Origin of the sequence: Pseudomonas sp. CFBP2511, assembly GCF_030209255.1 — a bacterium.
Lineage (GTDB): Bacteria > Pseudomonadota > Gammaproteobacteria > Pseudomonadales > Pseudomonadaceae > Aquipseudomonas > Aquipseudomonas avellanae.
The window spans coordinates 1-56,365 of record NZ_JARVSI010000042.1 but is presented as its reverse complement, the minus strand read 5'-3'; the positions used below and the strand labels follow the sequence as shown (position 1 = coordinate 56,365).

General features: G+C 58.7%; 53 protein-coding genes, 4 tRNA genes and 1 pseudogene (1 of these 58 cut by a window edge). 36 read left to right on the top strand and 22 right to left on the bottom strand.

The window, feature by feature from the left end; translation table 11 throughout:
• Together QRN38_RS27470 and QRN38_RS27465 are read left to right on the top strand one after the other, a co-directional pair.
• Nucleotides 1–2,346, top strand: partial view of an EAL domain-containing protein gene (locus QRN38_RS27470; RefSeq protein ID WP_011103691.1) — the 3' portion only. Its footprint begins 111 nt before the window's first position; 2,346 of the gene's 2,457 nt are visible here — the last part of the coding sequence; its start codon lies beyond the left edge, outside the window; it ends in the stop codon at nt 2,344–2,346.
• A 30-nt stretch (nt 2,347–2,376) separates the two neighbouring features.
• Nucleotides 2,377–3,162 carry an iron-containing redox enzyme family protein gene (locus QRN38_RS27465; RefSeq protein ID WP_005766727.1) on the top strand — a complete coding sequence of 262 codons (786 nt, stop codon included), beginning with the start codon at nt 2,377–2,379 and terminating at the stop codon, nt 3,160–3,162.
• A 30-nt stretch (nt 3,163–3,192) separates the two neighbouring features.
• On the opposite strand, the gene QRN38_RS27460 is transcribed toward QRN38_RS27465, so the two are convergent.
• From QRN38_RS27460 to QRN38_RS27440, 5 genes are all read right to left on the bottom strand, one after another.
• Nucleotides 3,193–4,119 carry a GGDEF domain-containing protein gene (locus QRN38_RS27460; RefSeq protein WP_005766730.1) on the bottom strand — a complete coding sequence of 309 codons (927 nt, stop codon included), beginning with the start codon at nt 4,117–4,119 and terminating at the stop codon, nt 3,193–3,195.
• A 247-nt stretch (nt 4,120–4,366) separates the two neighbouring features.
• A complete protein-coding gene (locus QRN38_RS27455; protein WP_057419281.1) occupies nt 4,367–5,107 on the bottom strand; it encodes a YciK family oxidoreductase in 741 nt (246 codons plus the stop codon).
• A gap of 27 nt (nt 5,108–5,134) precedes the next feature.
• The gene (gene mupP, locus QRN38_RS27450) at nt 5,135–5,806 is read right to left on the bottom strand and encodes an N-acetylmuramic acid 6-phosphate phosphatase MupP (RefSeq protein ID WP_005738971.1); all 672 of its coding nucleotides are present in this window, start codon (nt 5,804–5,806) and stop codon (nt 5,135–5,137) included.
• Nucleotides 5,807–5,809: 3 nt separating this feature from the next.
• On the bottom strand, nt 5,810–6,508 hold the full coding sequence (ubiG, locus tag QRN38_RS27445) for a bifunctional 2-polyprenyl-6-hydroxyphenol methylase/3-demethylubiquinol 3-O-methyltransferase UbiG (protein WP_005766737.1): 699 nt from the start codon (nt 6,506–6,508) through the stop codon (nt 5,810–5,812).
• Between the two features lie 85 nt (nt 6,509–6,593).
• On the bottom strand, nt 6,594–7,925 hold the full coding sequence (locus tag QRN38_RS27440; RefSeq protein WP_005766740.1) for a TRZ/ATZ family hydrolase: 1,332 nt from the start codon (nt 7,923–7,925) through the stop codon (nt 6,594–6,596).
• A 119-nt stretch (nt 7,926–8,044) separates the two neighbouring features.
• Between QRN38_RS27440 and mtnA the strand changes: the two genes are divergently transcribed.
• From mtnA to QRN38_RS27370, 14 genes are all read left to right on the top strand, one after another.
• On the top strand, nt 8,045–9,121 hold the full coding sequence (mtnA, locus tag QRN38_RS27435) for an S-methyl-5-thioribose-1-phosphate isomerase (RefSeq protein WP_005616458.1): 1,077 nt from the start codon (nt 8,045–8,047) through the stop codon (nt 9,119–9,121).
• Between the two features lie 303 nt (nt 9,122–9,424).
• Nucleotides 9,425–12,211: a DNA gyrase subunit A gene (gyrA, locus tag QRN38_RS27430; protein ID WP_057419280.1), complete on the top strand. Its 2,787-nt coding sequence runs from the start codon at nt 9,425–9,427 to the stop codon at nt 12,209–12,211.
• A gap of 186 nt (nt 12,212–12,397) precedes the next feature.
• The gene (gene serC / locus QRN38_RS27425) at nt 12,398–13,483 is read left to right on the top strand and encodes a 3-phosphoserine/phosphohydroxythreonine transaminase (RefSeq protein WP_057419279.1); all 1,086 of its coding nucleotides are present in this window, start codon (nt 12,398–12,400) and stop codon (nt 13,481–13,483) included.
• Nucleotides 13,483–14,577, top strand: a complete 1,095-nt coding sequence (gene pheA, locus QRN38_RS27420; RefSeq protein ID WP_005616461.1) for a prephenate dehydratase — start codon at nt 13,483–13,485, stop codon at nt 14,575–14,577. The genes serC and pheA overlap by 1 nt, the downstream gene beginning before the upstream one ends.
• Nucleotides 14,578–14,634: 57 nt before the next feature.
• Nucleotides 14,635–16,251, top strand: coding sequence for a prephenate dehydrogenase/arogenate dehydrogenase family protein (locus QRN38_RS27415; protein ID WP_010204075.1), 1,617 nt, complete (start codon nt 14,635–14,637; stop codon nt 16,249–16,251).
• Nucleotides 16,248–16,937, top strand: a complete 690-nt coding sequence (gene cmk, locus QRN38_RS27410; protein ID WP_005616463.1) for a (d)CMP kinase — start codon at nt 16,248–16,250, stop codon at nt 16,935–16,937. Before QRN38_RS27415 ends, cmk begins: the two co-directional genes overlap by 4 nt.
• Before the next feature lie 121 nt (nt 16,938–17,058).
• On the top strand, nt 17,059–18,750 hold the full coding sequence (gene rpsA, locus QRN38_RS27405; protein ID WP_002554562.1) for a 30S ribosomal protein S1: 1,692 nt from the start codon (nt 17,059–17,061) through the stop codon (nt 18,748–18,750).
• A 315-nt stretch (nt 18,751–19,065) separates the two neighbouring features.
• On the top strand, nt 19,066–19,362 hold the full coding sequence (gene ihfB, locus QRN38_RS27400; RefSeq protein ID WP_002554561.1) for an integration host factor subunit beta: 297 nt from the start codon (nt 19,066–19,068) through the stop codon (nt 19,360–19,362).
• 24 nt (nt 19,363–19,386) lie between these two features.
• The gene (locus tag QRN38_RS27395; protein WP_007245133.1) at nt 19,387–19,629 is read left to right on the top strand and encodes a LapA family protein; all 243 of its coding nucleotides are present in this window, start codon (nt 19,387–19,389) and stop codon (nt 19,627–19,629) included.
• Between the two features lie 412 nt (nt 19,630–20,041).
• On the top strand, nt 20,042–21,484 hold the full coding sequence (locus QRN38_RS27390) for an MBL fold metallo-hydrolase RNA specificity domain-containing protein (protein ID WP_057419278.1): 1,443 nt from the start codon (nt 20,042–20,044) through the stop codon (nt 21,482–21,484).
• Nucleotides 21,485–21,656: 172 nt separating this feature from the next.
• Nucleotides 21,657–22,637, top strand: coding sequence for a UDP-glucose 4-epimerase family protein (locus QRN38_RS27385; RefSeq protein ID WP_011103695.1), 981 nt, complete (start codon nt 21,657–21,659; stop codon nt 22,635–22,637).
• Nucleotides 22,630–23,646, top strand: a complete 1,017-nt coding sequence (locus QRN38_RS27380; protein ID WP_057416379.1) for an MraY family glycosyltransferase — start codon at nt 22,630–22,632, stop codon at nt 23,644–23,646. The genes QRN38_RS27385 and QRN38_RS27380 overlap by 8 nt, the downstream gene beginning before the upstream one ends.
• A gap of 100 nt (nt 23,647–23,746) precedes the next feature.
• Nucleotides 23,747–25,741 (top strand): polysaccharide biosynthesis protein, encoded by a 1,995-nt coding sequence (locus tag QRN38_RS27375; RefSeq protein WP_011103697.1) that lies wholly within the window; start codon nt 23,747–23,749, stop codon nt 25,739–25,741.
• Nucleotides 25,742–25,900: 159 nt separating this feature from the next.
• On the top strand, nt 25,901–26,230 hold the full coding sequence (locus QRN38_RS27370) for a ComEA family DNA-binding protein (protein ID WP_005766760.1): 330 nt from the start codon (nt 25,901–25,903) through the stop codon (nt 26,228–26,230).
• 107 nt (nt 26,231–26,337) lie between these two features.
• Here QRN38_RS27370 and QRN38_RS27365 read toward each other — a convergent pair whose 3' ends face one another.
• Nucleotides 26,338–26,907 carry a TetR/AcrR family transcriptional regulator gene (locus QRN38_RS27365; protein ID WP_005766763.1) on the bottom strand — a complete coding sequence of 190 codons (570 nt, stop codon included), beginning with the start codon at nt 26,905–26,907 and terminating at the stop codon, nt 26,338–26,340.
• A gap of 73 nt (nt 26,908–26,980) precedes the next feature.
• Complete coding sequence (locus tag QRN38_RS27360) at nt 26,981–27,889, bottom strand: TlpA disulfide reductase family protein (RefSeq protein ID WP_162491811.1); 909 nt, start codon at nt 27,887–27,889, stop codon at nt 26,981–26,983.
• Nucleotides 27,890–28,237: 348 nt separating this feature from the next.
• Here QRN38_RS27360 and QRN38_RS27355 point away from each other — a divergent pair, with 348 nt between their 5' ends.
• Complete coding sequence (locus tag QRN38_RS27355; protein ID WP_057419277.1) at nt 28,238–29,515, top strand: aromatic amino acid transport family protein; 1,278 nt, start codon at nt 28,238–28,240, stop codon at nt 29,513–29,515.
• Nucleotides 29,516–29,590: 75 nt separating this feature from the next.
• Here the strand turns inward: QRN38_RS27355 and QRN38_RS27350 are convergent, their stop codons facing one another.
• The 3 genes from QRN38_RS27350 to QRN38_RS27340 all read right to left on the bottom strand — a co-directional run bounded on the left by QRN38_RS27350 (nt 29,591) and on the right by QRN38_RS27340 (nt 30,811).
• Nucleotides 29,591–29,797, bottom strand: a complete 207-nt coding sequence (locus QRN38_RS27350) for a hypothetical protein (RefSeq protein WP_002554553.1) — start codon at nt 29,795–29,797, stop codon at nt 29,591–29,593.
• 123 nt (nt 29,798–29,920) lie between these two features.
• Nucleotides 29,921–30,403, bottom strand: coding sequence for a GreA/GreB family elongation factor (locus QRN38_RS27345; protein WP_057419276.1), 483 nt, complete (start codon nt 30,401–30,403; stop codon nt 29,921–29,923).
• 3 nt (nt 30,404–30,406) lie between these two features.
• A complete protein-coding gene (locus tag QRN38_RS27340; RefSeq protein ID WP_007245125.1) occupies nt 30,407–30,811 on the bottom strand; it encodes a hypothetical protein in 405 nt (134 codons plus the stop codon).
• 195 nt (nt 30,812–31,006) lie between these two features.
• On the opposite strand from QRN38_RS27340, the gene earP reads away from it, so the two are divergent.
• Nucleotides 31,007–32,143, top strand: coding sequence for an elongation factor P maturation arginine rhamnosyltransferase EarP (earP, locus tag QRN38_RS27335; protein ID WP_024667247.1), 1,137 nt, complete (start codon nt 31,007–31,009; stop codon nt 32,141–32,143).
• Nucleotides 32,144–32,242: 99 nt separating this feature from the next.
• The gene (locus tag QRN38_RS27330; RefSeq protein ID WP_003373297.1) at nt 32,243–32,812 is read left to right on the top strand and encodes an elongation factor P; all 570 of its coding nucleotides are present in this window, start codon (nt 32,243–32,245) and stop codon (nt 32,810–32,812) included.
• A gap of 91 nt (nt 32,813–32,903) precedes the next feature.
• On the opposite strand, the gene QRN38_RS27325 is transcribed toward QRN38_RS27330, so the two are convergent.
• From QRN38_RS27325 to QRN38_RS27315, 3 genes are all read right to left on the bottom strand, one after another.
• Nucleotides 32,904–33,923 (bottom strand): alpha/beta hydrolase, encoded by a 1,020-nt coding sequence (locus QRN38_RS27325; protein ID WP_007245123.1) that lies wholly within the window; start codon nt 33,921–33,923, stop codon nt 32,904–32,906.
• A 40-nt stretch (nt 33,924–33,963) separates the two neighbouring features.
• Complete coding sequence (locus QRN38_RS27320) at nt 33,964–34,383, bottom strand: organic hydroperoxide resistance protein (RefSeq protein ID WP_005766782.1); 420 nt, start codon at nt 34,381–34,383, stop codon at nt 33,964–33,966.
• Between the two features lie 216 nt (nt 34,384–34,599).
• Complete coding sequence (locus QRN38_RS27315) at nt 34,600–35,073, bottom strand: MarR family winged helix-turn-helix transcriptional regulator (RefSeq protein ID WP_003373291.1); 474 nt, start codon at nt 35,071–35,073, stop codon at nt 34,600–34,602.
• Between the two features lie 185 nt (nt 35,074–35,258).
• Between QRN38_RS27315 and QRN38_RS27310 the strand changes: the two genes are divergently transcribed.
• Nucleotides 35,259–36,005, top strand: coding sequence for a sulfite exporter TauE/SafE family protein (locus QRN38_RS27310; protein WP_011103701.1), 747 nt, complete (start codon nt 35,259–35,261; stop codon nt 36,003–36,005).
• On the opposite strand, the gene QRN38_RS27305 is transcribed toward QRN38_RS27310, so the two are convergent.
• Complete coding sequence (locus QRN38_RS27305) at nt 35,995–36,849, bottom strand: LysR substrate-binding domain-containing protein (RefSeq protein WP_217997923.1); 855 nt, start codon at nt 36,847–36,849, stop codon at nt 35,995–35,997. The genes QRN38_RS27310 and QRN38_RS27305 overlap by 11 nt on opposite strands.
• 94 nt (nt 36,850–36,943) lie before the next feature.
• On the opposite strand from QRN38_RS27305, the gene QRN38_RS27300 reads away from it, so the two are divergent.
• A complete protein-coding gene (locus QRN38_RS27300; RefSeq protein WP_044391161.1) occupies nt 36,944–37,177 on the top strand; it encodes a DUF1127 domain-containing protein in 234 nt (77 codons plus the stop codon).
• 27 nt (nt 37,178–37,204) lie between these two features.
• Here QRN38_RS27300 and QRN38_RS27295 read toward each other — a convergent pair whose 3' ends face one another.
• On the bottom strand, nt 37,205–38,551 hold the full coding sequence (locus QRN38_RS27295; protein WP_003373278.1) for a class II 3-deoxy-7-phosphoheptulonate synthase: 1,347 nt from the start codon (nt 38,549–38,551) through the stop codon (nt 37,205–37,207).
• A 171-nt stretch (nt 38,552–38,722) separates the two neighbouring features.
• Between QRN38_RS27295 and QRN38_RS27290 the strand changes: the two genes are divergently transcribed.
• The gene (locus QRN38_RS27290; protein WP_005766792.1) at nt 38,723–39,484 is read left to right on the top strand and encodes a spermidine synthase; all 762 of its coding nucleotides are present in this window, start codon (nt 38,723–38,725) and stop codon (nt 39,482–39,484) included.
• A 455-nt stretch (nt 39,485–39,939) separates the two neighbouring features.
• Nucleotides 39,940–41,628: a DEAD/DEAH box helicase gene (locus QRN38_RS27285; RefSeq protein ID WP_003373273.1), complete on the top strand. Its 1,689-nt coding sequence runs from the start codon at nt 39,940–39,942 to the stop codon at nt 41,626–41,628.
• An 86-nt stretch (nt 41,629–41,714) separates the two neighbouring features.
• Here QRN38_RS27285 and QRN38_RS27280 read toward each other — a convergent pair whose 3' ends face one another.
• Entirely contained in the window at nt 41,715–42,482 is a 768-nt protein-coding gene (locus QRN38_RS27280) for a DODA-type extradiol aromatic ring-opening family dioxygenase (RefSeq protein ID WP_057419275.1), read from the bottom strand.
• A 102-nt stretch (nt 42,483–42,584) separates the two neighbouring features.
• On the opposite strand from QRN38_RS27280, the gene QRN38_RS27275 reads away from it, so the two are divergent.
• A complete protein-coding gene (locus tag QRN38_RS27275) occupies nt 42,585–43,247 on the top strand; it encodes a thiopurine S-methyltransferase (RefSeq protein ID WP_057419274.1) in 663 nt (220 codons plus the stop codon).
• A gap of 284 nt (nt 43,248–43,531) precedes the next feature.
• On the opposite strand, the gene htpX is transcribed toward QRN38_RS27275, so the two are convergent.
• Nucleotides 43,532–44,419, bottom strand: coding sequence for a protease HtpX (htpX, locus tag QRN38_RS27270; RefSeq protein WP_004397849.1), 888 nt, complete (start codon nt 44,417–44,419; stop codon nt 43,532–43,534).
• A gap of 268 nt (nt 44,420–44,687) precedes the next feature.
• Complete coding sequence (locus tag QRN38_RS27265; RefSeq protein WP_004657364.1) at nt 44,688–45,899, bottom strand: pyridoxal phosphate-dependent aminotransferase; 1,212 nt, start codon at nt 45,897–45,899, stop codon at nt 44,688–44,690.
• Nucleotides 45,900–46,089: 190 nt separating this feature from the next.
• Here QRN38_RS27265 and msrB point away from each other — a divergent pair, with 190 nt between their 5' ends.
• A complete protein-coding gene (msrB, locus tag QRN38_RS27260) occupies nt 46,090–46,485 on the top strand; it encodes a peptide-methionine (R)-S-oxide reductase MsrB (RefSeq protein ID WP_057418682.1) in 396 nt (131 codons plus the stop codon).
• A 144-nt stretch (nt 46,486–46,629) separates the two neighbouring features.
• Nucleotides 46,630–47,115, top strand: coding sequence for a glutathione peroxidase (locus QRN38_RS27255; protein ID WP_054069060.1), 486 nt, complete (start codon nt 46,630–46,632; stop codon nt 47,113–47,115).
• Between the two features lie 5 nt (nt 47,116–47,120).
• Here the strand turns inward: QRN38_RS27255 and QRN38_RS27250 are convergent, their stop codons facing one another.
• A complete protein-coding gene (locus QRN38_RS27250; protein ID WP_057418681.1) occupies nt 47,121–49,472 on the bottom strand; it encodes a hybrid sensor histidine kinase/response regulator in 2,352 nt (783 codons plus the stop codon).
• Between the two features lie 80 nt (nt 49,473–49,552).
• Here QRN38_RS27250 and QRN38_RS27245 point away from each other — a divergent pair, with 80 nt between their 5' ends.
• Nucleotides 49,553–50,443, top strand: coding sequence for an ATP-binding protein (locus tag QRN38_RS27245; protein ID WP_007245108.1), 891 nt, complete (start codon nt 49,553–49,555; stop codon nt 50,441–50,443).
• Nucleotides 50,440–50,922 (top strand): free L-methionine (R)-S-oxide reductase MsrC, encoded by a 483-nt coding sequence (gene msrC / locus QRN38_RS27240; RefSeq protein ID WP_005766803.1) that lies wholly within the window; start codon nt 50,440–50,442, stop codon nt 50,920–50,922. The genes QRN38_RS27245 and msrC overlap by 4 nt, the downstream gene beginning before the upstream one ends.
• A 52-nt stretch (nt 50,923–50,974) precedes the next feature.
• On the opposite strand, the gene QRN38_RS27235 is transcribed toward msrC, so the two are convergent.
• Entirely contained in the window at nt 50,975–51,733 is a 759-nt protein-coding gene (locus QRN38_RS27235; RefSeq protein ID WP_057418680.1) for a hypothetical protein, read from the bottom strand.
• A gap of 306 nt (nt 51,734–52,039) precedes the next feature.
• On the opposite strand from QRN38_RS27235, the gene QRN38_RS27230 reads away from it, so the two are divergent.
• From QRN38_RS27230 to QRN38_RS27210, 5 genes are all read left to right on the top strand, one after another.
• Nucleotides 52,040–52,115 (top strand) — tRNA-Glu (locus QRN38_RS27230).
• A gap of 2 nt (nt 52,116–52,117) precedes the next feature.
• Nucleotides 52,118–52,193: transfer RNA gene (locus QRN38_RS27225), tRNA-Gly, on the top strand.
• 99 nt (nt 52,194–52,292) lie between these two features.
• Nucleotides 52,293–52,368, top strand: a tRNA-Glu gene (locus QRN38_RS27220).
• Between the two features lie 2 nt (nt 52,369–52,370).
• Nucleotides 52,371–52,446 (top strand) — tRNA-Gly (locus tag QRN38_RS27215).
• A 243-nt stretch (nt 52,447–52,689) separates the two neighbouring features.
• Entirely contained in the window at nt 52,690–53,184 is a 495-nt protein-coding gene (locus QRN38_RS27210; RefSeq protein WP_057419329.1) for a CesT family type III secretion system chaperone, read from the top strand.
• A 70-nt stretch (nt 53,185–53,254) separates the two neighbouring features.
• On the opposite strand, the gene QRN38_RS27205 is transcribed toward QRN38_RS27210, so the two are convergent.
• Nucleotides 53,255–53,383 (bottom strand): hypothetical protein, encoded by a 129-nt coding sequence (locus tag QRN38_RS27205; RefSeq protein ID WP_255302271.1) that lies wholly within the window; start codon nt 53,381–53,383, stop codon nt 53,255–53,257.
• Here QRN38_RS27205 and QRN38_RS27200 point away from each other — a divergent pair.
• On the top strand, nt 53,345–54,076 hold the full coding sequence (locus QRN38_RS27200) for a hypothetical protein (protein WP_057419330.1): 732 nt from the start codon (nt 53,345–53,347) through the stop codon (nt 54,074–54,076). The two genes, QRN38_RS27205 and QRN38_RS27200, sit on opposite strands and share 39 nt — an antisense overlap.
• A 121-nt stretch (nt 54,077–54,197) precedes the next feature.
• Here the strand turns inward: QRN38_RS27200 and QRN38_RS27195 are convergent, their stop codons facing one another.
• A complete protein-coding gene (locus QRN38_RS27195) occupies nt 54,198–54,920 on the bottom strand; it encodes a pirin family protein (protein ID WP_005766806.1) in 723 nt (240 codons plus the stop codon).
• Between the two features lie 188 nt (nt 54,921–55,108).
• Here QRN38_RS27195 and QRN38_RS27190 point away from each other — a divergent pair, with 188 nt between their 5' ends.
• Together QRN38_RS27190 and QRN38_RS27185 are read left to right on the top strand one after the other, a co-directional pair.
• Nucleotides 55,109–56,014, top strand: coding sequence for a LysR family transcriptional regulator (locus tag QRN38_RS27190; protein WP_057419331.1), 906 nt, complete (start codon nt 55,109–55,111; stop codon nt 56,012–56,014).
• 123 nt (nt 56,015–56,137) lie between these two features.
• Nucleotides 56,138–56,365, top strand: a pseudogene (locus tag QRN38_RS27185) (hypothetical protein); the annotation flags it as partial.

The window sequence follows — 56,365 nt, the reverse complement described above, 5'->3', positions numbered from 1 at the left end:
TCTGCGGTGCGCAGCTACGTGGCGGGTGAGAGTCTCTGGTCCAAGGGTCAGAAAGACGCTATCCACTATCTGAGCCTGTACGCCAATACCCACGATGAACGTGACTACCTCAAGTACCAGAACGCCTTCGCTGTGCCACAGGGTGGCCAGGCCCTGCGCAAGGCGCTTGACCAACCTATTCCATCGCTGTCAGACGCCCGTGCCGGGATCATTCAGGGCGGCAATCACCCGGATGATGTGAACGGCATCATCTGGATGTACCTGAACTTCCACAACTTCAGCTTCATGAAACAAGCCATTCATTACTGGGCAGTGGGCGACAGCTACCTTACGCAGCTCAACGAGCTTGCACTGCATATTCACGAGCGGGTCAGCCGCGGCGATGTGGGCTCCGCGCAAGTCGATCAGTGGCGCGTGCAGATCAACGTCATCAACGAAGGTGTAACGCCTGCGGCCAAGGCATTCAGCGATGCGCTGGGCGAAGGTTCGAGGTTTATCCTCAACCTGCTGATGGCGGTCAATCTGTTCACCGCTGTCGTGCTGATTCTTCTCGCGCTGTTGCGCGTGCGCCGCCTGATCGTCCAGCGGCGCTTGTTTGCCGACGCCTTGCAACTGGAGAAAGAGCGCGCCCAGATTACCCTTGAGTCTATCGGCGACGGGGTGATCACCATCGATGTGGCGGGCGCTATCGTGTACATGAACCCCGCTGCCGAAGGCCTCACGCACTGGAAAAGCACTCAGGCCAGCGGCCTGCCTCTGGCGGCATTGTTCAACCTGCTGGATGAAAACGATCAGAAAGACAGTTCGACGCTCATTGATCAGATTGTCACCGGCAAGCTCAAAGGCGGCAGCGCCGACAGCAAGCTGATCCAGCGGCTGGATGGCAGCACGGTCTCGGTGGCGCTGGTCGGTACGCCTATCTACACCGAAGGGGTGGTCAGCGGCGCGGTGCTGGTGCTGCATGACATGACTCAGGAGCGGCAGTACATCGCTGATCTGTCATGGCAGGCCGCTCATGATCCATTGACCGGGCTGGTCAATCGCAGTGAGTTCGAGCGACGCTTGCAACAGGTGCTCGATGACAGCAGTACCGGCAGTCACTGCCTGATGTTTCTCGACCTCGACCAGTTCAAGCTGGTCAATGACACCGGTGGCCATGCCGCAGGTGACGAGCTGTTGCGCCAGCTCTGTCAGGCCTTGCCGCAGGGCTTGCGCGACAGTGATACGCTGGCCCGGCTGGGCGGTGACGAGTTTGGCGTGTTGCTGGTCGACTGCACCACCAGCACCGCGCACGACATTGCCGAGGCGTTGCGCGAGATTGTCCAGGGCCTGCATTTCATGTGGAAAGGCCGGCCATTCATGACCACTGTCAGCATTGGTCTGGTGCACCTTGGCGACACGCCCGCCACGCTGGAAGGGTCGCTGTCTGCTGCCGACATGGCCTGCTACATGGCCAAGGAGAAGGGCCGCAACCGGGTTCAGGTCTACAGCGTCGACGATCTGACCCTGTCGATGCGTTTCGGCGAGATGGCCTGGATACAGCGCTTGCACATGGCAATGGATGAAAATCGTTTCTGCCTTTATGCGCAGGAAATCGCTTCGATCAAGGATCAGGGCAACGAGGTTCGCCACATTGAAATCCTCCTGCGCCTGCGTGACGAGTCCGGGCGCATGGTTGTTCCGGACAACTTCATTCCGGCCGCCGAGCGCTATGGGCTGATGACCACGCTGGACCGTTGGGTGGTGCAGAATGTCTTCAAAGTCATCGCTCAATGCCAGAGCGATGACCGGCATCAGGTGCCGCAAGCGCTATGTGCTATAAATTTGTCCGGTTCAAGTATTGGAGATGACACTTTTCTCGAATACCTGAAACAGCAGTTCAAGACCTTTGCCGTGGCGCCCGAAATGATCTGCTTCGAGATCACTGAAACCAGCGCCATTGCAGATCTGGACAGCGCCATCCGTTTCATCAATGAATTGAAGGCGCTGGGCTGTCAGTTTTCCCTGGATGACTTCTGTTCAGGCATGTCCTCGTTTGCCTACCTCAAGCATCTGCCCGTGGACTTTTTGAAAATTGATGGCAGTTTTGTAAAGGACATGCTCGACAATCCGATCAACAAGGCCATGGTCGAAGTCATCAACAATATCGGTCATGTGATGGGCAAGCGCACCATCGCAGAGTACGTGGAAACGCCGCAGGTAGAGTCTGCATTGCAGGAGATGGGCGTGGATTTTGCACAGGGGTATCTGATTGCGCGCCCTGAATTGTTTACGTGTGAGAGCCTGTACATTCAACCCGTACGGCCTGACCCCTTGATGTTCGGCGCGCCAGGAACGCTACGTTAATCAGTTGAACCCCTTATAAGGAGATACACAGTGATCGACACTTTCGAGAGAACCGGTCCGCTCATGGAAGCCAGCAGTTACCCGGCCTGGGCGCAGCAGTTGATCAACGATTGCAGTCCCGCAAAGGCGCGGGTGGTCGAGCACGAGTTGTACCAGCAGATGCGTGACGCGAAGCTGAGCCCGCAGATCATGCGTCAGTACCTGATCGGCGGATGGCCAGTCGTCGAGCAATTTGCGGTGTACATGGCCAAGAATCTCACCAAGACGCGCTTTGGTCGTCACCCTGGCGAAGACATGGCGCGGCGCTGGCTGATGCGCAATATTCGTGTCGAACTCAATCATGCCGACTACTGGGTGAACTGGTGTGCGGCCCATGACGTGACGCTTGAAGATCTCCACGATCAGCGGGTAGCCCCTGAACTGCACGCGCTGAGCCACTGGTGCTGGCAGACCAGCTCTTCCGACTCCCTGGCCGTTGCGATGGCGGCCACCAACTACGCCATTGAGGGGGCGACCGGCGAGTGGTCGGCAGTGGTCTGTTCCACCGGCGTGTACGCTGAGGCATTTGCGGAAGAGACCCGCAAGAAGTCCATGAAGTGGCTCAAGATGCATGCACAGTACGATGACGCGCACCCTTGGGAGGCGCTCGAGATCATTTGCACACTGGTGGGTAACAAGCCGAGTCTTCAATTGCAGGCCGAGTTGCGTCAGGCTGTTACCAAAAGCTACGACTACATGTACCTGTTCCTTGAACGCTGCATTCAGCTGGACAAGGTAAAGTCTCCACGTGGGCGGGTTGCCGCACTGGAAATGTAGGAGCAGGGCGAGAGGGCGGGGAGTGGGGGGCTAGCTGGCCATGGCGAGACGGTTGCGGCCTTCGCGCTTGGCGACGTACAGAGCGTTGTCTGCCCGGCGCAGCAGGCTGTCGGCGGTTTCCGTCGGCAGCAGTGTCGAGCAGCCCAGGCTGACAGTCATGGTCAGTGCCGGGTCAAGCTCGCGAAACTCTAGGTTGCGCACCGCCTGACGCAGGCGCTCGCCGATCAGTTCGGCCGCCGTGGCGCCGGTGTTGGAAAGAATCACCACGAACTCTTCGCCGCCATAACGGAACACCCGATCAATATTGCGCAACTGCGCTTTCAGGCTTTGTGCCACGGTTTTCAGCACGTCATCGCCAGTGTGATGGCCGTATTCATCGTTCACTTTCTTGAAATGATCGATATCCAGCATCAGCAGTGACAGCGGTTGCTTGTGGCGGCTCGAAATTTCTATTTCACGAGCCAGGCCCTGATCCATCGCGATGCGGTTGCCGGTACTGGTCAACGGGTCGCGCAGTGCGGTCTGCGTGGCAATGCGGTACAGCAGTGCATTGAGCAGCGGGTAGACCAGGCAGACCAGCAGGGATTCGAGGTCGCTCAGCTGCCGGGTATCGAAAGGCTTGGCGCCTTGAAACTCCAGTTCGCCGATGCACTTGCCCTCGTGGCGCAGGTGAAAGCTGGCGCTGTCGGATGACATTTCGCCCAGGCGCAGGTGCAGGTCGCTTTCGATGTGTCGGTAGACCAGGCCGCTCAATGGCAGGAAGCGTTGCACACCCTGAAAAAACAGGGTCAATATCCGCTCGGCTTCCAGGCTGGTCTGCAGTTGTCGCCCAAGCTGGTAGACCAGCTCGGGCAGTGACGGGGGCGGGAGCACAGCATCGGGTCGGTTTCGAAAACCGAGGCGTTGCAGTTCAGCCGTATCGAAATCGATTGCATGGGTCTGGGTAGGAAAATTCATCTCTTCGCTCCTCAGCACATAATGTAGGCTTGGCTCGGTTAGAGGGGACCTCACGCCATTCGGTTCACTTTTGGCTGGACTTATTAAAATCAGTGGTTTAGCTGACGCCAGCTCTCTGACAGTGAGCCATTTGTGGCAAATCATTGACCTGAAAATGCCTTGAAAACAGCTTTTATGACAGTTTTCTGTCACGAAAGCGCGCTTCGTTTTTCTTGTTCTGCCTGTGTTCGATTCTGCCTGTTTTCACTTACTGGGCATTCAGCGCCTGACCGTTGATACCTGTGCTGTCGGGGCCCATCAGGTACAGGTAGACCGGCATGATGTCTTCGGGGGCAGGGTTGTTCAGCGGGTTTTCATCGGGGTAGGCCTGCGCTCGCATGCCGGTACGTGTCGCGCCTGGGTTGATGCTGTTGGCGCGCACGGTCGTAACGCCCTCAAGCTCATCTGCGAGGGTCTGCATCAGCCCTTCGGTGGCGAATTTGGAGACGCCATACGCGCCCCAGTTCGCGCGTCCCTTGCGGCCGACGCTGCTGGAAGTGAAGGCTATTGAAGCGTCTTCCGAGCGCTTGAGCAGTGGCAGCAATGCGCGGGTGAGCATGAAAGTGGCGTTGACGTTAACGTGCATGACTTGCATGAAGTCTTCGTCAGGCAATTGCTCCAGTGGCGTGCGCGGACCGATAATCGATGCGTTGTGCAGCAAGCCGTCAAGACGGCCGAACTCATGCTCGACCCGTGCTGCCAGCTCGCGGTACTGCTGCGCCGTGGCGTTTTCCAGATTTAGTGCAATGATCAGCGGTTGCGGCTGACCTGCGCTCTTTATCTGGTCACTGACCTCGGCAAGGCTGGCCTCGGTTCGGCCCAGCAGCACGACACTCGCGCCATGCGCAGCATAGGCTCTGGCGGCGGCAGCGCCGATGCCGCGAGCCGCGCCGGTGACCAGAATGACCCGGCCCTTGAGCAGTTCCGGGTGCGCGGAGTAATCAAACATGAAGCGCCTCGCGTTTAGGGGTATGACTCAGCAACTGCACAGTGCGTTATCCAGCACCTTGCGCAGCTCGAGCGGGTGATCGACTACCACGTCTGCACCCCAGTGGTCCGGGTTGTCGTCGGGGTGGATGTAGCCGTAGCGCACGGCGGCGGTTTTAGTGCCTGCATCCCGTCCGGACTCAATGTCACGCAGGTCATCACCCACAAACAGAACGCTGGCCGGGTCCAGGTCGAGCATCTTGCAGGCCAGAATCATCGGCTCGGGGTGCGGCTTGCTGTGCGTAACGTGGTCCGGGCAGATCAGCACGGCAGAACGTTCGGCCAGGCCGAGTTGCTCCATGATCGGCTGGGCGAAGCGTACCGGTTTGTTGGTCACCACGCCCCAGATCAATCCGGCCTTTTCAATGTCGGCCAGCAACTCGCCCATGCCGTCGAACAGCTTGCTGTGCGCAGCGCAGTCACGTTGATAGCGCTCCAGAAACTCCAGGCGCAGGGCCTCGAATTGCGGCGCTTCCGGCGACAGGCCAAAGGTCGCGGAGACCATCGCCCTGGCGCCACCGGAAATCTCGTCGCGGATCAGTTTGTCGGCGACTGCAGGCAGGCCGCGGTCAGCCAGCATTGCCTGAGCAATGGCGATGAAGTCCGGCGCGGTGTCGAGCAAAGTGCCATCCATGTCGAATAAAACCGCTCTCAAGCGCATGGCTTATGCCTCCCGCAGGGTCTGGATCATGTAGTTGACGTCAACGTCGGAGGCCAGCTTGTAATGCTTGGTCAGCGGGTTGTAGGTCAGGCCGATGATGTCCTTGACCTGCAGGCCTGCATCGCGGCTCCAGGCACCCAGTTCGGACGGGCGGATGAATTTCTTGAAGTCGTGGGTGCCGCGTGGCAGCAGGTTGAGAATGTATTCCGCCCCCACCACGGCAAACAGATAAGCCTTCGGGTTGCGGTTGATGGTCGAGAAAAATACCTGGCCGCCGGGCTTGACCATGCGGTGGCAGGCGCGAATCACCGAAGAGGGGTCGGGCACGTGCTCGAGCATTTCCAGGCACGTCACCACGTCGAACTGCTCGGGCATTTCTTCGGCCAGGTCTTCGGCGGTGATCTGCCGGTATTCGACGCTGACGCCTGACTCCAACTGGTGCAGTTGCGCGACGGCCAACGGTGCCTCGCCCATGTCGATACCGGTGACGGTTGCACCGCGCAGGGCCATTGCTTCGCTGAGGATGCCGCCGCCACAGCCGACGTCCAGCACCTTCTTGCCTGCCAGGTTGGCGCGCTCGTCAATCCAGTTGACGCGCAGCGGGTTGATATCATGCAGCGGCTTGAATTCGCTTTCGCGGTCCCACCAGCGATGGGCCAGGGCCTCGAATTTGGCGATTTCTGCGCGGTCGACGTTGCTCATGGGTGTCCCTCTTGAACTCAAAATTCGTTTTCATCAGTCTGGCTTATAGATAAGCCAGACTGGCATGTGTTCGGTCCGCACCGAATTATTCGGCTTTACCGGAAATACGCTGACCCCAGGCGATGGCGGTATCGCGCAGTGCGTGTTCGTCCATTCGGGTCAGGCGGCCGTTGTCGAGCAACTGTTTGCCAGCCACCCAGACGTGGCTCACGCAATCGCGGCCAGTGGCATATATAAGCTGAGATACCGGATCGTAGATCGGTTGCTGGGCCAGCCTGGAAAGGTCGAAGGCGACCATGTCTGCGGCCTTGCCGAGTTCCAGCGAGCCGGCCTCAGCCTGGATGCCCAGTGCACGAGCGCCGTTCAGGGTGGCCATGCGCAATGCCCGATGAGCATCCAGCGCCGTGGCCGAACCGGCGACAGCCTTGGCGAGCAGGGCGGCGGTGCGGGTTTCGCCGAGCAGGTCGAGGTCATTGTTGCTGGCCGCGCCATCGGTGCCCACTGCAACGTTCACACCCGCCTGCCACAGTCGTTCAACCGGGCAGAAGCCGCTGGCCAGCTTGAGATTGGACTCGGGGCAATGAATGATGCTGGTGTTGCTTTCCACCAGCAAGGCCAGGTCGGCGTCGCTGATCTGGGTCATGTGTACGGCCTGAAAGCGCGGGCCGAGCATGCCCAGACGATTCAAGCGGGCAAGGGGGCGTTCCTGATGCTGTTCGACGGCTTGTTCAACTTCAAAGGCGGTCTCGTGGACGTGCATCTGGATCATGGCGTCCAGTTCGTCGGCGATGACCCGGACCTTTTCCAGGTTCTCGTCGCCTACGGTGTAGGGCGCGTGGGGGCCAAAGGCGATCTTGATGCGCGGGTGATGGGCCAGGTCGTTGAACAGTTCGATGCCGTTGTGCAGCGCTTCATCGGTGTTATGAGCGCCCGGAATCGGAAAATCCAGCACCGGCACAGTGATTTGCGCGCGCATGCCGCTGAGGTGAACGCGCTCGGCGGCAACCTTGGGGTAGAAATACATGTCCGAGAAACAGGTGATGCCGCCTTTGAGCTGCTCGGCGATGGCCAGATCGGTGCCGTCGCGCACGAAGTCTTCATCGACCCATCGGCTTTCGGCGGGCCAGATGTGGTCCTGCAGCCAGCTCATCAGCGGCAGGTCATCGGCCAGACCACGAAACAGCGTCATTGCCGCATGGCCGTGGGCGTTGATCAGGCCGGGGCTGAGCAGCATGCCGGGCAGTTCCTGCACCTGCGAGGCGTTTTGCCGCAACGCCTCGGCGCGCGGGCCGATGTAGACGATACAGCCGTCGCGAATGCCGATACCGTGGTCCTTGAGCACAACGCCTGCGGGCTCGACCGGCACCAGCCAGGCGGGCAGGAGCAAAAGGTCGAGCGGTGCTGTAGCGTTCGGCATGAGAAGGTTCCATCGCTTATTACGTTGATGGCGAAGTATACCCGAGCGTCTTCGCAGGCGGCTCGCTATAATCAGCGGCTTTTGATGCTGGGTTTCGGATGTTCAAGATGGAGTTGGCGATGCGCGATCGACTGTTGGCTGCAGAGAAAGTAAAGGCCATCGATTGGCGGGACGACGCTCTGTACCTGCTGGATCAGCGGGTACTGCCGTTCGAGGAGGTCTGGCACCGCTACACCACGGCGGCGGGGGTCGCCGAGGCGATTCGCACGATGGTCGTGCGTGGCGCGCCAGCCATTGGCATCAGTGCCGCCTATGGTGCAGTGCTGGGCGCTCGCGCCCGTATTGCCGAAGGTGGCGACTGGTACCCGGCGCTGGAAGAAGACATGCAACTGCTGGCCGATTCGCGCCCCACTGCAGTCAACCTGTTCTGGGCGCTGAACCGGATACGCGACCGTCTGATGCGCGTGAAAAATGGTGACAACCCTCTGGCGGCGCTGGAGGCAGAAGCCGTGGCGATCCACTTGAGCGACCGCGAAGCCAACCTGACCATGGCGCAATTGGGTGCCGACCTGATCCGCAGGCATCAGGGCAACCTGCAAACCGTGCTCACTCACTGCAATACCGGGGCGCTGGCCACTGGCGGCTTCGGGACTGCGCTGGGCGTGATTCGCGCTGCGCACCTGGAAGGCATGATCGAGCGGGTGTATGCCGATGAAACCCGGCCCTGGCTGCAAGGCTCGCGGCTCACCGCCTGGGAGCTGGCCAATGAAGGCATCCCGGTGACCCTCAACGCAGACTCGGCCGCCGCCCACCTGATGCGCACCAAGGGCATCACCTGGGTCATCGTCGGTGCCGACCGCATCACCGCCAACGGCGACGTGGCGAACAAGATCGGCACCTATCAGCTGGCCGTTGCCGCCATGCACCACGGCGTGCGCTTCATGGTGGTGGCGCCGAGTTCGACCATCGACATGGAGATGGCCAGCGGCGACGACATCATCATTGAAGAACGCGACGGCCGCGAACTGCTTGAAGTCGGCGGTCAGCGGGTGGGCGCCGATGTAGAGGCCTTCAATCCGGTGTTCGATGTGACGCCGGCAGACCTGATCGACGCCATCGTGACTGAAAAAGGCATCGTCGAGCGTCCCGACACCGCCCGCATGGCGCAGTTGATGAGCCGCAAACACCTTCATTGACCGACGCTGTGCACGCGCAGCCGCTTGGCCAAAGCGGCTGCGCGGGCCTGTAAACGTCTCTCAGGCGGCTTGTGCGCAGGTGGCTCGTTTTCAGCGCCTGCAAAGGATGTGAGCGCCCCGGCGGTTGTGGTAATATCCGGCGGTTATCGGGGACACTCACTGGCGTCACCCACACTGCGCAGTTTCATGGCATAACTCGTTGATTTGTCGTAAGTCGCTGCCCTGCAAATGCTGGCAGCGGCGAGCTTCGTATACCCCGAATGGGTTTGCGAGGTTTCACCAGAAAAAGGAATCAGGCTTCTCATGGGCGAACTGGCCAAAGAAATCCTCCCGGTCAATATCGAAGACGAGCTGAAGCAGTCCTACCTCGACTACGCAATGAGCGTAATCGTCGGTCGGGCACTGCCCGATGCGCGCGACGGCTTGAAGCCCGTGCACCGGCGCGTGTTGTTCGCAATGAGCGAGCTGGGTAACGACTGGAACAAGCCGTACAAGAAATCCGCCCGTGTGGTTGGTGACGTGATCGGTAAGTATCACCCGCACGGCGACACCGCCGTGTACGACACCATCGTTCGTATGGCTCAGCCATTCTCGCTGCGCTACCTGCTGGTAGACGGCCAGGGCAACTTCGGTTCGGTCGACGGCGACAACGCGGCGGCCATGCGATACACCGAAGTGCGCATGACCAAGCTGGCTCACGAGCTGCTGGCCGACCTGCACAAAGAGACCGTCGACTGGGTGCCGAACTACGACGGCACCGAAATGATCCCTGCGGTCATGCCGACCCGTATTCCCAACCTGCTGGTCAACGGCTCGAGCGGTATCGCCGTGGGCATGGCGACCAACATTCCGCCGCACAACCTCGGTGAAGTCATCGACGGTTGCCTGGCGCTGATCGACAACCCCGAGTTGACGATCGACGAACTGATGCAGTACATCCCCGGCCCGGACTTCCCGACGGCGGCGATCATCAACGGCCGCGCCGGCATCATCGAAGCCTACCGCACTGGCCGCGGGCGCATTTACATGCGTGCCCGCTCCATCGTCGAAGACATCGACAAGGTCGGCGGTCGCCAGCAGATCGTCATCACCGAGCTGCCTTACCAGTTGAACAAGGCGCGTCTGATCGAAAAGATCGCCGAGCTGGTCAAGGAAAAGAAACTCGAAGGCATCACCGAACTGCGCGACGAGTCCGACAAGGACGGTATGCGCGTGGTCATCGAGCTGCGTCGTGGCGAAGTGCCTGAGGTTGTGCTCAACAACCTGTATGCCCAGACCCAGCTGCAAAGCGTTTTCGGTATCAACATCGTTGCCCTGATCGACGGTCGTCCACGCATCCTGAACCTCAAGGACCTGCTGGAAGCCTTCGTGCGTCACCGCCGCGAAGTGGTCACCCGCCGTACCGTGTTCGAACTGCGCAAGGCGCGCGAGCGTGGCCACATCCTTGAAGGTCAGGCGGTTGCGCTGTCCAACATCGATCCGGTCATTGCCCTGATCAAGGCGTCCCCGACACCTGCCGAAGCCAAGGAGGCGCTGATCAAGACGCCTTGGGAATCGAGCGCAGTGGTCGAGATGGTCGAGCGCGCCGGTGCCGATTCGTGCCGCCCCGAGAACCTCGACCCGCAATACGGCCTGCGTGAAGGCAAGTATTTCCTGTCGCCAGAACAGGCTCAGGCCATTCTGGAACTGCGTCTGCACCGCCTGACCGGTCTGGAACACGAAAAACTGCTGGGTGAGTACCAGGAAATCCTGGCTCAGATCGGCGAGCTGATCCGCATCCTCAACAGCGCCACGCGCCTGATGGAAGTGATCCGCGAAGAGCTCGAACTGATCCGCGCCGAATACGGCGATGCGCGTCGCACCGAGATTCTCGATGCACGCCTGGACCTCACCCTCGGTGACCTGATCACCGAAGAAGAGCGCGTGGTCACCATCTCCCACGGCGGCTATGCCAAGACCCAGCCATTGGCTGTCTACCAGGCTCAGCGTCGCGGCGGCAAGGGCAAGTCGGCCACCGGCATCAAGGATGAGGACTACATCGCTCACCTGCTGGTCGCCAACAGCCACACCACGCTGTTGATGTTCTCCAGCAAGGGCAAGGTGTACTGGCTCAAGACCTACGAGATCCCGGAAGCGTCCCGCGCTGCCCGTGGTCGTCCGCTGGTCAACCTGCTGCCGCTGAGCGAAGGTGAATACATCACCACCATGCTGCCGGTCGATCTCGAAGCCATGCGCAAGCGTGCCGACGAAGAAGGCGAAGCCCTCGAAGGCGAGCTGGACGACGCGGAAAACAGCAGCGAGACCGAAGAAGAGCGCAAGGCGCGCATCAAGGCTGCCGACAAGAAGAAGGCGCCGTTCATCTTCATGTCCACGGCCAACGGCACCGTCAAGAAGACTCCGCTGGTGGCCTTCAGTCGTCAGCGTAGCGTCGGCCTGATCGCGCTGGAACTCGACGAAGGTGACATCCTGATTTCCGCAGCCATCACCGATGGCGAGCAGGAAATCATGCTGTTCTCCGACGGCGGCAAGGTCACCCGCTTCAAGGAATCCGACGTTCGCGCCATGGGCCGTACGGCTCGCGGTGTGCGTGGCATGCGTCTGCCAGAAGGGCAGAAGCTGATTTCAATGCTGATCCCGGAAGAAGGCAGCCAGATCCTCACCGCTTCCGAGCGTGGTTTCGGCAAGCGTACCGCCATTTCCGAGTTCCCTGAGTACAAGCGTGGCGGTCAGGGCGTTATCGCCATGGTCAGCAACGAGCGTAACGGCCGTCTGGTCGGCGCGGTTCAGGTGCTGGATGGTGAGGAAATCATGCTGATTTCCGACCAGGGCACACTGGTTCGTACCCGCGTCGGCGAAGTCTCCAGCCTGGGTCGTAACACCCAGGGTGTGACCCTGATCAAGCTGGCCAGCGACGAAAAACTGGTCGGCCTGGAACGCGTTCAGGAGCCCTCGGAAGTCGAAGGCGAAGAGCTTGAGGGTGACGAGGTTGTTGATGGCGTGATCGTTGATGTGGACGGCGCCGACGCAGACGAGGCAGGTGAAGACCTGCAGGTGGACGCGGCCCCGGACGACGACGAACCGCAGAACTGAGCGGCAACGTAAATCAGGTAAGGGCTGGCTCGTCTGGAGGTGCATGTGCATTCCAGGCAAGTCCAGCCCTTGCGACATTCGGCCGCCCTGCAGCCGGATCAGTATTCCCCGTCGCGAGCTGCCCGCTCGTGATGCAGCACCCGGTAACACGCGCGTACAGACCCAACGTATTTGACGAGAGTGGATATGAGCAAGCGAGCCTTTAACTTCTGCGCAGGTCCTGCTGCGCTTCCTGAAGCTGTTCTGCTGCGTGCCCAGGCGGAACTCCTCGACTGGCACGGCAAAGGCCTGTCGGTCATGGAGATGAGCCACCGCAGTGATGAGTTCGTCTCCATCGCCAACAAGGCCGAGCAGGATCTTCGCGACCTGTTGTCCATTCCCTCCAATTACAAAGTGCTGTTCCTGCAAGGCGGCGCCAGCCAGCAGTTTGCGCAGATCGCGCTGAACCTGCTGCCTGAAAACGGCAAGGCCGATTACATCGACACCGGCATCTGGTCGCAGAAGGCTATTGATGAGGCGTCGCGCTACGGCACGATCAATGTCGCCGCCAGCGCCAAGGCCTACGATTACTTCGCCATCCCCGGCCAGAACGAATGGACGCTTTCCAGGGACGCTGCCTACGTTCATTACGCGCCTAACGAAACCATTGGTGGTCTGGAATTCAACTGGATTCCGGAAACTGGCGACGTGCCACTGGTCGCCGACATGTCTTCTAACATCCTCTCGCGCCCGGTGGACATTTCGCGTTTCGGCATGATCTACGCCGGTGCCCAGAAGAACATCGGCCCGAGCGGCGTGGTGGTGGTGATCATTCGCGAAGACCTGCTCGGTCGCGCGCGTACGCTGTGCCCGACCATGCTCGACTACAAAGTCGCTGCCGACAATGGCTCGATGTACAACACGCCGCCAACCCTGGCCTGGTATCTGTCCGGGCTGGTCTTCGAGTGGCTCAAGGAGCAGGGCGGCGTCGAGGCGATCGGCAAGCTCAACGACATCAAGCAGCGTACGTTGTATGACTTCATCGATGCCAGCGGGCTGTACAGCAACCCGATCAACACGCCGGATCGCTCGTGGATGAATGTGCCGTTCCGTTTGGCTGACGACCGTCTCGACAAGCCGTTTCTGGCCGGTGCCGATGCCAATGGCCTGCTCAATCTGAAAGGCCACCGTTCGGTGGGTGGCATGCGCGCTTCCATCTATAACGCAGTCGATATCAACGCGGTCAACGCGCTGGTCGCCTACATGAAAGATTTCGAGAAGGAGCACGGCTGATGTCCGAGCAAGAACTCAAGGCGCTTCGCGTCCGTATCGACAGCCTCGACGAGAAGGTCCTGGAGCTGATCAGTGAGCGCGCTCGCTGTGCTCAGGAAGTGGCCAGGGTGAAGATGTCTTCGCTGGCAGAAGGCGAAGTGCCTGTGTTCTATCGCCCGGAACGCGAAGCGGCGGTGCTTCGGCGGGTCATGGATCGCAATCGCGGCCCCTTGAGCAATGAAGAGATGGCGCGGCTGTTTCGCGAAATCATGTCCTCTTGCCTGGCCCTCGAGCAGCCGCTCAAGGTCGCCTATCTCGGGCCTGAGGGTACGTTCACCCAGGCCGCCGCCATGAAGCACTTCGGCCATGCGGTTATCAGTCTGCCGATGGCTGCCATCGATGAAGTGTTCCGTGAAGTGGTTGCGGGTGCGGTGAACTTTGGCGTGGTCCCGGTGGAAAACTCCACCGAAGGCGCGGTCAACCACACGCTGGACAGCTTTCTTGAGCACGACATGGTCATCTGTGGCGAAGTCGAGTTGCGCATTCACCATCATTTGCTGGTCGGTGAGAGCACCAAGACGCAAAGCATTTCGCGTATCTATTCCCACGCGCAATCGCTGGCCCAGTGCCGCAAATGGCTGGACGCCCATTATCCGAACGTCGAGCGTGTTGCCGTGGCCAGCAACGCCGAAGCCGCCAAGCGGGTCAAGGGCGAATGGAACTCGGCGGCCATTGCTGGCGATATGGCGGCAGGTCTTTATGGTCTGACCCGCCTGGCGGAAAAGATCGAAGACCGCCCGGACAACTCTACGCGCTTCCTTATCATCGGCAATCAGGAAGTCCCGCCAACCGGTGACGACAAGACCTCGATCATTGTTTCGATGAGCAACAAGCCGGGTGCGCTGCACGAGTTGCTGGTGCCGTTCCATGAGAATGGTCTTGACCTGACACGTATCGAAACCCGTCCGTCGCGCAGTGGCAAGTGGACCTACGTGTTCTTCATCGACTTCGTCGGCCATCACCAGGACCCGCTGGTCAAAGCCGTACTGGAAAAAATCAGCAGTGAAGCCGTTGCCTTGAAGGTGCTGGGTTCCTACCCGAAAGCGGTTCTTTGAGGGCGTTGCGCATGATCCGTTTGTTTGTTGCCTTGTCGGGCTGCCAGGTATGTTCGCGTGGTTGATGTGATTTCAGAGCAACCGGCCCGGCCGTTGATCGGGCGGCTGGTGGTCGTGGGGCTCGGGCTGATTGGCGGCTCGTTTGCCAAGGGCGTGCGCGAAAGCGGCCTGTGCCGTGAAGTGGTCGGCGTCGATCTTGATCCGCGGTCGCGAAAGCTTGCGGTCGAGCTCGGGGTTGTCGATCGTTGCGAGGCCGATCTTGCCCTGGCCTGCCGGGGCGCCGACGTGATTCAGCTGGCGGTGCCTATTCTGGCGATGGAAAAGCTCCTCGCGCTGCTCGCACCGCTGGATCTGGGGGGCGCCATTCTCACTGACGTTGGCAGCGCCAAAGGCAATGTGGTCAGGGCGGCCCATCAGGCGTTCGGCCATATGCCGTCACGTTTTGTGCCTGGGCATCCGATCGCCGGGTCCGAGCAGAGCGGCGTCGAAGCTTCCAACGCTGCGTTGTTCCGGCGTCACAAGGTCATTCTGACCCCGCTGCCTGAAACCGACCCCGACGCCGTCGCCGTTGTGCATCGGTTGTGGTCTGCGCTGGGTGCTGATGTCGAGCACATGCAGGTCGAGCGTCACGACGACGTGCTGGCGGCGACCAGTCATCTGCCGCACTTGCTGGCATTCGGTCTGGTCGACTCATTGGCCAAACGTAACGAAAACCTGGAAATATTCCGCTATGCCGCTGGCGGCTTTCGTGACTTCACGCGTATTGCGGGCAGCGATCCGACCATGTGGCACGACATCTTCATGGCCAACCGTGAGTCGGTCCTGCGCACGCTGGACAGTTTTCGCAGTGACCTTGATGCCCTGCGCGATGCTGTGGATGCTGGCGATGGCGCGCAGTTGCTGGAGGTATTCACTCGCGCGCGCACGGCCAGAGAGCACTTCGGCAGAATTCTTGCCAGCCGTGCTCGCGTCGATATGACCTCTGCCGATCATCATGAGGCGCCGGATGATGTGCGGGTGCGCTCTGCAGAGGGCGTCAGCCATCGCATCAAAGGGCCGACCGATGTCACGTCCGCTGTCCTGTTCATGGTCGCGACGTCGATCAGCGAAGGGTGCGATCTGCTGCTCGAGGACGTTCGTGTCGGCTCGATGTGTGAAGGAGCGATCGACATTCTGCGTCTGATGGGCGGCGATGTTGTGCTGCAAAATGTTCGCGAACTGGCAGATGAGCGGCTGGCGGACCTGCACGTGCGTTCGGCTCGGCTGAAAGGCGCGGACATCCCGGAGGCGCTGGTGACGCTGGCGATCGGCACCTTTCCGGCTCTGCTTATCGCCGCAGCCTGCGCAGAAGGGCGTACCATTCTGCGCGGCGCAGAGACGTTGCAGGCAGGCGAGTCGGAATGCGTCAGGCTTATGGCTGACGGTTTGACGGTGCTCGGTATCGAGGCCGAACCTGTGCCGGATGGCATCATCATTGAGGGCGGTACGCCCGGCGGCGGCGAGATTGATGCGCGCGGCGATCAGCGTATTGTCATGGCGTTTCGTGTTGCATCGTTGCGGGCTTCGGCGCCCATCCGTATTCATGATTGTGCGGACGCCGCCACATTGTTTCCCCATTTTCTGGCGCTGTGCGCTCAAGTCGGCATGCGTGTAGCGCAAGAGGACATAAAGTGAAAATCAAAGCACCCGTTATCACCATCGACGGACCTAGCGGTTCAGGAAAAGGCACTGTAGCCGGGCTGCTGGCCAAGAAACTTGGCTGGTGCCTGCTTGATTCAGGCGCGCTGTACCGCCTGCTGGCCTTCGCTGCGCGGAATCATGGCGTCGACCTGACCAACGAAGAAGCGCTCAAATTGCTTGCCGCTCATCTGGATGTTCAGTTCGAGACGACAGCGGCGGGGCAGGGGCAGCGCATCATTCTTGAAGGTGAGGACGTTACCCAGGCCATTCGCAACGAGCAGATCGGCAGTGGCGCATCTCAGGTGGCGTCTTTGCCCGCTGTGCGCGATGCCTTGCTGATGCGCCAGCGCGCCTTTCAGGAAGAGCCGGGGCTTGTCGCAGACGGTCGCGACATGGGCACGGTCGTGTTTCCCGACGCCCCGCTGAAGGTATTCCTTACCGCGAGTGCCGAGGAACGTGCACGCCGACGTTACTTGCAGTTGAAGGCCAAGGGCGATGATGTTAGTCTGTCGAGTCTGCTAGATGAGATATGTGCACGCGACGAGCGTGACACCCAGCGAGCGGTAGCACCGCTAAAGCCGGCGCACGACGCCATACAGCTGGATTCCACTGAATTGTCCATCGAACAGGTGCTGGAACGCATTCTGAGTGAAATCGCGCTTCGCGATATCGCCGGGTGACGAAGAAGCGTGTGGGAGACCAGTCATAGTCCCGCAGGCTTTCTTTTACTTGAACGAAACCCACGTTGTCTGGAGCGTGGCAGATGGGCGTATCCTTCGCCCTTGATCAACAGGAATTAAAATGAGCGAAAGCTTTGCAGAACTTTTTGAAGAAAGCCTAAAGACCCTCAACCTTCAGGCCGGTTCGATCATCACCGCTATCATCGTTGATATCGACTACCAGGCAGGTTGGGTTACGGTTCACGCCGGTCTGAAATCTGAAGGCCTCATCCCGCTGGAGCAGTTCCACAACGACGCTGGCGAGCTGACCATCAAGATCGGTGATGAAGTTCACGTTGCGCTGGACGCGGTCGAAGATGGCTTTGGCGAAACCAAGCTGTCCCGCGAAAAAGCCAAGCGTGCCGAGTGCTGGATCGTTCTGGAAGCGGCTTTCGCAGCTGAAGAAGTGGTCAAGGGCGTTATCAACGGTAAGGTTAAAGGCGGCTTCACTGTCGACGTTAACGGCATCCGTGCGTTCCTGCCTGGTTCTCTGGTTGACGTCCGCCCTGTGCGTGACACGACTCACCTGGAAGGCAAAGAGCTCGAGTTCAAGGTCATCAAGCTGGACCAGAAGCGCAACAACGTTGTCGTTTCCCGTCGCAGTGTCCTGGAAGCCGAGAACAGTGCCGAGCGCGAAGCTCTGCTCGAGTCCCTGCAGGAAGGTCAGCAAGTCAAAGGTATCGTCAAGAACCTCACCGATTACGGCGCATTCGTCGATCTGGGTGGCGTCGATGGCCTGCTGCACATCACCGACATGGCCTGGAAGCGTATCAAGCATCCATCGGAAATCGTCAACGTTGGCGACGAGATCGATGTGAAGGTTTTGAAGTACGATCGCGAGCGCAATCGTGTTTCCCTGGGTCTGAAGCAACTGGGTGAAGACCCATGGGTTGCTATCAAGGCTCGCTACCCGGAAAGCACCCGCGTTACCGCGCGTGTTACCAACCTGACCGACTACGGCTGCTTCGCAGAGCTGGAAGAAGGCGTGGAAGGCCTGGTACACGTTTCCGAAATGGACTGGACCAACAAGAACATCCACCCTTCGAAAGTCGTTCAGGTTGGCGACGAAGTGGAAGTTATGGTTCTGGACATCGACGAAGAGCGTCGTCGTATCTCCCTCGGCATCAAACAGTGCAAATCCAACCCGTGGGAAGATTTCTCTGGCCAGTTCAACAAGGGCGATAAAATCTCCGGCACCATCAAGTCGATCACCGATTTCGGTATCTTCATTGGTCTGGACGGCGGCATCGACGGCTTGGTTCACCTGTCCGACATCTCCTGGAACGAAGTGGGCGAAGAAGCCGTACGTCGCTTCAAGAAGGGCGACGAGCTCGACACCGTGATCCTGTCGGTTGATCCTGAGCGCGAGCGCATCTCGCTGGGTATCAAGCAGCTGGAAAGCGATCCGTTCTCCGAGTACGTCACTGTCAATGACAAGGGCGCTATCGTTCGCGGTATCGTTAAAGAAGTTGACGCCAAAGGCGCCATCATCACCCTGGCCGACGACATCGAAGCGACCCTCAAAGCCTCCGAAATCAGCCGTGACCGCGTTGAAGACGCGCGTAACGTTCTGAAAGAAGGCGAAGAGATCGAAGCCAAGATCATCAGCGTTGACCGCAAGAGCCGCGTAATCAGCTTGTCCATCAAGTCGAAAGACGTTGAAGACGAGAAAGAAGCGATCCAGAGCCTGCGTAGCAAGCCTGAAGTCGCTGAAAGCACTGGTCCTACCACTATTGGTGACCTGCTGCGCGCGCAAATGGAAAAACAGAACTAAGTTCTGCTTGACCATAAAAAAGGGCGACTTCGGTCGCCCTTTTTCATGCCTGGCATTTATGTCATGCAGGCCTGAGCCCGACCCCCTTTGATCGCCTGACCTTGGTCACAAGCGCCCGCTATAGCCTCCAGGCCTTACCAGGCCCTCGTTTATTTCCCTCTCTTTAAACGCCTCTCACGTGTAGCGTGGCTGTAATCTGTTCATGCAGGGTTGACAGCGTTGAACATAAGTCAATACATGGGCTGTTCAAATTCATCCGGTCATGCTAAAACCTTCCAAGCGCTGATCTAGCTGCTTGAAAAAGAAGGGAAAAATATGACGAAGTCGGAGTTGATCGAACGAATTGTCACCCATCAAGGGCTGCTCTCATCCAAAGATGTCGAGCTGGCCATCAAGACCATGCTTGAACAAATGTCCCAGTGCCTGGCAACCGGTGACCGAATCGAAATTCGGGGTTTTGGCAGCTTCTCGCTGCATTACCGTGCACCGCGAGTTGGACGTAACCCGAAGACCGGGCAATCGGTCAGCCTCGATGGCAAGTTTGTGCCGCATTTCAAGCCGGGCAAGGAGCTGCGGGATCGGGTCAACGAGGATGAAGAAGAGGGCTTTTAAAGCCATTTACCACAGGATTACCAGATGCGTATTTTCAAACGAGTCATTCTGATCGTCGCTGTACTGCTCGTAGCTGCGGTAACAGTCGTGTTCATGCTTGAAAACCGGCAGTCTGTCGCCGTGACGTTCTTCGGTTGGTCAGCGCCTCAGCTTCCTTTGGCATTGCCTGTTATCCTCGCGCTGCTTTTGGGTATGGTCATCGGCCCGATGCTGACGCTGATAGCCAGCCTTCGTAAAAAACGCACGCCTTCTGCTCGCTCCGTCTGAGCAGTACTGCTCGGGCGTCGTCGGATGCCTGTCTGGTGACGTGACGTCGTGCACTTTTCTATCCCTTCCGTGCCATGAAATTGCATCCAGCGTCTCGAGGCTGGTGTGCATCTTATCTGTATCTCTCTTTTTTGCTGAAAAACCCTACTTATAATTCTGTCGGCTTATTCTTCGATTATATGAAGGATAGTTACTGCGCCGCGTAGGAAACTTCGCTTTTTAAATCGAGGTGCCCATTCCATAGGGGGAGCCGGTTATATTAGGTTTCAGCGCCGATTTCTGCTGCTGTAACAGTCTTGTGTCAAGTCTTGAAAATAAGCTGTTCAAGTGCAGAATGCGCCGAAACTTATGGTTCAGACCTGATGCCGGATGTCACAAACATTCAGTCAGGCTGGCAAGCAAAGGTGACTGCATGTCTTATCCGGAAATCATTCATCACGGTGCTGTCGACACGGTGACGGGTTCGTGCCATCAACTGCGTATGGATGCGTCGAGCAGCCTGCTGATCGACTGCGGCTCGCTGCAGGAGCGCGGCGCGTCAGGCGAGGTCTCGCCGTTCGGGTTTGACCCCGAGGCCATCAGAGCGCTTCTGATCACTCATGTGCACAACGACCATGTCGGGCGTATTCCCGAGTTGCTGGCGTCAGGCTATGAAGGGCCGATACTGTGCAGCGAGCCGAGCGCTCATCTGCTGCCACTGGTGATGGAAGACAGCCTGAAGATCCAGTTTGCACATGATCCCGAGCAGGCCGAGCGCCACCTTGCGCTGATCAACAAACGGATCATCGCACTGCCATTCGATAACTGGTTCAGTCTGGTCGACCGCGAGTCGCTGCACTGCAGGGTTCGCCTGCAACGCGCGGGGCATATTCTGGGTTCGGCTTATATAGAATGCGATCTGCACTACCCACTGGAAGGGTGTTCGATGCGTGTGGTTTTTTCCGGTGATCTTGGCGCGAGCCACACACCGTTTCTGCCTGCGCCAAAGCCACCCGAACACGCCGACATACTGGTGCTGGAAAGTACCTACGGTGATCGTCTTCATGAAGATCGCAGCATTCGTCAGCAGGAACTCGAGCGCATCATAGACCGGGCGCTGGAAGACAACGGCACGGTGCTGATTCCGGCGTTCAGCATCGGTCGCACTCAGGAGCTGCTCTACGAACTGGAGGACATCCTGCGGCGCAAGATGCCATCCGGTGATGCTGCCCACAGCAGTGCGCGCCTGAATGAGGATGACGTGCCGCCTGCGGACTGGTCGCGGCTGCCGATCATCCTCGACTCGCCGCTGGCAAGTCGCTTCACCCGGGCCTACCAGTCATTTGAAGACTACTGGGACGAAGGTGCCCGCCTGAGGCTGGACGCCGGACGCAAGCCGCTCGGCTTTGACCAGCTCATTACCATCAACACCCACGAAGAGCACCTGCGTACAGTCAACTATCTGGCCAGCACTGCGCGGCCGGCCATTGTCATCGCCGGTAACGGCATGTGTGCCGGCGGCAGGATCGTCAATTACCTGAAAGCCATGCTGGGCGATCCTCGGCATAACGTGGTGTTTGTCGGCTATCAAGGGAAAGGAACGCCTGGCGCTGCCATTCAGGCGCATGGCCCGTCGGGCGGATACGTCGAGCTGGATCGCGAGCGTTTCGATATTCGCGCTGCGATTCACACCGCCAAAGGCTATTCGGCCCACGCTGATCAGGCCGAACTTGTCGAATTCGTCACGGGTATGAATAAGTGGCCGGCGCAGATTCGCCTTGTGCACGGCGAAACAACGGCTAAAAAGGCGCTGAGAAACATTCTGGAGCGTAAATACACGCTTGAAAAAATTCAGGCCGAGTTGATCGTTCCCTGACAGAATATATGGACGAGTTTCCGGAACAGTCCTGCGCTCACAACTATAAAACGCATGCTTATCTGAAACAGGTTTGCACAAGCATGAAAGTTATAAAATGAAGTGAAGATATTTTGGTTGTCAAAAAGCTTCACATGAGGAATATTTGGCCGATTTGGAAGGGCGTTCGTGCATGAACGGTGATGTTGCATTGGTTGCGATAACAGGTGCGACAGGTTTCGTGGGCAGTGCCGTGGTTCGCCGGTTGATCGAGCGTACCCGCTGTGCTGTCAGGGTTGCAGTGCGGGGTGCGTACACTTGCGCTTCACCACGCATCAGCGCTGTGGCAATGCAATCGCTGGCGCCGGACAACCGGTGGGAAAGCTTTGTAGCTGGCGCGCAGGTGGTTATTCATTGTGCTGCGCGGGTTCATGTCCTCAACGAAACCGCCACCGAGCCTGATCACGCGTATTTCAGCGCCAACGTGACTGCGACCCTGAACCTCGCCGAACAGGCCGCTGCGGCGGGGGTGAAGCGCTTCATCTTTATCAGCTCCATCAAGGCCAGCGGCGAGTCTACGCCGCCGGGTGCCCCTTTCAGGGCCGATGATCCGTGCAATCCGCTGGACCCCTACGGTGTTTCCAAGCAAAAGGCTGAAGAGGGGCTGCGAGCGCTGGCTGCCCGCTCCGGCATGCAGGTGGTGATCATTCGTCCCGTTCTGGTCTACGGCCCAGGGGTCAAGGCCAACTTCAGGAGCATGATGCGCTGGCTCGACAAGGGGCTGCCGTTGCCGCTGGGGGCTATCGATAATCGCCGCAGTCTGGTGGCAGTGGGCAATCTGGCGGACCTGGTGGTGGTGTGCGTCGATCACCCTGCGGCGGCAGGTCAGACCTTCCTTGTCAGTGACGGTGACGACCTGTCCACCACCCGGCTTTTGCGTGAGATGGGCAGGGCGCTTGGCAAACCGGCCCGGTTGTTGCCTGTGCCAGCTGTACTGTTGAAAGGCGCGGCAGCATTGCTTGGCAAGAAAGCCTTTTCACAACGGCTATGCAGCTCTTTGCAGGTCGATATCAGTAAAACCTGTACGATGCTCGATTGGCATCCACCTGTGAGTATTGAACACGCCATGCAAGACACCGCCCGGTATTATCTGGAACACGACAAGCATGATTGAGTGGCTGTCAGTAATTGTCATCATGCTTGTATCTCTGATTCTGACAGCGTTGCTGCGCAGGTACGCACTGGCCAGAAGTCTGATTGATATACCCAATGCCCGCAGCTCGCATTCCGTACCGACGCCTCGCGGCGGCGGCGTATCCATTGTCATTGCTTTTGGCATGGCTATCGTGTTTTTGGCCTGTACGAATCAGTTGTCGCTGTCGATGCTGGCTGCGTTAGTAGGATCGGGAGGCCTGGTCGCTATTATCGGGTTTATGGACGATCACGGGCATATCGCTGCACGATGGCGCCTTTTGGGGCATTTTGCTGCGGCTGCCTGGGCGCTGTTCTGGCTGGGCGGACTCGCTCCGCTCAATGTCATGGGCTGGACACTGAGTCCTGGCCCTGTCGTTCAGATCCTGGCGGCGTTCTATCTGGTATGGATGTTGAATCTCTACAACTTCATGGATGGCATCGACGGGATCGCCGGCATCGAGGCGGTGACAGTCTGTCTGGGCATGGCGGGTATTTATGCCCTGGGCGGCTACGCCGAGCTGGTGTGGCAGCCACTGCTGCTGGCCGCCGCCGTGGCAGGTTTTCTTTGCTGGAACTTCCCTCCGGCGAAGATATTCATGGGCGATGCAGGCAGTGGATTTCTCGGTATGGTCCTCGGCGTGCTTTCCATTCAGGGTTCCTGGGCCTCGCCTCGGTTATTGTGGTGCTGGCTGATTGTGCTGGGCGTGTTCATTGTCGACGCCACGGTAACGCTTATCCGTCGTCTGTTGCGCGGAGAAAAGCTCTACGAGGCCCATCGCAGCCATGCTTATCAGTTTGCATCACGCCATTACGGTAGCCATCGACCTGTCACGCTGGTGGTCGGGTTGATCAATCTGCTGTGGCTGCTGCCCGTTGCGATGTGGGTGGCTCTGGGGGGCGGCGACGGGCTGGCATGGACGGCAATTGCCTACGTGCCGTTGATTTTACTGGCGCTGAGGTTCCGTGCCGGCGAGGCAGAAAGCAGGTAACGAAGCGGGTTTCTGGTTGTCTCAGGAACGTAGCTGTTTCACAGGCACCGGTTTCAGGTGATGTGTCAACCGGTCGCATAACGGAGCATTAAATAAATTGATGAGCAGGTTGCGAGCTAGTTTGCTGGCCCTACCACGCCGCAAAAAGCGAATAATCCAGGTGGCTGCCGACGTTCTTCTGGTCTGGCTTGCGCTGTGGATGTCGTTTGTCGTGCGGCTGGGCATTGACGAACTGATCAATCCGCTGGAAAAGCACACTTGGCTTTTCATCAGTGCGCCGCTGGCGGCTATTCCGTTGTTCATCCGTTTTGGCATGTACCGTGCGGTCATGCGCTATTTTGGCAACGACGCGCTGATTGCGATCATCAAAGCCGTCACGATGTCGTCGTTGATTCTCGGTTGTATGGTGTACGTGTACAGCAATCACCAGCAACTGGTGCCACGCTCGGTCATCTTCAACTATTGGTGGCTGAGCCTGGTAATGATCGGCGGTCTGCGCCTGGCCATGCGGCAGTACTTCCTCGGTGACTGGTTTGCGGCGGCGCAACACGTACCGTTTGCCAAAAGCGATAACGGCCTGCAAAAAGTCGCCATCTACGGCGCAGGCGCGGCCGGCAACCAGTTGGTGGCTGCATTGCGTATGGGGCGTCTGATGCACCCTGTGGCATTCATTGATGATGACGAGTCGATCTCCAACCGGGTGATTTCCGGGCTGCAAGTCTACAAGCCTCGAAATATCCAGCGCATGATCGATTCCACCGGGGCTCAGGAAATACTCCTGGCCATCCCTTCGTCATCGCGCGGGCGTCGCCGGGAGATTCTGGGGTTTCTGGAAGGCTTTCCGTTGCACGTGCGAAGCGTCCCCGGTTTCATGGACCTGGCGGCTGGCCGGGTCAAGGTTGACGACCTTCAGGAAGTCGATATCGCCGACCTTCTGGGACGAGACGCAGTGCCTGCCCGGGAAAACCTGCTGGAGCATTGCATCAAGGGCAAGACGGTGCTGGTGACTGGCGCGGGCGGCTCGATCGGTTCCGAGTTGTGCCGGCAGATACTGCTTCTGCAGCCTGTCCAGTTGCTGTTGCTCGACCACAGCGAATTCAATCTTTACAGCATTCTGTCCGAGCTTGAACAGCGTTCTGCCCGTGAGTCTCTTTCGGTCAAGTTGCTGCCCATACTCGGTTCGGTGCGCAATCACCCCAAGCTGCTGTCGATCATGAAAACCTGGAAGGTCGACACGGTCTACCATGCGGCCGCCTACAAGCACGTACCGATGGTTGAGCACAACATTGCCGAAGGTGTGATCAATAACGTCGTCGGTACGCTCAATACCGCGCAGGCGGCGTTGCAGGCGGGGGTTTCCAACTTTGTCCTGATTTCCACCGACAAGGCGGTCCGTCCAACCAACGTCATGGGCAGCACCAAGCGCCTTGCCGAGTTGATCCTGCAGGCACTGAGCCGCGAGACCGCGCCGGTGATCTTCGGCGACAAGGCCAACGTCTATCAGGTCAACAAGACCCGTTTCACGATGGTTCGTTTCGGCAACGTGCTTGGCTCATCGGGCTCTGTGATTCCGCTGTTTCACAAGCAGATTCAGTCGGGCGGGCCGCTGACGGTGACTCATCCCAAGATCACCCGGTACTTCATGACCATCCCCGAGGCCGCTCAACTTGTTATTCAGGCGGGCTCGATGGGGCATGGCGGGGATGTGTTCGTTCTGGACATGGGCGAGCCGGTCAAGATCGTCGAACTGGCGGAGAAAATGATCCACCTTTCCGGCCTGGCGATCCGCTCCGAAAAAAATCCGCATGGCGATATCTCCATTGAGTTCACCGGGCTGCGTCCCGGTGAAAAGCTGTATGAAGAGCTGCTGATCGGCGACAACGTGGTCGCGACCGAACACCCAATGATCATGAGCGCCAGCGAAGACTGTCTGGCGTGGGATGTATTGAAAGGCCGGCTGGTAAAACTGCTGGATGCCGTGGAGCGAGACGATTACAACAGCGTGCGCCAGTTGCTGCGAGAAACAGTCAGCGGTTATACACCAGAGGGTGAAATCGTTGACTGGATGTATCAGGAACGCAGCGGCGAGCCTTGATTTTAGTCCGTTATTGTTCAGGCTTATCAATAACGGACACACGCTGATTGATATGGCAACAGGTCGCAACGCTCAACTTCTTTTCTATGGATAAGCAGTGGTCTAAGTTTCAGGCACAGCATTTGGAATGCTGCCTTGAATTGCTATGGAGCCTTATCTATGAGAACCCCTCTGTTCAGTGCTTTGATCTTTGCCTTGCTCACCAGTGCCTCGGTTGCCGTCAGCGCCACACCGGCGGCCCCCCCGCCCACCGAAAACGTAGCGACCGCTGCGGTTCATGAGCAACGTGACGACAGAGTCAATCTCAACACCGCTGATGCGTTAACGCTTCAGAAGGAACTGTCCGGCATTGGCAAGAATAAAGCCGACGCGATTGTGGCTTACAGAGAAACTGCTGGCGACTTTACGTCTATCGAAGAACTGATTGAAGTAAAAGGGATTGGCAAGGCTATTCTGGAAAAGAATCGCGATAAGCTCGCGGTTGACTGACTGCTGTCATTGCTGAAAAAAACAGGCCGATCATTGATCGGCCTGTTTTTTATGAACGTTGCGGTGGGTAAAAAACCGCACCGAGAACGTTTCGGTATTTCGATGCATCAGTTAGTGCTCTTTTTTATCTCCTGCTTGAGGTAGTCGCGGGTCGTATTCAGGATACGCTCCGACAACTTGTCGTCCGCAGCACTGCGGGCAAGTACCAGCCCGCCTACCAGTGCCGACAGGATCGGTACGCTTCTGGGCTCAAGACCGGTCCCCGCGAGGGAGTTCTCAAACAGTTCCAGCAAGTGAAGGACGATTTTATCCGTCGTCTCGCTGGGTTGGTCGCGCTGTCCAAGTTCCAGGCACATGGTAGGCAGCGGACATCCGCCGTCCTGCGCATCGCGGCTGGTAGTCGAGAGATAGAGATCGATGAATTCACTGAGCGAGTCCTGTCTGGCGAAAACTTCGCTTGTGATTCCTTTTACATTGTCGAGAGCGTGACTCAATGCCTGTTCGACAAGATCATCCTTGGATTTGAAATGCGCGTAGAAACCGCCATGGGTCAAGCCGAGTGCTTTCATCAATGGTTGCAAGCCCGTAGCACCAATGCCATCGCGACGAAAGCGCATGGACGCTTCCTTGACGATGCGCTGGTGGGTTTGGGCCTTATGATCGAGCGCGTAACGCATGCGCTGAGCCTCCAGAGATGACCAATGTGTCAGCGCATTTATACATGGATAGATGAATCGATGCAGCAGGCTTTCAATCGCGATGAGAACTTGTACCGGAAACAGCTGATCGGGCGCCTGTCTGGCTGTCCAGATAATGAGTGAGACTGGCTCTGGACATTTCGCCCATATGACTGCCTGTCAGGCGTCCGTCCGATGAATAAAAAAGCGTGGTGGGCAGGGCTGCCGAGCCGACCTCGCGGGCGAACTCTCCCTCTGGATCCAGAAAGCTGTTGCTCAGCACCAGTTGCTGTCTGGACAGATAATCGCTCACGGCCTGCGCGCTTTCGGCCTGGTTGACGAACACAAATACGATGTCTTCGCGCTCCAGTTGCATGTCTCGCAGCACGGGCATTTCCCGACGACAGGGAGGGCACCAGGTCGCCCAGAGGTTGATGACCACCGGCTTGCCTCGGTATTCGGCGACGCTGACCGGTTCGCCATACAGGGTGCGCAGCGTGGTTTGCGGAAGGGGCGCACCTTGTTGGTAGCTGCTCAATAGCCAGCCACCCAGCAGCCAGATCGCCAACCCCGTTGTCACGCTGAACGCCAGTGCACGACGTTGTTCAGGGTGACGCCAGCCGATCAGCAAGCCGCCCAGAATGGCAGCGGCAATGCCCGGCCAGACCAGAAAGCCGCCATCACGTACGTCCAGTGCCTTCCAGGGTGCATCGCTGTATTGCGTGAAATAGGTCAGCACAAAGGCGATGCGTGCTGCCACGACGCCGAGGATGAACAGGCTGAATACCGCTGTCTTTTTTGCGAGGGTGCGCCGTGCAAACCTGGCCTCGATCAAGGTGGCCGTGACCAGTGCGATCAGCAGCAGCAAATGGGTTAGTGCGAGGGCAAACGGTCCTGCGTTGATACTCAACATCACGTTCAGCTCTTGAATGATTTCTGCAAAATTGCCTGAAGCAGGCCCACCAGATGCCGCCAGTGCCAAGCCGGGCGGACGCCGCCAGGATGCGCGCGCGGCGATGATATCGCCCGTTTCCTTTCGATCAAAACGCACAACTGTGCCTGAATGTGATGTCGCTGAGGGCTGTCGATGAGCGCGCGGTCTGCAAAAAAGCTGCGCGCAGGACAAATGGTCATTTGCCCGCCAGCCCTTCGCCTCCGAGGCGTGCGTGGCATTGGTCGCTCATCGCTTGGCAATTCTTGTCCTACAAAGCTTTGACTTCTGCCGTCAATCCCGGAGAATCTCGCCCGCTGTTTTCGAGGGGAGCGCTGAACTGCCGGCTTTTTCGACGCGCTGCCCTTTTTGATAAACCGGCCACGGAGAGTCGACCGGATGAATGATCAGGCTAACGGCGTCGTAGAACGCCTGGATGTAGCTCCCGAGAGCATCGCCTCTTGGAACCGTAATGACACCACCTGGATGCTTGGATTGTTCGGTACTGCCATTGGCGCAGGTACGCTGTTCTTGCCCATCAACGCAGGCATCGGCGGTTTCTGGCCACTGCTGGCTCTCGCGCTGCTGGCATTCCCGATGACGTTTTATGCACACCGTGGCCTGACCCGCTTCGTACTGTCCGGGCGTGAGGGGGCCGACATCACTGAAGTGGTCGAACAGCATTTCGGCAAAAGCGCCGGAGCGATGATCACCTTGCTGTACTTCTTCGCGATCTTCCCGATCCTGTTGATTTACAGCGTGGCCCTCACCAATACCGTGGGCAGCTTTCTTGAACACCAGTTGCACATAGCTCCGCCGCCGCGTGCCGTGCTGGCGTTCGTGCTGATCATGGGCCTGCTGGCGCTGGTTCGCTGTGGCGAGCGGTTCATCGTCAAGGCCATGAGCGTGATGGTTTATCCGTTTATCGTCGCGCTGCTGTTTCTGGCCATGTTTCTGATTCCACACTGGACCGGCGGTATCTTGAGCACCGCAACCACCTTGCCTGAGCCCTCGGCGTTTTTGTCGACCCTTTGGCTGGCGATTCCGGTGATGGTGTTTTCTTTCAACCATGCGCCGATCATCTCGGCTTTTGCGGTCGATCAGAAACGCCAGTACGGCGAGAATGCCGAGGTGCGCAGTTCGCAGATTCTGGCCCGCGCCCACGTATTGATGGTGGTGATGGTGCTGTTCTTCGTGTTCAGCTGCGTGCTGACCCTTTCGCCCGCTGAACTGGCTGAAGCCAAGGCGCAGAACATCTCGATCCTGTCTTACCTGGCCAACCACTTCAACAATCCGACCATCGCGTTCGTTGCGCCGCTGATTGCGTTTGTGGCGATTTCCAAATCGTTTCTCGGCCACTACATCGGCGCCAGCGAGGGCTTGAAAGGGCTGGTCCTGAAATCGGGGCGTCGTCCGGCGCCCAAGGTACTGGACCGTATGACCGCCGCGTTCATGCTGGTGGTGTGCTGGATAGTGGCAACGCTCGACCCAAGCATTCTGGGGATGATCGAGAACCTGGGCGGGCCAGTGATTTCGGTGTTGCTGTTTCTGATGCCGATGTATGCGATCTACAAGGTGCCTTCCATGCGCAAATATGCAGGTGCATGGTCCAACTACTTTGTCATTGCCGCAGGTCTGGTGGCTATTTCGGCGCTGATCTTCTCGATGACGCGCTGACCCCAGGCAGCACGCCTTGAAAGCTGCGCCGTTTCACCGGCGCAGCCCACAGTCAGGCGGGTTCTGCGAGCGCAGTCAATCGACTGGCTCGGGGTACAACGGCCTGGACAAATGCATGATGCTTGCATAGTCGTAAACGTACTGCCTTCCCGCATGGCTGGTCGACCGCAATTGGTCGATCAACTGTCGCTCTTTTTTGTTCAGGTATCTCAACGCCGGATCTTGACTGGACTTCAGGCGATCACGTTCATGGGCGTCAGGGAATGCGATGACGTTCGTCATGAAAAATCTCCTTGGGTTTTAGTCCTTGCTTGCTTGAGTGTTGCCCCGGTTGCGGTGGTTATGGCGACGGCTCACCTTACCCATAAAAACTTGGCGCGATCAACCCTGTAGATGATGGTTGTGTCACAACGTTTGTGTGATTTCGTAGGATTGTCCGCTGCCATTGATGACAATCTGTACGGCATCGTCCTCGAACCTGCCCAGCAGGCTTTGCCCAAGCGGTGCCCGGGCGGTGATCACGGTAATCAGCCGATCGCCGGCATTGACCTTGAGGCCCGCAGCGTCAGGCCCCAGAAACAGATACCGGGTCTGACCGTCCTGCGCTTGAACCACGACAAGATCACCGGTCTGAATGCCGCATGATTCATCGAATGGCTTGAGCGACCAGTTCTGATATAGCGTCAATGACTGACGTATTTCCTCGACGCGCCGTGCCTGGCCTGCGGCGAGATAAGAAGCTTCCAGCCCAAGCGTGTCGTACTTGTTTTCGGCGATGTTCTCTTCGTGGGTGGCCGTCTCGTAAGCGGTTTGGGCAGCCCGCTGTGCAATGTCCAGATCGATTTCCAGCTTGTCGATGATCAGTTGCAATACGTCCCGCTTGTTCATGGTCTATCCACAGTACTGATTGATGCTGGCACGGCTTTTCTCGCTGGGTGCGGTGCGATCCTGCTGCATCCAGAAATCACATTTTGCACGGTTGAAGGTGCGCTGTTGTTGCTCCTGGGTCTGTTCACGAGCTTGACGGGCCTCGCTTTCGCGCAGGCTTTGCTGGTACTTGCGAAACATTTCAGTCTCGGGCTCGGCCGCCGCCGTGTCGCCGGCTTTTTGTCCGGGCGGGGTACTGAGTTGGGCGGCGGCGTTGTCCAGCGCCTGAGTTTGCGCAGGTGGCAGGCTTTTGTAATACAGCAGGCCGGTGAGAAACACCGCCAGGGCACCCAGCCAGATGCCGAGTGCGATGCAGACGATCAACTTCAACGACACGTACAGGTCGCGACGGCGGGTGGATGATGACATGGCTGAACTCCTTGCAGGGCAACAGATGTGATTGTGCCATGCCTGACGGCCGGGCATGAAAACTGCGCTGCGCGTTTTCTCCAATGTGCTCATCATGTTGTCAGGCTGATGGCCGGGTGGCTGACCGAACTGGTGACTGAGCAACGTTTTGAACGACAATCAGGGTTTTTCTCCATCCAGACTCAGGGAGCCAGGATGAAACCCTCTTGGGACATTTTTTGCAGCGTAGTTGACAACTACGGTGATGCGGGGGTGACCTGGCGTCTGGCACGCCAGCTGGTTGCCGAACATGACGTGCAGGTGCGCTTGTGGATCGATGACCTGGCGGCCTTTGTTCGCCTGTGTCCAGACGCTGATCCTTGCGCCTCGCAGCAATTGCGTGAGGGCGTCAGCGTCTGCCGTTGGCCCGCAGACTGGGTCAGCAGCACCGTGCCCGACGTGGTGATCGAAGCCTTCGCCTGCCGACTGCCGACGTCTTACACCGAATCAATGCTGCAGCGCTCGCCCAGGCCGCTGTGGCTGAACCTTGAGTACCTCAGCGCCGAAGACTGGGTCTCGGGTTGCCACGGTTTGCCTTCGCCGCAAATGAACGGCTTGAAAAAGTTTTTTTTCTTCCCCGGTTTTGCGGACACCACCGGTGGCCTGTTGCGCGAAAGAAACCTGATCGGGCAACGTCAGGCGTTTCAGCAGGACAAGGCGTTACAGCAAGCGTTTCTGCAGGAACTGAACGTCGAGCCGTTGGCCGGCGCACGCCTGATCTCGGTGTTTGCCTATGAGAACCCGCGACTGGACAGTTGGCTCGACGCGCTGGCCAGCGACAGCCGCCCGACCCACCTGCTGGTGCCGGAAGGGCGCATTCTGGCGGATGTGCAGCGCTGGCTCGGTAGTGAGGGGCAATTGCACGCCGGAACGGTGCAGGCAAGCGGCGCGTTGACGGTCCAGGTCTTACCGTTCATCCGACAGGAGCGCTACGATCAACTGCTCTGGAGCTGCGATTTCAACGTGGTGCGCGGCGAGGACTCGTTCGTGCGTGCCCAGTGGGCAGGGCGGCCGATGCTTTGGCACATCTATCAGCAGGAAGAAGACGCCCATCTGCCCAAGCTTGATGCCTTTCTGGCTCTCTATCTGGCGGGCCTTGCGCCTGAGGCGGGGCAGGCAGTGAATCAGTTCTGGCAAAGCTGGAACGCCGGCAGCGACCTGAGCGAAGGCTGGCAGGCACTCACCGAACACTGGGCGCAAATCGAAAAACACGCCGAACGCTGGTGCCAGCAACAAGCCGCACAGACTGATCTTGCCACGGCGCTGGTGCAGTTTTATGGAAATTCGCTATGATACGCGGCCTTGATACAAGGCTCTGTACGAAAAATGCCTGCGCAGGCTGTTTCTCGTACAGAGCCTTTGGTTAATTCCATCCAAATTCGGATATATGCAATGAAAACTGGTAAAGAGCTGAAACCCGGTACTGTGATCCGTCTCGAAAACGATCCTTGGCTGGTTCAGAAAGCTGAATTCACCAAATCCGGTCGTAACAGCGCGATCATGAAGACCAAGCTGAAAAACCTGCTGACCGGTTACAAGACCGAGATCGTTTACAGTGCTGACGACAAGCTGGACGACGTGATCCTGGATCGCAAGGAAGCCACCCTGTCTTTCATCAGCGGTGACACCTACACGTTCATGGACACCACTGATTACACCATGTACGAGCTGAACGCCGAAGACATCGAAAGCGTTCTGCCATTCGTTGAAGAAGGCATGACCGACGTCTGCGAAGCCGTGTTCTTCGACGAGCGTCTGGTTTCCGTGGAGCTGCCGACCACTATCGTGCGTCAGGTCGACTACACCGAAGGTTCCGCTCGCGGCGACACGTCGGGCAAGGTCATGAAGCCTGCCAAGCTGAAAAACGGCACCGAGCTGAGCGTTGCTGACTTCATCGAAATCGGCGACATGATCGAGATCGATACCCGTGAAGGCGGTTCCTACAAAGGCCGTGCGAAGTAAGCATGGTTTTGTAACCCCGTTACGCAAAAAACCCGCATCGCTGCGGGTTTTTTTACGGCTGAAATTTGAGACGCTGCCGTTGCTTCAGGTGCTATTTCAGGTGTTCTTTCAATTCCTGAGACGCCTGCAGGATCGCCGAGCGAACAGCCGGGACCTGGCTGACAACGTTGAGCAGGCCGTAGTCATGGATCATGCCGTTGTAGCGTACGGCCGTGACCGGCACGCCAGCCTGGTCCAGCTTGCGCGCATAGGCTTCACCCTCGTCACGCAGTACGTCGGCACTGGCGGTCTGGATCAGCGCAGGCGGCAGGCCTTTCAGCTGTTCGGTGGTGGCGCGCAGCGGCGAGGCGTAGATCTCGTTACGCTGTGCGGCATCCGTGGTGTAGTTGTCCCAGAACCACTTCATCATGTTGCGGGTCAGGAAGTGGCCTTCGGCGTACTGGTTGTAGGAGCCGTTGTCGAAACTGGCGTCAGTCACCGGCCACAACAGCACCTGATACCTGAGCGCCGGCGTACCTTTGTCTTTGGCCATCAGCGCAACGACGGTTGCCATGTTGCCGCCCACGCTGTTACCGGCGACCGCCAGGCGCTTGCCGTCGACATTGATTTCCTTGCCATGCTCAGCCACCCATTGGGTCGCTGCGTAGGCCTGGTTGATCGCCGTCGGGTAATGCGCCTCAGGTGAAGGCGTGTAGTTGACGAATACCGCGACTGCCCCCGAACCAGCCACCAGATCGCGCACCAGGCGCTCGTGAGTCTGGAAGTCACCCAGCACCCAGCCGCCGCCGTGAAAGAACATGAAGACCGGCAAAGTCCCTTTTACGCCAGCAGGGCGGACGATATTAAGGCTGATGGGCTTGCCATCCACCGTAATGGTCTTTTCGCTGACATCTGCCTTGGGCAGCGTCAGTTTGACCCCCGCCTGTGCTCCGACCAGCACGGCCCGCGCATCTTTGGGCGACAACTGCTCGATAGGCTTGCCGGTGCCCGAGTTCAGGGCGTCGAGGAAAGCCTGGGTGTTGTGCTCGATGGCCGGATCGCCCGCGGCAAATGCGCTGCCGATGGACAGCGCGAGAAGCGTACCGGTCATAACCTTGCTGAAAGTCTTCATGTTCGTTCCTTTCCAGTGTTCGTTGCTGGCCTGGTGGGTATCAGACAGTCACATGCAGACGCACATCGACGTTACCGCGTGTGGCGTTCGAGTAAGGGCAGACCAGGTGAGCGGCATCGACCAGTTGCTGAGCGTCGGCTTGTTCAAGGCCGGGCAGGCTGACATGCAGGTCGATGTCCAGACCGAAACCACCGGGGATCTGGCCGATGCCCACGTGTGCGGTAATCGAGGCGTCTGCCGGGATGCTGCGCTTGCTCTGACCGGCAACGAATTTCAACGCGCCGATAAAGCAGGCCGAATAACCGGCAGCGAACAGTTGCTCAGGGTTGGTGGCTGCGCCGCCCGCACCGCCGAGTTCTTTCGGTGTGGCCAGTTTGACGTCGAGAATCTTGTCGCTGGAAACAGCACGACCATCACGGCCGCCGGTGGCGGTTGCAACTGCGGTGTAGAGCGTGTCCATGGTATTTCCTCATTTGGATGTTGGTTTTGCGCAAGATACTTGCGCGCTAATTAATCACCAGGCAAATGTATAGCGCAAATATTTTGCGCGCAAGATAAATTTTTTTAAAAAGCCGGCATGAGGCTTTACAAGGGTGGGTGGGGGCGTGAAAGGTTGCCCCCGTAGAAGTGATCAAGTGCAGTTGGGCAGGCCCCAAGGGAAGCGAGGCTTTGGCTTTTACAGGCTTTGGTGCAGATGGTCGCGCATGCTCAGCAACCGAGCCTGGAGGTCGAGAAGCTTTTCCATGTTCAGGCCGCTTGCCGACAGGATGCAGCCAGGTACGCTCAGGGCCTTTTGCTGCAAGGCACGACCTTGCTCAGTGAGATGCAACAGCACCACCCGTTCATCTTCCTTGCTGCGCGTGCGGCTGATAAAGCCTTCGCCTTCAAGGCGCTTGAGCAAAGGCGTCAGCGAGCCCGGATCAGTGAGCAGGCGCGTGCTGACATCGCTGACGGTCAAACCGTCCTTTTCCCACAGCACCATCATGGCCAGATACTGCGGATAGGTCAGCCCGAGCGCTTGTAGCAAGGGTTTGTAAACCTTGGTCATCATCAACGAAGTGGAATACAGGGCGAAACACAATTGGTTATCCAGCAGCAGCGAATCACAGTCGGCAGATGCGACGTGGGTGGGGCTTTCATCGGCACTCATAGCGGCTCCTCGTACTCAGTGGACTGAGTTTAACTTAGTGCTGCACTCTTTAATGCGCCAGATAATTCCGCTCACGCAGGTTGGCAGCGCTGGCATCATGCGGGGTGTGCAAAAAAACTGATATTACCTGTTGGTCGAGGGCAGGACTGCGTAGCATTTGGCTATTGAACGAATGGGGACGCAGTGTGATTGAAGTGGTGATGTTCGTATTGCTGGGTGCGGCGATGGGCACTCTGGGTGGCTTGTTCGGGATTGGCGGTGGTCTTGTGGCCATCCCGGCGCTGGGCGTGTTGTTCGGTCTGGATCAGCAACTGGCGCAAGGCACTGCGTTGCTGATGGTGCTGCCCAACGTCTTGCTTGCCTTGTGGCGCTATAACCAGCGCAACCGGATTCTGCTGCGCAACGCGCTGATGCTGATCATTCCCAGCTTCATTTTTGCCTGGCTGACTTCAATGCTGGCCGTGCGCATTGACCCGCAAAGCATGCGCCTGGGTTTTGTGGCCTTTCTGGTGATTTTGACGGTGTTCAACGTCGCGCAGATGTACTGGCGCAACACGCTGGCCAGTGGCGGGCTGCGTCACGAAAAGTATCTGTGGCTACTGGGCGTCGGCTCCGGCGTGACCGGTGGTTTGTTCGGTGTTGGCGGCGGAGTGGTGGCTACGCCCATTCTGACCAGCGTCTTTGGCGCAACGCAGGTTGTGGCCCAAGGGCTGGCGTTGTCCCTGGCCGCGCCGAGCACCGGGATAACGCTGGTCACCTACGCGCTGCACGATCACGTCAACTGGTCGATGGGCATTCCATTGGCCGTCGGCGGTCTGGCCAGTATCAGTTGGGGTGTCAAGCTGGCGCATTCTCTGCCCGAGCGAACGCTGCGGCTGATGTTCTGCGTGTTTCTGGTGCTCTGTGCGGTCATTCTCGCTCTCAAGGTTTGAAGCCGTCGATGATGTAGTCGGCCATGCATTCGGTGATGGGTGAGGGGTTCTTCGGGTTGCGCAGCAGCACGATGCTGGCCGTTGGCAGCTGTGGCAAGTGTTCGGCATCGCCGAGGATGCGCAACTCCGGTGTGGCCAGGCTTTGAAACTGCGCGGTAACCGCAAGGCCTGCGCTGACCACGGCAGTGATCGCCGCCATGCTGGAACTGGTGTAGGCGATGCGGTACTCACGCTCCACGCTGTCCAGCGCATTGCAGGCCCAGTCGCGACAAAAGCAATGGGTATTGAACATCGCCAGCGGCATGGGCTTTTGTTCATGAGGCGCGAAGCCGATGGCCTCCATCCAGACCAGGCGCTCGTGACGCAACAGCGTACCGATCTCGGTGCCGGGCTTGCGCGTCACAATGGTCAGATCAAGGTCCTGGCGTTGCAGCAGCAAATCGGACGGTTCGCAGTGCACTTCCACCTGAACCAGCGGATAAGCCTGCGCGAACTGCGAAAGGATGCCTGGCAGAAAGCGCATCACGTAATCATCGGGCGAGCCGATTTTCACCACACCAACCATGTGCGGCTCGCGCAAGGTATTGAACACCTCGCTGTGCAACTTGAGAATCCGCCGTGCATAGCCGAGCAGTACCTGACCCTCTGCTGTGAGGTTCAGGGTCCGGCCTTCACGCTGGAACAGTTGACGCTGAACGACATCCTCTTCCAGACGCTTCATTTGCATGCTGACCGCCGATTGAGTGCGGTTGACCACGTCGCCTGCGCGAGTGAACCCGCCGTGGTCGGCAATGGCCACAAAGGTACGAAGCAGCTCGGTATCAATGCCCGGATAATTGGCCAAACCATCAATCTCCCAGATGGACTGCATAAGAAACATTCGTTGGATTGATCCTACGCCAGGCGCGAGACTTCAGTCATCCCACATGGAGGGCAAGATGATGAAAGGTCAAAAAGCGGGTGTAGTGGACTCAAGGCCTGTCGAGCATGTGCAGGCAGGCAGGGCTTTGATATCGCTGAAGCGTCATGTGCAGCGTTGGCTGGAACTGCATCGTCAGCGGCGTCTTCTGGCGCAGATGAGCGATGGCGCGCTCAAGGATCTGGGCTTGAGCCGGGCGGATATTCAACAGGAAGTCGAACGTCCGTTCTGGGACGACCCGCTCAAGCGTTGAGCGGGCAGTGGGCGCAGCGAACTGTGTTTAACGCCGGACCTGTTTCAGGGTTTCGGCGATCAGAAACGCCAGCTCCAGTGACTGGTCGGCGTTCATGCGCGGGTCGCAGTGAGTGTGGTAGCGATCCGAAAGGCCGTCTTCAGTGATCGGGCGAGCGCCGCCGATGCATTCGGTGACGTTCTGTCCGGTCATCTCGATATGAATGCCACCGGCATAAGTGCCTTCGGCCTGATGCACCTGGAAGAACTGCTTCACTTCACCGAGGATCTGCGCAAAATCGCGGGTCTTGTAGCCGCTGCTGGCCTTGATGGTGTTGCCGTGCATCGGGTCGGAGCTCCACAGCACCTTGCGGCCTTCGCGCTCGACGGCACGAATCAGTTGCGGCAGGTGGTCGGCGACCTTGTTGGCGCCCATGCGCGCAATCAGGTTCAGGCGCCCCGGATCGTTGTCCGGGTTGAGGATGTCGATCAGACGAATCAGGTCGTCGGTGTTCATGCTCGGGCCAACCTTGACGCCGATCGGGTTGTTGACCCCGCGCAGAAACTCGACATGCGCGCCGTCCAGTTGACGGGTGCGATCACCGATCCACAGCATGTGTGCCGAGCAATCGTAATAGTCGTTGGTCAGGCTGTCGCGCCGTACAAAGGCCTCTTCATAATTGAGCAGCAGCGCTTCGTGGGCGGTGAAAAAACTGGTTTCGCGCAGTTGCGGCGAGCTGTCCATGCCGCAAGCGCGCATGAACGCCAGGGTTTCATCAATGCGCCCGGCCAACTGGCTGTACTTGTCGGCCAGCGCCGAGTTGGCGATGAAGTCCAGGTTCCACTTGTGCACCTGATGCAGATCGGCAAACCCGCCCTGTGCGAACGCGCGCAACAGGTTCAGGGTGGCGGTGGACTGGTTGTAAGCCTGGATCAGGCGTTCCGGGTCCGGCACTCGGCTTTTTTCGTCGAAACCGATGCCGTTGACGATGTCACCCCGATAAGCCGGGAGCGTCACGCCATCGATGATTTCGTCATTGGCCGAGCGCGGCTTGGCAAATTGCCCAGCCATGCGTCCGACCTTGACCACCGGGCAGCCCGCCGCGAAGGTCATGACGATCGCCATCTGCAACAGCACCTTGAAGGTGTCGCGAATCTTCGCCGCCGAAAACTCCATGAAGCTTTCGGCGCAGTCGCCGCCTTGCAGCAGGAACGCCCGGCCCTGGGTCACCTCGGCAAACTGGCGGCGCAACTCCCGTGCTTCGCCGGCAAACACCAGCGGCGGATAGCTGGCCAGCGTTTGTTCGACCTTCAGCAGGTGCGCGGCGTCAGGGTAGTGAGGTTGCTGCTGAATCGGCAGTGCCCGCCAGCTGTCGGGGCTCCAGGGTTGGCTCATTATTGGCTCTAGGGTTGTGCAATCGGGTCCGCATGTTAGCAGTTCGTCAGTGCTCTGCCAGTGCGGCGCGGACCACCGGAGCGTTGATGCCGCCCGCAAAGTGTGACAAAGCGGCGCGCTTGCCCGACAATTCACGTTTTGCGCCCGGCGCAGCTATGACCAGGAACGGTGATGACGGAAGAGCGTGAGCGCGTAGAACGAATTCTGGCCGAGGTCCACGATGACTTCGGCATGATCCGCGTGCTGGAAGTGGACGATTACCGCTTCCTCGAGTTCGGTGATGCCATCGAGCAGAGCTGTACCTTTACGGCTGATCCCAGCTGGCTGGAATACGATTACACCCGCGCGATGCTGATTGGCGCGTTGTGCCATGAGGCGCCGGAAAGCGCGCTGTTTCTGGGGCTGGGGGCCGGAACCCTGACCCAGGCGTGCATGAAGTTTCTGCCGCTGGAGGACGTCGAAGTCATCGAACTGCGCCCGGACGTGCCGCGTCTGGCCATGGAGTTCATGGGGCTCGACGACGATCCGCGCCTGTACATAAGGATTGGCGATGCGCTGGAGTTGTTGAGCAGCGCCGAGCCTGCCGACCTGATCTTCGTCGACCTGTACACCGATGTCGGGCCGGGCGTCGGGCATCTGGCCTGGAATTTCCTGCAGGGTTGCCAGCAGCGGCTCAGTCCCGGCGGCTGGCTGATCATCAACCAGTGGGCCTCTGACGATGGCAAGCCACTGGGCGCGGCGCTGCTGCGCGGCCTTTACCACCGTCATTATTGGGAGCTGCCGGTGAAGGAGGGCAACGTCATCCTCATCGTGCCGGCTGACCTGGACCAGACGCTGGATATCGATGCGCTGTATCGGCGTGCCGAGGCCCTTGCGCCTGATCTGGGTTACTCGCTGCAATCGTTGATCAAGGCTGTACGTTCGGCAACCTGAGTGGCCCGGCCGCAGTGTCGAAACTTGCGCATTGGGGGGTGGGACAATTCGCCACACCCCGCAGGTCGGGATACCGGTTATCCGCAAAAACAGATTAAACGTTTAAGCGCCAATGCCCGTAATCTCGGGCCCGCGCCTTGATCGGCTAACGTTGCGGCCGGGTTCATGGGCTGTCCCTGCGCGAGAATGGCGCAATTTTTCGTAAAAAAAGACTCACCAAGGTGCGTATTTCCGGTATAGTGCGCGCCGGCCTTAACACGGCCCTCGTCGAGGTATTGCAGTTCCCCGAAGCCAGCTTCGGTCGCTTGTTCGCCTAGCGGACTAGCCTGGACGATCCATTCATCAAACGTTTTCGCAAATCCCCGCCGACAAAGCAGCCAGGGTGACCTCAAGGTCGTACACGGCACGCGCAGCTTTGAAGCATGGGTCTTTGCGGATGCACTAGAGGCAGACCCATGACCCAGGAAATCGGCGGCTTCGCCGCTCTCGAACTTCATCCAAATATCGTTGCAGCTGTCGTCGCCACTGGCTACGAAGAGCCTTCGGCCATTCAGCAGCAATCGATCCCGATCATTCTTGCCGGTCACGACATGATTGGTCAGGCGCAGACCGGTACGGGTAAAACCGCCGCGTTCGCACTGCCTATCCTGCATCGCATCGATCCGACCAAGCGTGAGCCGCAAGCACTGATTCTGGCCCCGACCCGCGAGCTGGCCCTTCAGGTTGCCACCGCGTTCGAGACCTACGCCAAACAAATGCCGGGCGTGACTGTCGTTGCAGTCTACGGCGGCGCGCCGATGGGCCCTCAGCTCAAGGCCATCCGCAACGGCGCACAGATCGTTGTCGCCACACCGGGCCGTCTCTGCGACCACCTGCGTCGTGACGAGAAAGTCCTGGCGACCGTGAACCACCTTGTTCTCGACGAAGCGGACGAAATGCTCAAGCTGGGCTTCATGGACGACCTCGAAGTCATCTTCAAGGCCATGCCTGAAACCCGTCAGACCGTGCTGTTCTCGGCCACTCTGCCACAGTCGATCCGTGCCATCGCCGAACGCCATCTGCGCGATCCGAAGCACGTGAAAATCCAGACCAAGACTCAGACCGTTACCGCGATCGAGCAGGCTCACCTGCTGGTTCACGCTGACCAGAAAACCTCGGCTGTATTGAGCCTGCTGGAAGTTGAAGATTTCGACGCCCTGATCATGTTCGTCCGCACCAAGCAGGCGACCCTGGACCTGGCAAGCGCCCTTGAAGCCAAAGGCTACAAGGCCGCTGCACTGAACGGCGACATCGCCCAGAACCAGCGCGAGCGCGTTATCGAATCCCTCAAGGATGGCCGTCTGGACATCGTTGTGGCGACCGACGTTGCTGCCCGTGGTCTTGACGTTCCGCGTATCACCCACGTTTTCAACGTGGACATGCCTTACGATCCAGAGTCCTACGTTCACCGTATCGGCCGTACCGGCCGTGCAGGTCGCGAAGGCCGTGCGTTGCTGCTGGTCACTCCTCGCGAGCGTCGCATGCTGCAAGTGATCGAGCGTGTGACCGGTCAGAAGGTTGCGGAAGTCCGCCTGCCGGATGCCCAGGCCGTTCTGGATGCCCGCATCAAGAAACTGACCAACAGCCTGGCGCCGCTGGTTGCTGATGCCGAATCGACTCATGGCGATCTGCTGGATCGTCTGACTGCCGACATCGGTTGCAGCCCGCGTGCCCTCGCTGCTGCACTGCTGCGCAAGGCTACCAACGGTCAGGCTCTGACCCTTGCAGCCATCGAGCGTGACCGTCCGCTGGTTCCGAACAACGCCCCTCGCGGTGATCGTCCAGAGCGTAGCGGTAGCAGCGATCGTGGTGACCGTGGCGATCGTCCTGAGCGTGAGCGTCGTGCGCCGGTTCCATTGGCCGAAGGTCGTGCTCGTTGCCGTACCGCGCTGGGTGCGCGTGACGGTATCGCTGCCAAGAACCTGCTGGGTGCAATCCTTAACGAAGGCGGCCTGGCCCGCGAAGCGATCGGCCGTATCCAGGTCCGTGACAGCTTCAGCCTGGTCGAGCTGCCGGAAGATGGCCTTGAGCGTCTGCTGACCAAACTCAAGGACACCCGTGTTGCGGGCAAGCAGCTCAAGCTGCGTCGCTATCGCGAAGACTGATCTGCCCTTGAGCTGATCGGCCAATAAAAAATCCCCGACTGGTTCGGGGATTTTTTTGCGTTGAATTCAGGCTGGCGGCTGGGGTGTCAGTCGAACCGATAGATGTCCATGCCCAGTGCGCCCATGGTAAAGCCCTGATAAGCGATGCTGAACGCGCCGCCTGCGCCGCGTGCGAAATAAAGCGGCAGCAGGTGTTCGTCACTGGGGTGTGCTCGCACCGCGTGAGGCGCCAGCGTGCGGTAGTGGTGCAGGGCGGCTTCATCATTGCTTTGCAGCTTGTCGATTATCCAGTCGCGAAACTCCGCGGCCCAGGGCTCGACCCTGTCAGGCGCGGCGCTCCAGTCCAGATCGTAAAGGTTATGCGTGATGCTGCCCGAGCCGATCACCAGCACACCCTGTTCGCGCAAGCCGGCCAGTGCCCGGCCCACCTGTGTCTGCAACGCCGGGCCTTGGCGACTGGGTAGTGAAACTTGCACCACCGGTATGTCAGCCTGTGGGTACATCAGCGACAGCGGCACCCAGACACCGTGGTCGAAGGGGCGTCTGCTATCGATGCGGGCAGGCAGGCCATTGGCTGCGAGCAGTTCGACTATCGTCCGGGTCAGCTCCGGCAGCCCGGGTGCGGGGTATTGCATCGCAAACAACTCCGCTGCAAAACCGCCGAAGTCATGCCAGGTCTCGGGCTGTGGGTTGCCGTTGACGATAAGCTCGTGGCTTTCCCAATGGGCGGATACCATCACGATGGCGAGAGGCCTGGGCAGGCTGGCTGCCAGTTGTGCCAGCGCCGGCCCGCTTTCGCCGGGCTCCAGCGCGAGCGTGGGCGAGCCGTGGGAAATAAACAGGCTGGGAAACATGGAGGGCTCCAGAACAGTGGCAATGACCCATAGTCGGTCATCTTCATGATCTAATTCCAATATAAGTTCTAACGCTTTTTGATCGGATTTTCAGGAGGGTTGATGCACGCGGATTTTTGGCAGCAGCGTTGGCGCGCGGGACAGATCGGCTTTCATCAGGCGCAGGTCAATCAGGATCTGCAACAGTATTGGCCCCGACTGGGGCTTGCGCCGGAGGCTCGAGTGCTGGTGCCGTTGTGCGGCAAAAGCCAGGACATGAGCTGGTTGATCGGGCAGGGCTGCCACGTGGTGGGCGCAGAGCTGTCCGAGACGGCGCTCGAAAGTTATTTCAGCGAGCATGGCGTGCAACCGCAAATCACTCGGCAGGGCGACTTCAGTGTCTATGCCGCGCCGGGTATCGAAATATGGTGCGGGGATTTCTTCGTCCTCACATCGCAAGACATTGGCCGCTGCACAGCCTTTTACGACCGCGCCGCCTTGATCGCCCTGCCAGCCGACTTGCGTGAGCGCTATGTGCAGCAGCTTGAAGCGCTGATGCCCCGAGAGTGCAGCGGTTTATTGATAACCCTGGATTACGATCAGAGCCGGCTCGAAGGCCCGCCGTTCTCCGTGCCGCATACGTGGCTCCAGGCGTTCGTGTCCGGGAACTGGAATATCACGAAGGTCGGTGAGCACGATGCGCTGCACAGCAGTCCCAAAGCCTTGAAGGCCGGGGTAGAGCGCCTTGATGAGCAGGTTTATGTGCTGGCGCGGAAATTACGCTGAATTCTGCCCGGCGCCATGCACTCAAGATCGGACGCAGAGCGTCCAGAGCGGCGTTACCACGCTGGAGCGTGGGAACGATAGGTGAAAGATGGCCCGTTGCTGCGGCCCCCGGATCAGTGTCAGGGCGAAGGAACCCGACGAAGTCGTGCCGGAAACGGAGCTGGGACTTTGCCTGCTTTGGTCCCTCAAAGTAGGGCGCCGAGAGGCGAAAAGGTGCCTTGAGTCGAAAACATATCCAGCTGACATCACGGAACCGATAAATCCATTACGTTGCGCGCCGTGAATCAACCGCGGCGGCGCAGTGCCTCGATGCGTTGTTCCAGCGGTGGGTGGCTCATGAACAGGCCGGCGAGGCCTTTCTTGAGGCCGGCGTTGATACCGAACGCCGTCAGGCTATCAGGCATGTTCACCGGTACGCCCTGTTCCGAGCGCAAGCGTTGCAGCGCACCGATCATCGCGTCCGTGCCGGCCAGTCGTGCACCGGCATCGTCAGCGCGGAATTCGCGTTTGCGCGAGAACCACATGACAATCGCACTGGCCAGAAAGCCCAGGACCAGCTCGGCAAAGATCGTCGTGATGTAGTAGGCGATACCCTGACCGTTCTCGGTCTTGAAGATCACTTTGTCGACAAAATTGCCGATGATACGGGCGAAGAACATCACAAAGGTGTTCACCACACCCTGCACCAGCGCCAGCGTGACCATGTCGCCGTTGGCAACATGGCCGATTTCGTGCGCCAGTACAGCCTTTACCTCATCTGGCGAGAACCGCTCGAGCAGGCCCTGGCTGACGGCAACCAGTGCGTCGTTCTTGTTCCAGCCGGTGGCGAACGCATTGGCTTCATACGCCGGAAAAATACCGACTTCCGGCATCTTGATGCCCGCATCGCGGGACAGTTGTTCAACGGTCTGCAGTAACCATTGCTCATGGCGAGTACGTGGCTGGGTGATGATCTGAGTACCGGTGCTCATTTTCGCCATCCACTTGGAGATGAACAGCGAGAACAGCGAGCCGGCGAAACCGAACACAGCGCAGAAGACCAGCAGCTGATTGAGGTTCAGATCAACCCCGTTGGCCGCCATGAACCCATTGAAGCCAAAAAGGCTCAGGGTGATGCTGGCAATCAGCACGACCGCAAGGTTAGTGGCCAAAAACAGCAAAATGCGCATCATGGTCGAAACGTTCTCCTCAGGTATAAATATGTAACTCGATGCCGGGTATATAAGGTGATGACCGTCGCTATTCAACACAGGGACTATTTCAAACTGTGTCCTCTGCTCGAAACCCATGGTAATCGCGCAAAGCTGAACGGCGCCTGAGCCAGAGCAGTCGATGCCTGAAGGGTCTGTCGCGGGTCGAGAGCGCTGTTTTGAGAGCGTGCAAATAAACTGCCCCGAACAGGTCGGGGCAGTCAGGCGCAGCGAGGCAAAGAGGTAACCGTTACTGACGATAACCCTTGAGGAAGTTGCCGATGCGGCCAATGGCCTGCTCCAGCTCGTCGACCCGAGGCAGGGTCACCACGCGGAAGTGGTCAGGATAAGGCCAGTTGAACGCAGTGCCCTGAACCACCAGCAGTTTTTCCGAGAGCAGCAGGTCGAGCACAAACTTCTCGTCGTTGAAGATCGGGCAGACCTTCGGGTCGATGCGCGGGAACGCATACAGCGCGCCCATCGGCTTGACGCAGCTCACGCCGGGAATGTCGTTGAGCAACTCCCAGGTGCGGTTGCGCTGCTCCAGCAGGCGACCTGGTGGCAGGATCAGGTCATTGATGCTCTGGTAGCCGCCCAGCGCGGTCTGGATGGCGTGCTGGCTAGGCACGTTGGCGCACAGGCGCATGTTGGCCAGAATGTCGATGCCTTCGATGTAGCTCTGCGCGTTGTGTTTCGGCCCGGAAATGGCGATCCAGCCCGAGCGGAAGCCCGCAACGCGGTACGATTTCGACAAGCCGTTGAAGGTCAGGCACAGCAGGTCCGGCGCCAGCGAGGCGGTGCAGATATGCACGGCGTCGTCATACAGGATTTTGTCGTATATTTCGTCGGAGAACACCACCAGGTTGTGCTGACGGGCCAGCTCCAGCATGCCCAGCAGCACTTCGCGGGAATACACCGCACCGGTGGGGTTGTTCGGGTTGATGATGACCATGGCCTTGGTGTTAGGCGTGATCTTGGCCTTGATGTCTTCAAGGTCAGGCCACCAGTTGGCCTGCTCGTCGCACAGATAATGCACCGGGCTGCCACCGGACAGCGCAACTGCGGCGGTCCACAATGGGTAATCGGGTGCCGGAACCAGCACTTCGTCGCCGTTATTTAGCAGCGCCTGCATCGACATCACGATCAGCTCGGAAACGCCGTTGCCCAGGTAGATGTCTTCGATGCCGACACCTTCGACCTGCTTCTGCTGGTAGTACTGCATGACCGCCTTGCGGGCGCTGAACAGGCCCTTGGAGTCGCTGTAGCCCTGAGCGGTCGGCAGGTTGCGGATCACGTCCTGCAGGATTTCGTCCGGCGCCTCGAAACCAAACGGTGCCGGGTTGCCGATATTCAGCTTGAGGATGCGATGGCCTTCCTCTTCCAGGCGTTTGGCGTGCTTGAGCACTGGCCCGCGAATGTCGTAGCAGACGTTTGCGAGCTTGTTCGATTTGTTGAACTGCATGGTGATGATCCCGAAAATGGACGAGCTGTTGCCGGCTTGCAATGAAGGTCGCAGCACGTTCGCCATGAAAATGGGTTTGTATGCGACAAACGCGGGTGCCAGACTGATGCCTGACCTGGCGCAATCATACGTGCCACCTGATCTGTGGAAAAGGTACAGATCGGGCTTTTTCGAATTCGGAGGTGTACCTGTGGACAAGTTGCAGAAAACGCTCGAAGAGTGGAAAGAAATGCTCGACCCGGCGCAGTACAGCGTTTGCCGCCTCAAAGGCACCGAGCGACCGTTTTCCGGCAAGTACAACGATACGAAAACAGCGGGCGTCTACCATTGCATCTGTTGCAACGAGGCGCTGTTCGACTCCACCACCAAGTTCGATTCGGGCTGCGGCTGGCCGAGCTTCTACGCCCCGCTGGAAGGCAGTGCGGTGGTCGAAGTGCGTGATGTCAGCCACGGAATGATTCGCACCGAAGTGGTCTGCGCCCGATGCGACGCCCACCTGGGGCACGTGTTTCCCGATGGTCCGCCACCCACCGGGCTGCGTTATTGCATCAATTCGGTATGCCTGGAACTGGTGCCACGCGACTAGCAAGGCAGCGGCATACAGCGGCTGCGGGCCTTATCGGCCTGCATCAATGACCGCAATTGGCGTGCGGTCTGCGCAATTGCACGCTAACGTCAGTGCGCATGTCCTGATCTCCAAATCGCCCCAACCGCCCCGAGGCTTCTTTTGATGAGCGAAAACCTGCTGAACATCCCGGTCACGACGATCAAGGGAGAACAGAAAACCCTCGCCGATTTCGCTGGCAAGGCGGTCCTGGTGGTCAATACGGCCAGCAAATGCGGTTTTACGCCCCAATACAAAGGGCTGGAAAAACTCTGGCAGGACTACAAGGATCAGGGGTTGGTGGTGCTCGGCTTTCCGTGCAACCAGTTCGGCAAGCAGGAGCCGGGAGACGAGGGCGCTATTTCCGGTTTTTGCGAACTGAACTACGGCGTCAGCTTCCCGCTGTTCAAGAAAGTCGATGTCAACGGTGATCAGGCCCATCCCTTGTTCGTTCAGCTCAAGGAGCAGGCGCCGGGGCTGCTGGGCACCGAGCGCATCAAGTGGAATTTCACCAAGTTCCTGATTGGTCAGGACGGCAAGCTGGTCAAGCGTTTTGCGCCATTGACCAAGCCTGAAGAACTGACGGATGACATTGAAGCGCTGCTGCGTTAAGCCTGTCAGCGGTCGTCAGTGACGGGGATCCATTGATCCAGAATACCGGCCAGTTCAGCGCGTCGGAACGGCTTGGCCAGGTAGTCGTTCATGCCGGCCGCCTTGCAGCGTTCACGCTCGTCGGGCATGGCGTTGGCGGTCAGCGCAACGATCGGCAGATTGGGCCAGCGGCCGCTGCTGCGGATCTGGCGGGTGGCCTGGTAGCCGTCCATGACCGGCATGTTGCAGTCCATCAACACCAGGTCGAAATGGCCGTGCTCCAGCTGTTCCAGCGCCTCCCCACCGTGACTGCTGATGATCACTTCGCAGCCGAGCTTGCTCAGTATGCCTTTGGCCACCAGTTGATTGACCGGGTTGTCTTCCACGAGCAGGACGCGGGCCACACGCCGGGTCGGCTGATCGAGCGCCAGCGTGTCCCGCTTGCCGGTGTCTTCCTGGTTCAGGACGCGTCGCAGTGCGTGGTACAGCGCGTTGCGGGCCAAGGGCCGGGCCTGCTGTTGCAATGGCGCAAGGGCTGCAACCTGTTCGCCCGGCATGAAATTGCCGTAAGCCGTGACCAGCAAAATCGGCACCGGCGTGGTCGGGCGAATCGCGAACAGGCACTCGGGGCAGTCGGTGATGACCAGATCTGGAGCATTGTCGAGGTCCAGATCGTCCGGGCTGTCGTCGATACTGCGCCGCTTGAGGTCCACTCCCCAGAAGGGCAGCAGGCTGCCGAGCAATTCCACAAGACCGCTGCCGGCCGAGCTGACCACAGTTACCCGGCCTCTGAGCGGGTTCTGCGCAACCGCAGGCACGTGCACCGGTAATGGCAGTTCAGCGCAGAACTGGCTGCCGAAACCCGATTGCGACTGGATGCTCAATGTGCCGTGCATGGCCTCGCAAAGGTTGTTGGTCAGCGCCAGGCCCAGCCCGGTGCCGCCGTACTGGCGGGTGATTGCGGTTTCGGCCTGGGTGAACGGCTGGAATATTTTTGCCTGGGCATCCTGCGCGATGCCGATACCGGTGTCGCGCACCTCGATGCGTACGCGATGTTCCCCGCTGGCCGCATCCTGATTGTGGGTCAGGCGCACATCGACACGCCCGAAACGCGTGAATTTGAGCGCGTTGGACAGCAGGTTGCTGACGATCTGCCGGACCCGGGTCGGGTCGCCGGTGACCATCGCCGGAAAATCCGGCGCAATCAGGCAGGTCAGTTCCACGCTGGGCGCGGCATTCTGCGAGAGCAGATTGGCCGTGTCCTCGATCAGCCCCCCAAGGTCGAACGGAATGCGCTCGATCTCCAGATGACCGGCGTCGAACTTGGACATGTCGAGAATATCGTTGAGCAGTTCGACCAGCACCTTGCCCGAGTCGTGGGCGATCATCAGTTGCTGGCGTTGCTCGGCCCCGAGCGGGCTGTCAAGCGACAGCGCCAGCATGCCCAGCAAACCGTTGAGTGGCGTGCGGATTTCATGACTCATGTGCGCCAGAAACGCCGAGCGTGCATTCGCCATGTCCAGTGCCGTGCTGCGCGCGATCTGCAATTCTTCGTTGGACTCGCGCAGGCGCATGTTGCTGGACTTGAGCTCGTTGGTACGCGCCGAAACAATGTTTTCCAGCTCGTTGAGATGGTCGGTCAGCCGATCCTCGGCGGCGCGGCGCCTGGAAAATTCGCTGCTCATGGTTTCGAACTGGCGGTTGAACGTGGCGACCAGAACGCCGATTTCGTCCTTCTCGTGATACGGCGGGCAGGTGATTTTCGCCTGATCGACAGTGCGTGGGTCGCGGCTGCTCAAGTCGCGGATGACCCTCACCAGCGGCTTGGTCAGGGTTGCGTAGAACAGAATGGTCAGAATGCCAGCCAGCGCCAGACTGCGGACAAAGCCATTGAGCAGGGTGATCTCGGCGCGTTGCAGAAAGTGGCTGCCGAACGCGAAGGTGTCCACGGTCAGGTACAGTGTGCCGATGGTTTCGTCTGGCAGGTGGTCAAGGTGCAGCTTCTCCTGAAACTGCCGGCTTTCGCCGAACAGCCAGTCACTGAGCACCCGGTAACGCCCGGTCGCAGTCGCTCGTTCGACGCTGGCGAGCACCGTGTCGTTGTTGTCGGTCAGCCTGGCACTGACCACGGCAGGGGAGTGCAACAGCCCAAGGGTGAGCTCCTGGGCGAGTTCGGCGTCGATGTTGTAGGCGATACGCGAGGCCGGGTTCTGGATGATTTCCAGCAGTGATCCGATTTCGCGATTGATGGAGGCGTCTTCGCTGGCATAATCGATCGCAATCTGCGCCACGCTCAACAGGGTGCCAAGCGCAAAGCCGATCAGTACGGCAAGGCGTGCCTGCTTGAACGAAAGCCTGTTTTTGAGCGATATATCCATGAGTACCTACTGCCACTTCTGCTGCGCCAAGCATAGCTGATCGGCACTGGTGATTAATCAGTTAAATATGAGGAGATCCCGTGGATTCTCGGTTGGATGCTTTTTTGCAGCGTGCCGATGCCGTACTGGCTCGGCTCGAACCGTTGCTGCCAGCGCTGCGTGAGCCGGTCGATTGGTCACAGGCGCTGGCGGCTCGCTGGGTGCGTGAAGGCCGTAGCGGCTATCTGATGCCGCTGGAGGTCAGCCTGGAGACGCGGCTGACCGACCTGATCGGCGTCGACCTGCAGCGTGACCAGTTGGGGCGCAACACGCGCCAGTTCATTGATGGCCTGCCCGCCAACCATGCGTTGCTGTGGGGCTCGCGCGGCACCGGCAAGTCGTCCTTGATCCGCGCACTGCTCACCGAATACGCCCCCGTTGGCCTGCGTCTGATCGAGATCGAGCGCGATCACCTGGGCGATTTGCCGCGCTTGGTCGAGCAATTGCAAAAACTGCCGCAGCGTTTCGTGCTGTTCTGTGATGATCTGTCGTTCGAATCGGGCGAGGGTGATTATCGCGTGCTGAAAAGCGTGCTCGACGGTTCGCTGGAGCAGGCACCGGACAACGTGCTGCTGTACGCCACGTCCAATCGCCGCCATCTGGTGCCCGAGAAGGAAAGTGACAATGCCGACTGGAAGCACGTAGACGGCGAACTGCACCCCAGCGAGGCGGTGGAAGACAAGATCGCCTTGTCTGACCGGTTCGGTTTGTGGTTGTCGTTCTATCCGTTCACTCAGGAACATTACCTGAACGTGGTCGAACACTGGATCACGCAACTGGCGCACAAGGCCGGCTTGCAGTGGCAGCGCGACGAGGCACTGGAAAAAGCCGCGATCCGCTGGGCCACTGCCCGCGGCAATCGCAATGGGCGCTGTGCCTATCAATTTTCACGTTACTGGGTAGGCCTACAATTGCTGGAGCAACAAAGATGATTGATTTGCAAAATACCGGTGCCGGCCTTGATGGCTACGCCTTGCTGGCCGCCCAGCTTGAGTCGCTATTGGCCGACGAGCGTGACTTCATTGCCAACGCCGCGCAGTTTTCGGCGTTTCTCTACACCCAGATCGACGACCTGAACTGGGCAGGTTTTTATCTCAATCGTGACGAAGAACTGGTGCTTGGGCCGTTTCAGGGGCAGATTGCCTGCGTGCGTATTCCTTTCGGTCGAGGCGTTTGCGGGGCGGCGGCGCAGAGTCGGCAAACCCAGCGTGTTCAAGACGTGCACGAGTTTGCGGGGCATATCGCCTGCGACAGCGCATCGAACAGCGAGCTGGTGGTGCCGTTGGTCAAGGGCGAGCGTCTGATCGGTGTGCTGGACCTGGACAGTCCGAGTGTGGGGCGTTTCAGCGAGGTGGATCAGGCGGGGGTCGAGCGTCTGGCAGCTATCTTTCTGGCCGCGACCGACTGCTGAGCCTGTCGACCTGCCGCTGCCGGCGTTAGCCTGAGCAGCGGCGGGGCAGTCATCAATCGTAGATGACTTTCTTTTTCCATTCCGATTCGGAATCGTCAGCCTTGAGGCCTTCGGTCAGCGCGTTGTCGTCGTCTTCGGTCGGCGCCGTGTTGGTCAGCACCATCGAGTTGGCGCGCGCCAGTTGTTTCTCCATCGCCAGAAGCTGCTGTTGATAAGTGACCGGGTCCGGCTGGTTGCGCAGGTACTGCACGCCGCGTTCAAAGGCCAGACGGGCCTGACCAGGCTGGTCCTGGGTGAGCGCTGTCTGGCCGAGGTTATTGAAGAACTCGATGTGCAGCGTGACCAGAATGGTGCGAATTTCGCGGATCCAGTGCTTGGCTTCGCTGGTCTGCAAAAAGCCGTCGTGGGCAGCGCGCGTTACCTGACCATGCAGGGCTTCGAGTAGAAAGCGCACGTCCTTGGCCTTGGCTTCGGTCTGAATTGGCGTCACCGGGTTCGGCACATCAATGCGTTCGCCCTTGCCGATCTGTTCTTCCAGTTCGCCAATGCGGTGCTTGAGCTGGGCGTTGCCCTTGTCCAGGTTCAGCATGCGCTGCACCACATTCAGTTCCAGGCGCGTGAGCAGCAGCTTCAAGGCTGGCGACATCAACTGGCCGGGGAATACTTCAGTGATCTCACCGCAGCGACGCAGTCGATCACTGAGTTCTACCTTGGTGCGCGCCTTTTCCAGTTTGCCGTTTTCAGCGACGTGATTCAGGTAGCCGATCGCGATGAGCAGTGCGATACCTGCTACTACCATCAGCGTGATCATGAGTGGGGTCACTGTGCAAACCTCATTTGTTCAAATAATTTTAGTGCGAGTGTAGTGGCTAAGCACAACTGCGCATAGATGTCCTTATTGGACTATGTCGGCATCTCTTCTATATAGATGAGGCCGTTGAGCCGTCGCGAGGCAAATGGCGACCATCGGTCAGCCTCCTGAACGGCATCGAAGTTATTGATTTCAATAAATTTTCAGATTGGGGTTGACGACCCCTCAAAGCATCCATAGAATGCGCGCCACTTACAGCGTAAAGCACACAGCGTAGCGCAAATAAGTAGTGAATGTTGTACGTGTGTCCCCTTCGTCTAGTGGCCTAGGACACCGCCCTTTCACGGCGGTAACAGGGGTTCGAGTCCCCTAGGGGACGCCATTGCGGGAATAGCTCAGTTGGTAGAGCACGACCTTGCCAAGGTCGGGGTCGCGAGTTCGAGTCTCGTTTCCCGCTCCATTTTTAAGCAATCTTGCTCACGGGCAAGGTTGAGTGAAACCAGTACACATCTTCGGATGGCGTCTGGAACTGAAATACACACCATGTGTTTCAGGCTGTGTCCCCTTCGTCTAGTGGCCTAGGACACCGCCCTTTCACGGCGGTAACAGGGGTTCGAGTCCCCTAGGGGACGCCATTGCGGGAATAGCTCAGTTGGTAGAGCACGACCTTGCCAAGGTCGGGGTCGCGAGTTCGAGTCTCGTTTCCCGCTCCATATTCACAAAAACGCCGCTCAACAGAGCGGCGTTTTTGTTTGTGCTTTTTTTGAGCTCCCCCCGCTCAAATGCCAGCTTCCTGGCGGCCACACCCAGCGCTCCTATTACCTATGTCTTTCATGGAACTCATTTTTTGCCAATGCCACTCACCAGGCTGAGCGTCATGAAACTGTGTGCTGACCCTGTCTAGGGATAGCCCGATGTAGCGCCCCAAATAAGAGGGGTTATAGTGAGGTTGCATTATGGTTAGCCGAGACTCTGCCACGGTTATGGATCCTGTATTTCAGAGAGCTATTACCGATCTGCTGAAAAAATATCAAATCAACGTCTCCCTGACAGATACCCAAGGTCGGGACGTTTTTATTTTGTCCATTGAAAACCTGGACATCTATCTTATGGGCAATCCGAGGGGTTATTTGAATATTGCCTGTAAGGCAGGACGACTCTCGGAAGAAATTGGCGATGAGACCTATATGGCTTTGTTGTCGGCAAATCTTTTCGGCCTTGAGCATCCGGTGCTGAGCGTTGGCGTTGCTCTGGAAACAAGGGAAGTGCTGCTTTCTACGCGCCAACCTTTGTCGGAATTGGATTCAGCCGGGATATTCAGGCTGGTCGATAGCGTCATCGAGCATGCTCAAGCGTTGGGCGAGTGGCTGAAATCTTCGCCCGGCAAGCGTTCTGTGCCATTTGCGAGACCCCCCGCATCACTTGGGCCGCATCCATCCATCAAGTTATGAGGTGCTGAAAATGTTTCGTTGCTTCGCAGGACCCTCAGGTACTAGCTCGACCAATAACTATGGGTCATTGTCAGATGCCCATGACCCACGCCTTGAAGCACTGCCTGAGGGAAGGCGCAATGGTCAGGTAATACAGGTATCTACCGCCACCTTCGATAGGATGGTTGTGGCGCACAATATCTTGTTGAAGACCGCTCATGAAACCTTTCCGGACGGTCCGGGGAATCAGGAAGCCAATGTGTGGATGAGTGGTGGACGAAGCTGGATCCGTAAGGAAATGTGCCGCACTCGTGTTGACGAGCACGCAAGCCAGGACCAGCAGATCAAGGGCATCAAGGAGACCGGTGGCGGTAATTGCGGTGAGTACGCGAATACGGTATTTGCCGAACTCCAGCGCACTCAGCGCAACACGCCAGTGTTGAAAGTGTTAGAGTCGTACGCGCACAGCCTTGTGATTGTCGGTGACTGGCGAGACCGCAACACTGGCGATCATGCGGTAGTAGTGGATCCTTGGCAGGGTTTGAAAAAAGTTCATACGTACGGTGAGAGAAGTGTTACTGCGACGCCCTTAGTCACTGCAACCGCGCTGGAAGGCGCTCCTGTACGGTCGGGCAAGCTCAAAGCTGCATTTGCCCTCAAGCCCGCTGCCAGAGAAGAGGTGGATGCTGCAATAAGAGCAAAGACGGGTTCAAGCTCCAGCGGCCCTTGGTTCGCTCGTTCGGTAATTCGAGAAAACAAGGCAGTCATGTTCGATCAGGTTGCCGGAACGCAAAACCTGCACACGGTCTATCGTGATCCATCCGGGAGGGAGTCGGCTTTTAACAGCCTTCCGTCTTCTTACCTTGAAAGCTACCTGGATGCCCGGGACGCTATCGTAAAAAATTATGCCTGAGTGAGGTCTGGAGGCAGTCAACTCGTCATGTATCCGGAACAATAATGCCAATCGCTCGCTGCCCGTTCAGGGCGGCGAGCAACTGGCAGTTCTACAGGCGCGTGAAGACAATCTATATGCATCAAGGCATCTGCGGCGTTTCATTAGGGCGCATGTCAAACACCAGCACTTCTGCGTCCACCCCGTCTTTCAGGCTGATCAACTGTTCGCTGCGCACGCGCACGCCGTCTCCTTCGCCCAGTTGCTCGCCATTGAGTACCACGCTGCCACGGGCGACGTGCACGTAAGCGTAGCGGTTGGCTGCCAGTTCCAGCGTTGCGGTTTCATCACCCTCGAACAGGCCGGCGTACACGCGGGCGTCCTGACGAACCTTCAGCGAACCGTCCTCGCCTTCAGGCGAGATAATCAGTTGCAGGCGACCGCGTTTCTGCTCAGCGCTGAAATGTTCCTGCTGGTAGTTCGGCGTTGCGCCTGCAACGTTGGGTACGATCCAGATTTGCAGGAAATGCACACCTTCGGTTTGCGAGTGGTTGAACTCACTGTGCGCCACGCCGCTGCCGGCACTCATCAACTGCACGTCGCCAGGGCGAATCACCGAGCCGGTGCCTAGCGTATCCTTGTGTTCCAGCGCACCTTCCAGCACGTAGGAAAAGATCTCCATGTCGCGGTGCGGATGCTGGCCGAAACCCTTACCGGCGGTTACGCGGTCGTCATTAATGACCAGCAGATCGGAAAAGCCCTGTTCCTGCGCGTTGCGGTAGCTGGCAAAGGAAAAGGTATGAAAGGATTTCAACCAGCCATGATCAGCTGCGCCACGATCGGAAGCTTTGCGAAGAGTCAGCATGATTCTTTCTCCATCCGTTTATCGACGCTGCACATTCAGCAATCGATCAAGTGAAACGAAGGTTACGGTTTATCGACTGTCGCAATAAGTAGCTGAAAGATGAATGACTGTCTCGCTGTGGTTGACAGTGCCGGGCGGCACGTTACGCTCTGTCGAACAGCATTCAGCGTTCATTAAGGCCTTGATACATGAACCCTTTTGAAGACATGCGTATTTTCTGTCAGGTCATGGAATCCGGCAGCTTCACGGCGGCATCCGACAAACTGGGTCTGTCCAAGCAGTTCGTCAGCCGCCGTCTGATGCAGCTGGAAGAGCGACTCGGCGTGCGCCTGCTCAACCGCTCGACGCGGCGTCTGGATGTCACGCCGCTGGGCCAGAGCTACTACGAATCGGCCCTGCGTCTGCTGGCCGAAGTCGAACAGGTCGAGCAGGGCATCACCGGGCAGAACAGCGAGCCGCGCGGCACGTTACGCCTGAGTGCGCCGTTGTCGTTTGCCGTGGCGCATCTGGGGTGTCTGCTGCCGGTGTTTTTGCAGCGCTACCGTGACGTGGCGGTGGAAGTGGACCTGAGCGATCGGCCGGTGGATGTGATCAGCGAAGGCTACGATCTGGTGCTGCGCATCGGTGTACTGGAAGATTCCAGCCTGATCGCCCGGCGCATCGCCTCGATTGATCGGGTCTACTGCGCCAGCCCCACCTACCTGGCCGAGCGGGGCACGCCGCAACAGCCTGAAGACCTGCACAGTCATGAGTGCCTGCCCTATGGCCACAGCCGTCATGTGCAGTGGCGTTTTCAGGGCACTGGCAAGCCGGTCAGCCTGAACGTCAGCGGCAGGATGCGGGCCAACAACGGCGAGCTGCTCAAGGACGCCGCCCTGGCGGGGCTGGGTATCACCTATTTGCCGACGTTCATCGTTGGCGATGCGTTGCGCGCTGGCAGTCTGGTTCGTGTACTGGATGAACTGCGCCCCGAGCCGTTGACCCTCTCTGCCGTTTATCCGCAGCATCGCCAAGCCTCGCGACCGGTGCAGGCGTTTATCGAGTTTCTGCGTGAGCGCCTGGACTCGACGATCGAACCAGATGATCTGCGGTAGGCGCGAGCTATCATTCTGGTGCCCCGCAAAATCATTATTTTGCATCTTAGGCTAGAACAAAAATGAATTTAGCTAATTTTTGTCCGGGTGTTAGGGTCGTTGGCGGTCAATCTGATCTGCCTGATGCCTCTGGAGAAAACACCTGTGTCGACGATCATTATCCGTTGCGGTAAACGCCTGCTGACAGGGCTGGCCTTGGTGCTGTTTGCTGTGGTGAACACGCAGGCTGCCAATCTGATCGTCGGTGATCAGAGTTACAGCGCGCAGACCGTGATGCAAGCCGCCGGTGTGCTCAAGGATAATGAGATGGTCAGCCCGATCCGAGAAACCCGGAGTGTCTACACTTTCCGG

Coding starts and splice junctions, on each gene's coding strand:
- QRN38_RS27250 (WP_057418681.1), bottom strand. CDS start 49,472: ATGGATATATCGCTCAAAAACAGGCTTTCGTTCAAGCAGGCACGCCTT.
- QRN38_RS27275 (WP_057419274.1), top strand. CDS start 42,585: ATGCACGCGGATTTTTGGCAGCAGCGTTGGCGCGCGGGACAGATCGGC.
- QRN38_RS27440 (WP_005766740.1), bottom strand. CDS start 7,925: ATGCCGAACGCTACAGCACCGCTCGACCTTTTGCTCCTGCCCGCCTGG.
- QRN38_RS27295 (WP_003373278.1), bottom strand. CDS start 38,551: ATGAGCCAACCCTGGAGCCCCGACAGCTGGCGGGCACTGCCGATTCAG.
- QRN38_RS27235 (WP_057418680.1), bottom strand. CDS start 51,733: ATGATCACGCTGATGGTAGTAGCAGGTATCGCACTGCTCATCGCGATC.
- QRN38_RS27380 (WP_057416379.1), top strand. CDS start 22,630: ATGATTGAGTGGCTGTCAGTAATTGTCATCATGCTTGTATCTCTGATT.
- QRN38_RS27340 (WP_007245125.1), bottom strand. CDS start 30,811: ATGTCATCATCCACCCGCCGTCGCGACCTGTACGTGTCGTTGAAGTTG.
- serC (WP_057419279.1), top strand. CDS start 12,398: ATGAGCAAGCGAGCCTTTAACTTCTGCGCAGGTCCTGCTGCGCTTCCT.
- QRN38_RS27370 (WP_005766760.1), top strand. CDS start 25,901: ATGAGAACCCCTCTGTTCAGTGCTTTGATCTTTGCCTTGCTCACCAGT.
- pheA (WP_005616461.1), top strand. CDS start 13,483: ATGTCCGAGCAAGAACTCAAGGCGCTTCGCGTCCGTATCGACAGCCTC.
- QRN38_RS27190 (WP_057419331.1), top strand. CDS start 55,109: ATGAACCCTTTTGAAGACATGCGTATTTTCTGTCAGGTCATGGAATCC.
- QRN38_RS27210 (WP_057419329.1), top strand. CDS start 52,690: ATGGTTAGCCGAGACTCTGCCACGGTTATGGATCCTGTATTTCAGAGA.
- earP (WP_024667247.1), top strand. CDS start 31,007: ATGAAACCCTCTTGGGACATTTTTTGCAGCGTAGTTGACAACTACGGT.
- QRN38_RS27315 (WP_003373291.1), bottom strand. CDS start 35,073: ATGAGTGCCGATGAAAGCCCCACCCACGTCGCATCTGCCGACTGTGAT.
- QRN38_RS27460 (WP_005766730.1), bottom strand. CDS start 4,119: ATGAATTTTCCTACCCAGACCCATGCAATCGATTTCGATACGGCTGAA.
- QRN38_RS27390 (WP_057419278.1), top strand. CDS start 20,042: ATGTCTTATCCGGAAATCATTCATCACGGTGCTGTCGACACGGTGACG.
- rpsA (WP_002554562.1), top strand. CDS start 17,059: ATGAGCGAAAGCTTTGCAGAACTTTTTGAAGAAAGCCTAAAGACCCTC.
- QRN38_RS27325 (WP_007245123.1), bottom strand. CDS start 33,923: ATGAAGACTTTCAGCAAGGTTATGACCGGTACGCTTCTCGCGCTGTCC.
- QRN38_RS27255 (WP_054069060.1), top strand. CDS start 46,630: ATGAGCGAAAACCTGCTGAACATCCCGGTCACGACGATCAAGGGAGAA.
- ubiG (WP_005766737.1), bottom strand. CDS start 6,508: ATGAGCAACGTCGACCGCGCAGAAATCGCCAAATTCGAGGCCCTGGCC.
- ihfB (WP_002554561.1), top strand. CDS start 19,066: ATGACGAAGTCGGAGTTGATCGAACGAATTGTCACCCATCAAGGGCTG.
- QRN38_RS27455 (WP_057419281.1), bottom strand. CDS start 5,107: ATGTTTGATTACTCCGCGCACCCGGAACTGCTCAAGGGCCGGGTCATT.
- QRN38_RS27300 (WP_044391161.1), top strand. CDS start 36,944: ATGATGAAAGGTCAAAAAGCGGGTGTAGTGGACTCAAGGCCTGTCGAG.
- QRN38_RS27200 (WP_057419330.1), top strand. CDS start 53,345: ATGGTTGTGGCGCACAATATCTTGTTGAAGACCGCTCATGAAACCTTT.
- msrC (WP_005766803.1), top strand. CDS start 50,440: ATGATTGATTTGCAAAATACCGGTGCCGGCCTTGATGGCTACGCCTTG.
- htpX (WP_004397849.1), bottom strand. CDS start 44,419: ATGATGCGCATTTTGCTGTTTTTGGCCACTAACCTTGCGGTCGTGCTG.
- mupP (WP_005738971.1), bottom strand. CDS start 5,806: ATGCGCTTGAGAGCGGTTTTATTCGACATGGATGGCACTTTGCTCGAC.
- QRN38_RS27330 (WP_003373297.1), top strand. CDS start 32,243: ATGAAAACTGGTAAAGAGCTGAAACCCGGTACTGTGATCCGTCTCGAA.
- QRN38_RS27395 (WP_007245133.1), top strand. CDS start 19,387: ATGCGTATTTTCAAACGAGTCATTCTGATCGTCGCTGTACTGCTCGTA.
- QRN38_RS27285 (WP_003373273.1), top strand. CDS start 39,940: ATGACCCAGGAAATCGGCGGCTTCGCCGCTCTCGAACTTCATCCAAAT.
- QRN38_RS27350 (WP_002554553.1), bottom strand. CDS start 29,797: ATGACGAACGTCATCGCATTCCCTGACGCCCATGAACGTGATCGCCTG.
- QRN38_RS27345 (WP_057419276.1), bottom strand. CDS start 30,403: ATGAACAAGCGGGACGTATTGCAACTGATCATCGACAAGCTGGAAATC.
- QRN38_RS27265 (WP_004657364.1), bottom strand. CDS start 45,899: ATGCAGTTCAACAAATCGAACAAGCTCGCAAACGTCTGCTACGACATT.
- QRN38_RS27375 (WP_011103697.1), top strand. CDS start 23,747: ATGAGCAGGTTGCGAGCTAGTTTGCTGGCCCTACCACGCCGCAAAAAG.
- QRN38_RS27280 (WP_057419275.1), bottom strand. CDS start 42,482: ATGTTTCCCAGCCTGTTTATTTCCCACGGCTCGCCCACGCTCGCGCTG.
- mtnA (WP_005616458.1), top strand. CDS start 8,045: ATGCGCGATCGACTGTTGGCTGCAGAGAAAGTAAAGGCCATCGATTGG.
- QRN38_RS27355 (WP_057419277.1), top strand. CDS start 28,238: ATGAATGATCAGGCTAACGGCGTCGTAGAACGCCTGGATGTAGCTCCC.
- QRN38_RS27320 (WP_005766782.1), bottom strand. CDS start 34,383: ATGGACACGCTCTACACCGCAGTTGCAACCGCCACCGGCGGCCGTGAT.
- QRN38_RS27385 (WP_011103695.1), top strand. CDS start 21,657: ATGAACGGTGATGTTGCATTGGTTGCGATAACAGGTGCGACAGGTTTC.
- QRN38_RS27290 (WP_005766792.1), top strand. CDS start 38,723: ATGACGGAAGAGCGTGAGCGCGTAGAACGAATTCTGGCCGAGGTCCAC.
- QRN38_RS27365 (WP_005766763.1), bottom strand. CDS start 26,907: ATGCGTTACGCGCTCGATCATAAGGCCCAAACCCACCAGCGCATCGTC.
- QRN38_RS27195 (WP_005766806.1), bottom strand. CDS start 54,920: ATGCTGACTCTTCGCAAAGCTTCCGATCGTGGCGCAGCTGATCATGGC.
- gyrA (WP_057419280.1), top strand. CDS start 9,425: ATGGGCGAACTGGCCAAAGAAATCCTCCCGGTCAATATCGAAGACGAG.
- QRN38_RS27205 (WP_255302271.1), bottom strand. CDS start 53,383: ATGAGCGGTCTTCAACAAGATATTGTGCGCCACAACCATCCTATCGAA.